Source organism: Sphingopyxis sp. NFH-91 (assembly GCF_021401285.1).
In the GTDB taxonomy this organism is placed as follows: domain Bacteria; phylum Pseudomonadota; class Alphaproteobacteria; order Sphingomonadales; family Sphingomonadaceae; genus Sphingopyxis; species Sphingopyxis terrae_A.
In genome coordinates this window covers 1-55934 of record NZ_JACBGA010000012.1, presented here as the reverse complement: position 1 = coordinate 55934, position 55934 = coordinate 1, and the positions used below count along the sequence as shown (strand labels likewise).

At 64.4% G+C, this 55934-nt stretch carries 55 protein-coding genes, 1 tRNA gene, 1 pseudogene and 1 riboswitch; of the genes and pseudogenes, 36 read left to right on the top strand and 21 right to left on the bottom strand.

Going from position 1 to position 55934, the window contains the following annotated elements; translation table 11 throughout:
- The first annotated feature begins 156 nt into the window (after window positions 1-156).
- The 5 genes from rimP to rbfA are packed head-to-tail and all read left to right on the top strand — an operon-like array spanning window position 157 to window position 6109.
- Window positions 157-702, top strand: coding sequence for a ribosome maturation protein RimP (gene rimP / locus L0963_RS18200; protein WP_062900993.1), 546 nt, complete (start codon window positions 157-159; stop codon window positions 700-702).
- Window positions 702-2336, top strand: coding sequence for a transcription termination factor NusA (nusA, locus tag L0963_RS18195; RefSeq protein WP_003042722.1), 1635 nt, complete (start codon window positions 702-704; stop codon window positions 2334-2336). Before rimP ends, nusA begins: the two co-directional genes overlap by 1 nt.
- Window positions 2317-3087 carry a DUF448 domain-containing protein gene (locus L0963_RS18190; protein ID WP_234181054.1) on the top strand — a complete coding sequence of 257 codons (771 nt, stop codon included), beginning with the start codon at window positions 2317-2319 and terminating at the stop codon, window positions 3085-3087. Before nusA ends, L0963_RS18190 begins: the two co-directional genes overlap by 20 nt.
- A 17-nt stretch (window positions 3088-3104) precedes the next feature.
- A complete protein-coding gene (gene infB / locus L0963_RS18185; RefSeq protein WP_234181052.1) occupies window positions 3105-5645 on the top strand; it encodes a translation initiation factor IF-2 in 2541 nt (846 codons plus the stop codon).
- Between the two features lie 53 nt (window positions 5646-5698).
- Window positions 5699-6109 carry a 30S ribosome-binding factor RbfA gene (gene rbfA, locus L0963_RS18180; RefSeq protein ID WP_234181050.1) on the top strand — a complete coding sequence of 137 codons (411 nt, stop codon included), beginning with the start codon at window positions 5699-5701 and terminating at the stop codon, window positions 6107-6109.
- A 34-nt stretch (window positions 6110-6143) separates the two neighbouring features.
- Here the strand turns inward: rbfA and L0963_RS18175 are convergent, their stop codons facing one another.
- Window positions 6144-7571 (bottom strand): WS/DGAT/MGAT family O-acyltransferase, encoded by a 1428-nt coding sequence (locus tag L0963_RS18175; protein ID WP_217373150.1) that lies wholly within the window; start codon window positions 7569-7571, stop codon window positions 6144-6146.
- Between the two features lie 104 nt (window positions 7572-7675).
- On the bottom strand, window positions 7676-8152 hold the full coding sequence (locus L0963_RS18170; RefSeq protein ID WP_234181048.1) for a group III truncated hemoglobin: 477 nt from the start codon (window positions 8150-8152) through the stop codon (window positions 7676-7678).
- Between the two features lie 80 nt (window positions 8153-8232).
- Here L0963_RS18170 and L0963_RS18165 point away from each other — a divergent pair, with 80 nt between their 5' ends.
- From L0963_RS18165 to pnp, 7 genes are all read left to right on the top strand, one after another.
- On the top strand, window positions 8233-8664 hold the full coding sequence (locus L0963_RS18165) for an RrF2 family transcriptional regulator (RefSeq protein WP_234181046.1): 432 nt from the start codon (window positions 8233-8235) through the stop codon (window positions 8662-8664).
- Window positions 8665-8705: 41 nt separating this feature from the next.
- Entirely contained in the window at window positions 8706-9320 is a 615-nt protein-coding gene (locus L0963_RS18160; RefSeq protein ID WP_062900986.1) for a thymidine kinase, read from the top strand.
- Complete coding sequence (locus L0963_RS18155; RefSeq protein ID WP_234181044.1) at window positions 9313-9855, top strand: GNAT family N-acetyltransferase; 543 nt, start codon at window positions 9313-9315, stop codon at window positions 9853-9855. The genes L0963_RS18160 and L0963_RS18155 overlap by 8 nt, the downstream gene beginning before the upstream one ends.
- A gap of 94 nt (window positions 9856-9949) precedes the next feature.
- On the top strand, window positions 9950-10384 hold the full coding sequence (locus L0963_RS18150) for a DUF6491 family protein (RefSeq protein ID WP_062903008.1): 435 nt from the start codon (window positions 9950-9952) through the stop codon (window positions 10382-10384).
- Window positions 10385-10448: 64 nt separating this feature from the next.
- Entirely contained in the window at window positions 10449-11408 is a 960-nt protein-coding gene (gene truB, locus L0963_RS18145) for a tRNA pseudouridine(55) synthase TruB (protein ID WP_217373151.1), read from the top strand.
- Between the two features lie 24 nt (window positions 11409-11432).
- Window positions 11433-11702 carry a 30S ribosomal protein S15 gene (rpsO, locus tag L0963_RS18140; protein ID WP_003042688.1) on the top strand — a complete coding sequence of 90 codons (270 nt, stop codon included), beginning with the start codon at window positions 11433-11435 and terminating at the stop codon, window positions 11700-11702.
- Between the two features lie 194 nt (window positions 11703-11896).
- Complete coding sequence (gene pnp / locus L0963_RS18135) at window positions 11897-14203, top strand: polyribonucleotide nucleotidyltransferase (RefSeq protein ID WP_062900983.1); 2307 nt, start codon at window positions 11897-11899, stop codon at window positions 14201-14203.
- Between the two features lie 173 nt (window positions 14204-14376).
- On the opposite strand, the gene lptG is transcribed toward pnp, so the two are convergent.
- A complete protein-coding gene (gene lptG, locus L0963_RS18130) occupies window positions 14377-15474 on the bottom strand; it encodes an LPS export ABC transporter permease LptG (protein ID WP_234181039.1) in 1098 nt (365 codons plus the stop codon).
- Window positions 15475-15476: 2 nt separating this feature from the next.
- Window positions 15477-16685 (bottom strand): LPS export ABC transporter permease LptF, encoded by a 1209-nt coding sequence (gene lptF / locus L0963_RS18125; protein WP_082819824.1) that lies wholly within the window; start codon window positions 16683-16685, stop codon window positions 15477-15479.
- Window positions 16686-16807: 122 nt separating this feature from the next.
- Between lptF and L0963_RS18120 the strand changes: the two genes are divergently transcribed.
- Genes L0963_RS18120 through L0963_RS18110 form a run of 3 tightly spaced genes read left to right on the top strand, consistent with a single transcriptional unit; the run spans window position 16808 to window position 19129 of the window.
- The gene (locus tag L0963_RS18120) at window positions 16808-17281 is read left to right on the top strand and encodes a DUF2141 domain-containing protein (RefSeq protein WP_062900982.1); all 474 of its coding nucleotides are present in this window, start codon (window positions 16808-16810) and stop codon (window positions 17279-17281) included.
- Between the two features lie 7 nt (window positions 17282-17288).
- Window positions 17289-18260, top strand: coding sequence for a diacylglycerol/lipid kinase family protein (locus L0963_RS18115; protein ID WP_003042677.1), 972 nt, complete (start codon window positions 17289-17291; stop codon window positions 18258-18260).
- 8 nt (window positions 18261-18268) lie between these two features.
- Complete coding sequence (locus L0963_RS18110) at window positions 18269-19129, top strand: hypothetical protein (protein ID WP_234181036.1); 861 nt, start codon at window positions 18269-18271, stop codon at window positions 19127-19129.
- Here the strand turns inward: L0963_RS18110 and L0963_RS18105 are convergent.
- The 3 genes from L0963_RS18105 to L0963_RS18095 all read right to left on the bottom strand — a co-directional run bounded on the left by L0963_RS18105 (window position 19126) and on the right by L0963_RS18095 (window position 22732).
- Complete coding sequence (locus L0963_RS18105) at window positions 19126-21069, bottom strand: ATP-binding protein (protein WP_234181034.1); 1944 nt, start codon at window positions 21067-21069, stop codon at window positions 19126-19128. The two genes, L0963_RS18110 and L0963_RS18105, sit on opposite strands and share 4 nt — an antisense overlap.
- A 128-nt stretch (window positions 21070-21197) precedes the next feature.
- A complete protein-coding gene (gene spt, locus L0963_RS18100; protein WP_062900979.1) occupies window positions 21198-22400 on the bottom strand; it encodes a serine palmitoyltransferase in 1203 nt (400 codons plus the stop codon).
- Between the two features lie 95 nt (window positions 22401-22495).
- Complete coding sequence (locus L0963_RS18095) at window positions 22496-22732, bottom strand: acyl carrier protein (protein ID WP_186401122.1); 237 nt, start codon at window positions 22730-22732, stop codon at window positions 22496-22498.
- A gap of 162 nt (window positions 22733-22894) precedes the next feature.
- Here L0963_RS18095 and L0963_RS18090 point away from each other — a divergent pair, with 162 nt between their 5' ends.
- Both L0963_RS18090 and L0963_RS18085 read left to right on the top strand, forming a co-directional pair.
- Window positions 22895-23467 carry a Pycsar system effector family protein gene (locus L0963_RS18090; protein WP_186401121.1) on the top strand — a complete coding sequence of 191 codons (573 nt, stop codon included), beginning with the start codon at window positions 22895-22897 and terminating at the stop codon, window positions 23465-23467.
- Between the two features lie 113 nt (window positions 23468-23580).
- Window positions 23581-24990 carry an MATE family efflux transporter gene (locus L0963_RS18085; protein ID WP_186401120.1) on the top strand — a complete coding sequence of 470 codons (1410 nt, stop codon included), beginning with the start codon at window positions 23581-23583 and terminating at the stop codon, window positions 24988-24990.
- Here L0963_RS18085 and L0963_RS18080 read toward each other — a convergent pair.
- Window positions 24908-25522, bottom strand: a complete 615-nt coding sequence (locus tag L0963_RS18080) for a hypothetical protein (protein ID WP_186401119.1) — start codon at window positions 25520-25522, stop codon at window positions 24908-24910. The two genes, L0963_RS18085 and L0963_RS18080, sit on opposite strands and share 83 nt — an antisense overlap.
- A 54-nt stretch (window positions 25523-25576) precedes the next feature.
- Between L0963_RS18080 and groES the strand changes: the two genes are divergently transcribed.
- From groES to L0963_RS18065, 3 genes are all read left to right on the top strand, one after another.
- Window positions 25577-25864 carry a co-chaperone GroES gene (groES, locus tag L0963_RS18075; RefSeq protein WP_003042663.1) on the top strand — a complete coding sequence of 96 codons (288 nt, stop codon included), beginning with the start codon at window positions 25577-25579 and terminating at the stop codon, window positions 25862-25864.
- Window positions 25865-25929: 65 nt separating this feature from the next.
- Window positions 25930-27573 (top strand): chaperonin GroEL, encoded by a 1644-nt coding sequence (gene groL, locus L0963_RS18070; protein ID WP_062900975.1) that lies wholly within the window; start codon window positions 25930-25932, stop codon window positions 27571-27573.
- A gap of 127 nt (window positions 27574-27700) precedes the next feature.
- Window positions 27701-28483 (top strand): glutaminyl-peptide cyclotransferase, encoded by a 783-nt coding sequence (locus L0963_RS18065; protein ID WP_186401118.1) that lies wholly within the window; start codon window positions 27701-27703, stop codon window positions 28481-28483.
- A gap of 9 nt (window positions 28484-28492) precedes the next feature.
- Here L0963_RS18065 and L0963_RS18060 read toward each other — a convergent pair whose 3' ends face one another.
- The 4 genes from L0963_RS18060 to L0963_RS18045 form a co-directional block, all read right to left on the bottom strand.
- Window positions 28493-29170 carry a DJ-1/PfpI family protein gene (locus tag L0963_RS18060; RefSeq protein ID WP_186401117.1) on the bottom strand — a complete coding sequence of 226 codons (678 nt, stop codon included), beginning with the start codon at window positions 29168-29170 and terminating at the stop codon, window positions 28493-28495.
- An 18-nt stretch (window positions 29171-29188) separates the two neighbouring features.
- Window positions 29189-29269: riboswitch (ZMP/ZTP riboswitch) on the bottom strand.
- A 32-nt stretch (window positions 29270-29301) separates the two neighbouring features.
- Window positions 29302-29508, bottom strand: a complete 207-nt coding sequence (locus tag L0963_RS18055) for a hypothetical protein (protein ID WP_186401116.1) — start codon at window positions 29506-29508, stop codon at window positions 29302-29304.
- A 78-nt stretch (window positions 29509-29586) separates the two neighbouring features.
- Window positions 29587-29880 (bottom strand): hypothetical protein, encoded by a 294-nt coding sequence (locus L0963_RS18050; protein ID WP_003042652.1) that lies wholly within the window; start codon window positions 29878-29880, stop codon window positions 29587-29589.
- A gap of 191 nt (window positions 29881-30071) precedes the next feature.
- Entirely contained in the window at window positions 30072-30389 is a 318-nt protein-coding gene (locus L0963_RS18045) for a hypothetical protein (protein ID WP_003042650.1), read from the bottom strand.
- A gap of 213 nt (window positions 30390-30602) precedes the next feature.
- Between L0963_RS18045 and L0963_RS18040 the strand changes: the two genes are divergently transcribed.
- The 6 genes from L0963_RS18040 (at window position 30603) to L0963_RS18015 (ending at window position 37819) form a co-directional block, all read left to right on the top strand.
- Complete coding sequence (locus L0963_RS18040; RefSeq protein WP_234181032.1) at window positions 30603-31592, top strand: ArsR/SmtB family transcription factor; 990 nt, start codon at window positions 30603-30605, stop codon at window positions 31590-31592.
- Entirely contained in the window at window positions 31589-32527 is a 939-nt protein-coding gene (metF, locus tag L0963_RS18035) for a methylenetetrahydrofolate reductase (protein WP_186401114.1), read from the top strand. Before L0963_RS18040 ends, metF begins: the two co-directional genes overlap by 4 nt.
- A complete protein-coding gene (locus tag L0963_RS18030) occupies window positions 32524-33579 on the top strand; it encodes a homocysteine S-methyltransferase family protein (protein WP_234181030.1) in 1056 nt (351 codons plus the stop codon). Before metF ends, L0963_RS18030 begins: the two co-directional genes overlap by 4 nt.
- Complete coding sequence (locus L0963_RS18025) at window positions 33579-34103, top strand: GNAT family N-acetyltransferase (protein ID WP_186401112.1); 525 nt, start codon at window positions 33579-33581, stop codon at window positions 34101-34103. Before L0963_RS18030 ends, L0963_RS18025 begins: the two co-directional genes overlap by 1 nt.
- 18 nt (window positions 34104-34121) lie before the next feature.
- Window positions 34122-36743 carry a methionine synthase gene (gene metH, locus L0963_RS18020; protein WP_234181028.1) on the top strand — a complete coding sequence of 874 codons (2622 nt, stop codon included), beginning with the start codon at window positions 34122-34124 and terminating at the stop codon, window positions 36741-36743.
- Between the two features lie 116 nt (window positions 36744-36859).
- Window positions 36860-37819 carry a right-handed parallel beta-helix repeat-containing protein gene (locus L0963_RS18015; protein WP_186401110.1) on the top strand — a complete coding sequence of 320 codons (960 nt, stop codon included), beginning with the start codon at window positions 36860-36862 and terminating at the stop codon, window positions 37817-37819.
- Window positions 37820-37842: 23 nt separating this feature from the next.
- On the opposite strand, the gene L0963_RS18010 is transcribed toward L0963_RS18015, so the two are convergent.
- The 5 genes from L0963_RS18010 to L0963_RS17990 all read right to left on the bottom strand — a co-directional run bounded on the left by L0963_RS18010 (window position 37843) and on the right by L0963_RS17990 (window position 42052).
- Window positions 37843-38349 carry a YbjN domain-containing protein gene (locus tag L0963_RS18010; RefSeq protein ID WP_234181026.1) on the bottom strand — a complete coding sequence of 169 codons (507 nt, stop codon included), beginning with the start codon at window positions 38347-38349 and terminating at the stop codon, window positions 37843-37845.
- A gap of 61 nt (window positions 38350-38410) precedes the next feature.
- Entirely contained in the window at window positions 38411-38707 is a 297-nt protein-coding gene (locus L0963_RS18005; RefSeq protein WP_186401109.1) for an accessory factor UbiK family protein, read from the bottom strand.
- A 50-nt stretch (window positions 38708-38757) separates the two neighbouring features.
- Window positions 38758-39309 (bottom strand): TspO/MBR family protein, encoded by a 552-nt coding sequence (locus L0963_RS18000; RefSeq protein ID WP_186401108.1) that lies wholly within the window; start codon window positions 39307-39309, stop codon window positions 38758-38760.
- A gap of 62 nt (window positions 39310-39371) precedes the next feature.
- On the bottom strand, window positions 39372-40112 hold the full coding sequence (locus tag L0963_RS17995; protein ID WP_186401107.1) for a TlyA family RNA methyltransferase: 741 nt from the start codon (window positions 40110-40112) through the stop codon (window positions 39372-39374).
- Entirely contained in the window at window positions 40112-42052 is a 1941-nt protein-coding gene (locus L0963_RS17990; RefSeq protein WP_234181024.1) for a thioredoxin family protein, read from the bottom strand. The genes L0963_RS17995 and L0963_RS17990 overlap by 1 nt, the downstream gene beginning before the upstream one ends.
- Before the next feature lie 85 nt (window positions 42053-42137).
- Between L0963_RS17990 and L0963_RS17985 the strand changes: the two genes are divergently transcribed.
- Both L0963_RS17985 and proC read left to right on the top strand, forming a co-directional pair.
- On the top strand, window positions 42138-43829 hold the full coding sequence (locus L0963_RS17985) for an alkaline phosphatase family protein (RefSeq protein WP_234181022.1): 1692 nt from the start codon (window positions 42138-42140) through the stop codon (window positions 43827-43829).
- Between the two features lie 23 nt (window positions 43830-43852).
- Window positions 43853-44683, top strand: a complete 831-nt coding sequence (gene proC, locus L0963_RS17980) for a pyrroline-5-carboxylate reductase (protein ID WP_234181021.1) — start codon at window positions 43853-43855, stop codon at window positions 44681-44683.
- 54 nt (window positions 44684-44737) lie between these two features.
- Here proC and L0963_RS17975 read toward each other — a convergent pair whose 3' ends face one another.
- A complete protein-coding gene (locus tag L0963_RS17975; RefSeq protein WP_003042620.1) occupies window positions 44738-45247 on the bottom strand; it encodes a MarR family winged helix-turn-helix transcriptional regulator in 510 nt (169 codons plus the stop codon).
- A 78-nt stretch (window positions 45248-45325) separates the two neighbouring features.
- On the opposite strand from L0963_RS17975, the gene L0963_RS17970 reads away from it, so the two are divergent.
- The 5 genes from L0963_RS17970 to L0963_RS17950 all read left to right on the top strand — a co-directional run bounded on the left by L0963_RS17970 (window position 45326) and on the right by L0963_RS17950 (window position 50740).
- A complete protein-coding gene (locus L0963_RS17970) occupies window positions 45326-46411 on the top strand; it encodes a branched-chain amino acid aminotransferase (RefSeq protein ID WP_234181019.1) in 1086 nt (361 codons plus the stop codon).
- Between the two features lie 56 nt (window positions 46412-46467).
- Window positions 46468-46542 (top strand) — tRNA-Gln (locus L0963_RS17965).
- 113 nt (window positions 46543-46655) lie between these two features.
- Window positions 46656-48734 (top strand): integrase, encoded by a 2079-nt coding sequence (locus tag L0963_RS17960; RefSeq protein ID WP_234181017.1) that lies wholly within the window; start codon window positions 46656-46658, stop codon window positions 48732-48734.
- 297 nt (window positions 48735-49031) lie between these two features.
- Window positions 49032-49583 carry a hypothetical protein gene (locus L0963_RS17955; RefSeq protein WP_234181014.1) on the top strand — a complete coding sequence of 184 codons (552 nt, stop codon included), beginning with the start codon at window positions 49032-49034 and terminating at the stop codon, window positions 49581-49583.
- Window positions 49584-49903: 320 nt separating this feature from the next.
- Complete coding sequence (locus tag L0963_RS17950; protein WP_234181012.1) at window positions 49904-50740, top strand: hypothetical protein; 837 nt, start codon at window positions 49904-49906, stop codon at window positions 50738-50740.
- On the opposite strand, the gene queE is transcribed toward L0963_RS17950, so the two are convergent.
- The 3 genes from queE to L0963_RS17935 form a co-directional block, all read right to left on the bottom strand.
- Window positions 50656-51216: a 7-carboxy-7-deazaguanine synthase gene (gene queE / locus L0963_RS17945; protein WP_234181011.1), complete on the bottom strand. Its 561-nt coding sequence runs from the start codon at window positions 51214-51216 to the stop codon at window positions 50656-50658. The genes L0963_RS17950 and queE overlap by 85 nt on opposite strands.
- Window positions 51213-52244 carry a DGQHR domain-containing protein gene (locus L0963_RS17940; RefSeq protein WP_234181009.1) on the bottom strand — a complete coding sequence of 344 codons (1032 nt, stop codon included), beginning with the start codon at window positions 52242-52244 and terminating at the stop codon, window positions 51213-51215. The genes queE and L0963_RS17940 overlap by 4 nt, the downstream gene beginning before the upstream one ends.
- Window positions 52245-52567: 323 nt before the next feature.
- A complete protein-coding gene (locus L0963_RS17935) occupies window positions 52568-52765 on the bottom strand; it encodes a hypothetical protein (protein ID WP_234181007.1) in 198 nt (65 codons plus the stop codon).
- Between the two features lie 78 nt (window positions 52766-52843).
- On the opposite strand from L0963_RS17935, the pseudogene L0963_RS17930 reads away from it, so the two are divergent.
- From L0963_RS17930 to L0963_RS17920, 3 genes and pseudogenes are all read left to right on the top strand, one after another.
- Window positions 52844-53164 (top strand): annotated as a pseudogene (locus L0963_RS17930) (ATP-binding protein); the annotation flags it as partial.
- A gap of 249 nt (window positions 53165-53413) precedes the next feature.
- Window positions 53414-54439, top strand: coding sequence for an IS110 family transposase (locus L0963_RS17925; protein ID WP_234181004.1), 1026 nt, complete (start codon window positions 53414-53416; stop codon window positions 54437-54439).
- A gap of 328 nt (window positions 54440-54767) precedes the next feature.
- Window positions 54768-55574 carry an IS110 family transposase gene (locus L0963_RS17920; RefSeq protein ID WP_326490203.1) on the top strand — a complete coding sequence of 269 codons (807 nt, stop codon included), beginning with the start codon at window positions 54768-54770 and terminating at the stop codon, window positions 55572-55574.
- Window positions 55575-55934 lie beyond the last annotated feature (360 nt).

The window sequence follows — 55934 nt, the reverse complement described above, 5'->3', positions numbered from 1 at the left end:
AAGCCGCCCACCCCAATCTCCGCTTGCCGACTCCCCGCAACGCGCCTATATGCACGCTCACTCCTAGACATGGCTAGCCAGATAGGACGTCGGGGCCGCGGGCCGCGGCGGCCGTAAACGCATGGCTTTTCCTGTCGCGATATTTGGGAATGTAGCTTGGTCGATTTCGACGTCCTCAATGCGATCATCGCGCCCGAAGCCGAGGCGATGGGCCTCGCGCTCGTGCGCGTCGCCTTTTTCGGCGGCGAGGAAGACCCTACGCTGCAGGTGATGGCCGAACGGCCCGATACGCGCCAGCTGACGATCGACGATTGCGCCGATCTGTCGCGCCGTATTTCGGACCGGCTCGACGCGCTGGAGGAAGCGGGCGAGGACCCGATCGAAGGCGCCTATCGCCTCGAAGTGTCGTCGCCCGGGATCGACCGCCCGTTGACGCGTCCCGCCGACTTTACCGACTGGGCGGGGCATGAGGCGAAAGTCGCGCTGAAGGAAAAGCGCGACGGGCGCCTGCGCTTCAACGGCGAACTCGCCGGCATCGACGCCGGCATCGTCACGATTTTCGACAAGGAAGGGGTCGAGCACAAGCTGCCGTTCGACGCGATCGACACGGCCAAGCTCGTCCTCACCGACAAACTGATTGCCGCAACCGTCCCGCTCTCGATCGAGGGTGCCGACGACATGGAAGAAGAAGGACAGGACTGATGGCCACTGCCATTTCCGCCAACAAGGCCGAACTGCTCGCGATCGCCAACAGCGTCGCCAGCGAGAAGATGATCGACAAGGGCATCGTCATCGAGGCCATCGAGGAAGCGATCCAGCGCGCGGCGCGCGCCCGCTACGGCGCCGAGAACGACATCCGCGCCAAGCTCGACGCGCAGACCGGCGACCTGCGCCTGTGGCGCGTCGTCGAGGTGGTCGAACAGGTCGACGATTATTTCAAGCAGGTCGACCTTGCCGCCGGCCAGAAGCTGCAGAAGGATGCGAAGGTCGGCGACTTCATCGTCGATCCGCTGCCCGCGGTTGACCTCGGCCGCATCGACGCCCAGTCGGCGAAGCAGGTGATTTTCCAGAAGGTCCGCGAAGCCGACCGCGAGCGCCAGTTCGAGGAATATAAGGACCGCGCGGGCGAGATCATCACCGGCGTCGTCAAGTCGGTCGAATTCGGCCACATCGTCGTCAACCTGGGCCGCGCCGAAGGCGTGATCCGCCGCGATCAGCAGATCCCGCGCGAACTGATGCGCGTCGGCGACCGCGTCCGCGCGCTGATCCTGTCGGTGCGCCGCGAAAATCGCGGACCGCAGATTTTCCTCAGCCGCGCGCACCCCGACTTCATGAAGAAGCTGTTCGCGCAGGAAGTCCCCGAAATCTACGACGGCATCATCGAGATCAAGGCCGCGGCGCGCGATCCGGGCAGCCGTGCCAAGATCGGCGTCATCAGCTATGACGGCTCGATCGACCCCGTCGGCGCATGCGTCGGCATGAAGGGCAGCCGCGTTCAGGCGGTCGTCCAGGAAATGCAGGGCGAAAAGATCGACATCATTCCCTGGTCGGAAGACACCGCGACCTTCGTCGTCAACGCGCTTCAGCCCGCGACGGTGCAGCGCGTCGTCATCGACGAAGATGACGGCCGTATCGAAGTCGTCGTTCCCGACGATCAGCTCAGCCTCGCCATCGGGCGCCGAGGCCAGAACGTCCGTCTCGCCAGCCAGCTGACCGGCAAGCAGATCGACATCATGACCGAGGCCGACGCGAGCGAAAAGCGTCAGCGCGAATTCGTCGAACGCTCGACGATGTTCCAGGAAGAACTCGACGTCGACGAAACGCTCGCGCAGCTGCTCGTCGCCGAAGGCTTCGGCGAACTCGAAGAAGTCGCTTATGTGCCGCTCGACGAACTGGCGAGCATCGAAGGCTTCGACGACGAACTGGCCGAAGAGCTGCAGAGCCGTGCGACCGAAGCGCTCGAACGCCGCGAAGAAGCCGCACGTCAGGAACGCCGCGGACTTGGCGTCGAGGATGATCTGGCCGAACTGCCGCACCTGACCGAAGCGATGCTCGTCACGCTCGGCAAGGCCGGGATCAAGACGCTCGACGATCTTGCCGATCTCGCAACCGACGAACTGATCGCGAAGAAGCGCAGCGAGAATCGCCGCGGCCCGGCGCGCGAGCGTTCGGAACGCGCCGAGGACAAGGGCGGCGTGCTTGGCGAATATGGCCTGTCGGAAGAACAGGGCAACGAGATCATCATGGCGGCGCGCGCGCACTGGTTCGACGACGAACCGGCTGCCGAAGCCGAAGCCCAGACCGGGGAGGCCGCCGATGCGGACCCCGCGCAATGATCAGCTAAGCCAAACCGACCGCGCGGGTAAGCGCGGACAGCACGCGCCCGAAAGGCGCTGTGTGGTAACCGGCGACGTGGCGCCGGCCGGACGGCTCGTGCGCCTCGCGCTCGGGCCCGACGGCATGATCGCGCCCGACGTGCTCGGCAAGGCGCCGGGGCGCGGCGCGTGGATCGGCGTCGACCGCGAAGCGCTCGAAGCGGCGCAGGCAAAGGGCAAGCTCAAGGGTGGGTTGGCGCGGGCGCTGCACGAAGGCGCCTTCACGATTCCCGACGATCTGGGCGCGCGGATCGAGGCGCAACTCGCGCGTGCGACGCTCGACCGGCTGGGGCTTGAGGCGCGCGGCGGAATGCTGATCCTCGGCAGCGAGCGGATCGAGGACGCGGCACGCCGCGGACAGGTCCGCCTGCTCCTGCATGCGCAGGATGCCGGCGAAGACGGGCGAAAGAAACTGGCACAGGCGTGGCGGGTCGGCGAGGATCACGAAGGGTCCGGCCGTGAGGGGACGGTCTTGCCGGTGGACCGATACACCCTATCTATGGCATTGGGGCGTGAAAATGCGGTGCATCTGGGCGTGACCGACGCCCGTGCCGCTGACCGGGTGCTGGCGCATTTGAGCCGCTGGCAGTTTTTCACCGGATGGTTTAGGGACGCGGCCAACCGCGTTTCCGATCAGGATTCCCGCACGGCGGGGAATGGGATGGCGTCCAGGGAGTCCGACACGGACTCTCCGGTTTCGGACGCGTATTGAAGGAATAAGACGTTTCGATGAGTGACGAACAGGACAAGCCGACTCTGACCCGCAAGCCCCTGGGGCTGAAGCGTACGGTAGAGGCCGGACAGGTGCAGCAGCAATTCAGCCACGGCCGCCGCAATACGGTGGTGGTCGAGGTGAAGCGCCGCCGCGTGCTTGGCCGTCCCGGCGAAGCGGCGCCCGCGCCTGAGGCTGAAGCGGTCGAGGCCGCGCCCGCACCCGCGCCGAAGCCGGCTGCACCCGCACCGGCGCCCAAGCCCGCCGCGCCCAAGGCCGACAGCCTGATGTCGCGTCAGGAGCGCCAGACGCAGTTGCTGCGCGAAGCCGAAGAGGCGCGTCTCGCCGCGCTTGAAGAAGCGCGCCGCCGCGAAGAGGCTGAACGTGCCCGTGCTCTGGAAGAAGAGCGCGCGCGTGCCGCCGAAGCGCGGGAGGAAAAATCCAAGGCTTCCGAGGAAGTGCCCGCTCCGGCTGCGGCCGAGCCCGCCGCCGAAGCGCCGGCCGCGCCCGCTGCCGAAGCCAAGCCGGCCGAAGCCGCGCCGCGCGCCGCCACGACGAGCAGCGCTGCGCCCGCGCCGCGTCGCTTCACGCCGGTCGAGGCGCCGAAGCGTCCCGAACCGAAGCGCGCCGAACAGAAAAAGGAACATCGCGGCGATCACCGGCGCCAGTCGGGCAAGTTGACCGTCACGCGTGCGCTCAACGAGGATGAAGGCGCGCGTGCGCGCAGCCTCGCCGCGCTGAAGCGCGCGCGCGAAAAGGAAAAGCGCTCGCATCTGACGCCGAGCGGGCCGCGCGAAAAGCAGGTTCGCGAAGTCGTCGTTCCCGACACGATCACCGTGCAGGAACTGGCGAACCGCATGGCCGAAAAGGGCGCCGATCTCGTCAAGGCGCTGTTCAAGATGGGCATGATGGTCACCGTCAACCAGACGATCGACCAGGATACCGCCGAACTGCTCGTCACCGAATTCGGGCACGAGATCAAACGCGTCAGCGAAGCCGATGTCGATATCCGCAACGATCAGGACGTCGATGCGCCCGAACAGATGAAGCCCCGCGCGCCGGTGGTCACCATCATGGGCCACGTCGATCACGGCAAGACCAGCCTGCTCGACGCGCTGCGCGGCACCAGCGTCCAGTCGGGCGAAGCCGGTGGCATCACCCAGCATATCGGCGCCTATCAGGTGAAGACCCCCGACGGGAGCCAAGTCACCTTCCTCGATACGCCGGGCCACGAAGCCTTCACCGAAATGCGCGCGCGCGGTGCCAATGTCACCGATATCGCGGTACTGGTGGTGGCGGCCGACGACGGGCTGAAGCCGCAGACGATCGAATCGATCAACCATGCGAAGGCAGCCGGGGTGCCGATCATCGTGGCGATCAACAAGGTCGACAAGGAAGGCGCGAACCCGCAGCGCGTGCGCGAGCGCCTGCTCGAGCACGAGATCGTCGTCGAGGAAATGGGCGGCGACGTCCAGAATGTCGAAGTTTCGGCGCTCAAGAAGACCGGGCTCGACAAGCTGCTCGACGCGATAGCGCTTCAGGCCGAGATCATGGAGCTCAAGGCCAACCCCGACCGTTCGGCCGAAGGGACGGTGGTCGAGGCGAAGCTCGACAAGGGCCGCGGCCCCGTTGCGACGATCCTCGTCCGCCGCGGGACCTTGAAGGTCGGCGACATCTTCGTCTGCGGCGCCGAAAGCGGCCGCGTCCGCGCGCTCGTCAACGATCAGGGCCAGCAGATCAAGGAAGCCGGTCCGTCGATGCCGGTCGAGGTTCTTGGCCTCGGCGGGGTCCCGATGGCGGGCGACACGCTGACCGTCGTCGAGAATGAGGCGCGCGCGCGCGAAGTCGCCGCCTATCGTCAGGAACAGGCGCTCAAGAAGCGGACGGCGCAGGCGCCGGTCAGCCTCGAAGGCATGTTCTCGGCGCTCGCCGACAAGGCCAATGTCATCGAATATCCAGTGGTCATCAAGGCCGACGTGCAGGGCAGCGTCGAAGCGATCGTCAACGCGCTCAACAAGCTGTCGACCGACGAAATCCGCGTCCGCGTGCTCCATTCGGGCGCCGGCGCGATCACCGAAAGCGACGTGACGCTGGCGGCGGCGACGAATGCGCCGATCATCGGCTTCAACGTCCGCCCCAACGCCAAGGCGCGCGAGATCGCGAACCGCGAAAAAGTGCGCTTCATGTATTATGACGTCATCTATCACCTGACCGAGGAAGTCGCGAAGGAGATGGCAGGCGAGCTGGGTCCGGAACGCGTCGAAACCGTCGTCGGCCGCGCCGAGGTCAAGGAAGTCTTCCCGGCCGGCAAACGCGACAAGGCCGCTGGCCTGCTGGTGCTCGAAGGCATCATCCGCAAGGGGCTCCACGCGCGTCTCACGCGCGAGGACGTCATCGTCTCGGCAACGACCATCGCGTCGCTCCGCCGTTTCAAGGACGATGTCGCCGAAGTGCGCGCGGGCCTGGAATGCGGCGTCGTGCTGGCGGATACCAACGACATCAAGCCGGGCGATCACCTCGAAGTCTTCGAGGTCGAGGAACGCGCGCGGACGTTGTGATCGAACCATCGCCGCACCCCTGCATGCGCGGGGGTGCGGCAGGATATTGAGCGATGCGGCATAACGAAAAACCCGAAGGCCCCTCGGTCCGCGTCCTGCGCGTGGGCGAACAGGTGCGCCATGTGCTGAGCGAGATACTTCAGCGCGGCGACGTGCATGACGATGTCCTCGCGACGCATCCGGTGAGCGTGACCGAAGTGCGCATGTCGCCCGACCTGCGCCATGCCACGATATTCGTGAAGCCGCTGCTCGGCCGCGACGAAGAGGCGGTGCTGAAGGCGCTGCGCACCAACACCGCCTATCTCCAGCGCGAAGTTGCGCACCGCATCCGCATGAAATATGCGGCGAAGCTCAAATTTCTCGCTGACGAAAGCTTCGACGAGGCGAGCCACATCGACCAATTGCTGCGCGACCCCAAGGTGGCGCGCGATCTGGGCGGCAGCGAGGGCGAAATTCAAGATTGAGCCCCGATGACGGGTTGGTGGGACCGGATAGGGGCTATTTTCCCTTCGGCGTCTTGATCCCTGCTGCGGCCTCCAGCTCGACCAGCGCTTCCTCCAGATAGTCGATCATCCGCTGCGCGTGCGGCACGCTGCGGCGGCAGGCGGTGATGCCGAAGTCGATGTTCCTGAAATTCGACACCTGCGTGATGTTCATCGCCATGCCGTCGACGGGGATGCTCGCGGGATACATGCCGTCGAGCCGCGCGCCGTTCCAGTACATCTGCTCGCGCGGGCCGGGGACGTTGGAGATGGTCGCCGAATAGGCGGGGAATCTGTCGGCGGTGCGCGTCAGCGCGGTGAGCATCTGCGGGAAATTGGTGATCGCGGTATAGAGCTGGATCTGCTGCGCGGTCATCGCGCGCAGCTGCGCCTTGGCGGCGTTCATCGACGACTGGATCGCCGCCATGCGTTCGGCGGGATCGTCGATATGGGTGGCGAGATTGGCCGTCACCGACGCCACCGAATTACCCGAATCGATATCGTCCTTGGGGCGGATCGAGACCGGCGCCATGGCTTTCAAAGGCTTGTCGGGCAGCTCGTTGAGCGATTGCAGATATTTGCGCATCGCGCCCGCGCACATGCCCAGCACCGCGTCGTTGATCGTCCCGTCATAGGCCTTGCCGACCGCGCGGACGCGTTCGAGCGACCAGCTTTGCGCAACGAAGCGGCGGGCGCCGGTGATGTTGCGGTTGAAGCTGGTGCGCGGCACGCCGGCAAAGGGGGTGACCAGCCCTTCGCCGCCGATCCCGAACATCGCCGCGACATATTGGTTGAGCGCCTTGGTCACGCCGACGCTGTTGCCCCATTGCTCCTTCAGAAACTCGCCGATCGCGGCGATGTCGGTCAGGCTGGGGCGCGGCGGCTTTTTGGGCGACGGGAATTTGCGCTTATAGGCTTCATAAGCCTCGACCGACAGCGGCGAGCAGGTCCGCCGTTCCTTGGGGTCGGGCGAGAACATCGAATTGTAGAAATGGATGCTCGCCGCGCCATCCATCAGCGCATGATGCACCTTCTTGAACGTCGCGATCTGCCGATTGGGCAGCCCTGAGATCAGCGTGATCTCCCATAAGGGGCGGGTGCGGTCGAGCAGGCTGGAATGGAGGCGCGAGGCGAGTTCGAACATTTCGCGGTAGCGCCCAGGCTTGGGCAGCGCGGCCGAGCGCACATGATAGTGCATGTCGATGTCGCGGTCGGGTTCGAGCCGGATCGGGCCGTACTGGCCGAGCGGGGTGAGTTTCAGCACCTCGCTGAACGGCCGCCGCAGCCCTTCCGACTGGCGCAACAGTGCGAGCTGTTCGTTCAGCCAGTCGGTTTCGTCGACATCGTCGGGCAGCGTGTAGAGGTTGATGCCGCCGATGTGCATCGGCATTTCGCGACTTTCCCCCCACAGGAACATCGCATCTGTCACCGGCATCAATCGCATTGCAGCTCTCCCCACTGTTAATGCTGCATCTTTTGTGCGCAGCATGACAGCGGGGGCGGGCGAGTCAAGCTGCGGTGTCGGCGGCTGCCGGCGCGCGGCGGGTGTCAGACGTGGGGCAGCACCATCCTGCGCGTGATGTCGGGGTCGCGGTCGCGGTGGACCGCGATGCCGGTAAGCAGACTTTCGGCGATCATCCGCGCCCGCGCGCCGACCAGCGCGACCGCCCCTTCGCTCGGCGCCACATCGCGCAGCGTGGCATAGAAGAGCCCGAGCCAATGCTGGAAATGGCTCTCGCCGATGGTCGGGATCGCAAGATGCCGGGCCATCGGATTGCCGGTGAAATTGCCGGCGCCGAGCAGGATCGACTGCCAGAAGCGGTTCATCTGCGCGATATGCCCGGGCCAGTCGTGGATGCGGTCGTCGAAGATCGGGCCAAGCAGGGCGTCGCGCCGGATCGCGGCGTAGAAGCGATCGACGAGCGTTGCGATAAAGGCTTCATCGACCCCCATCGCGATGGCGGCGGCGCGCCGGTCCTCGCGCGCAGCGATGGCATGGGGGTGGGCGGGGACGGTCTTCTTCATCGCCTCGACTCGATAAACGGCATTTCATTTGCCGCTTTATCGACCTTGCGCATAAAAGCAATATTTCATATACCTATTTTATGCGATTGAGCCTTCACAGCGACTATGCGCTGCGCATCCTGATGGCGCTGGCGGCGACTGGGCGCCAGATGTCGGTCGACGAGATCGCCGGCCAATATGGCGTGTCGCGCAACCATCTCGCCAAGGTGGCGCAGCGGCTGCAGGCGCTCGGCTATGTCGCGGCGCAGCGCGGACGCGGTGGCGGGCTGACGCTCGCCAGGGCGCCCGAGACGGTGATCGTCGGCGCGGTGGTGCGCGAGCTCGAAAGGCTGGACGGCTTTGTCGAGTGTATGAACCCCGCGACTTCAGCCTGCCCGGTGCGCGGCGGCTGCGGATTGCAGGGCGCGCTCGCCGGGGCACTGGCAGCCTTCGCCGCGCATCTCGACGGCTATACCCTCGTCGATCTGTTGCCGCAGCCGGCGCGTTTTCGCGCGCTGCTCGGCGCCGCCTGATTGGGCTTGCGCGGCGCCGCCGAGGCGGTATCGCTCAAGCCATGGCCAAGCTCTATTTCTATTATGCCAGCATGAACGCGGGCAAGTCGACGACGCTGCTGCAGGCGGATTTCAACTATCGCGAGCGCGGGATGGAAACGATGCTGTGGACCGCCGCGCTCGACGACCGTTACGGCGCCGGGCAGATCACCAGCCGCATCGGCCTGCTTGCCGAGGCGCATAAATTCGATCCCGAAAGCGATTTGTGGGCGGCGGTGAGCGACGAGCATCGTCAGCGCCCGCTGGCCTGCGTGCTCGTCGACGAGGCGCAGTTCCTTACGAAAGATCAGGTGTTCGCGCTGGCACGGCTCGCCGACGAGGCGGATATTCCGGTGCTCTGTTACGGGCTGCGCACCGATTTCGCGGCCGATCTCTTTCCCGGTTCGGCGGCGCTGCTCGGTATCGCCGACGCGCTGGTCGAACTCAAGGCGGTGTGCGAATGCGGGCGCAAGGCGACGATGAACCTGCGCGTCGATGCCGCCGGCCGTGCGGTGGTCGCGGGCGCGCAGACCGAGATTGGCGGCAACGACCGCTATGTCGCCATGTGCCGCCGCCATTTCATGGCCAAGCGCCGGGCTGCGGCAGAGGCTTTGCAAGAGGCGGGCGCCGATGCTTGACCAGCTTTATGTCGAACTGACCGACGGCGACCTCCAGCTCGTCAAGCTGGCCGAGCCGCACCGCGAGGCGCTGCGCGCCGCCTGCGCCGCCGATACCGATATCTGGCCGATCTATTCGTCGAGCTTCGATCCCGATCATTTCGACGCGAGCTTCGACGCGCTGATCGGGCATGAAAGCCGGATGCCCTATGCGATCGTCGACGGCGATCGGCTGGTCGGCATGACCGCTTATCTGCGTCCCGATGTATCGGCGCAGACGGTGGAGATCGGCAACAGCTATATCGAGCCCGCCGCGCGCGGGACTGGCCTCAATGGCCGCGTCAAACGATTGATGCTCGACCATGCCTATGCCGTCGGCATTCGCCGCATCGAATTTCGCATCGACGAGCGCAACAAGCGCAGCCAGGCGGCCGTCACCAAGCTCGGCTGCACCAAGGAAGGGGTGCTGCGCGCCGAGCGGATCACCTGGACCGGCTTTGTCCGCGACACCGGCCTGTGGTCGCTGCTCGCCGATGAATGGCGCACAGGAAGCTGAAGTTGGTGGGAGCGTGGCAAGCGGGTCAGCGCCGGTTCAGCATCGACCCGCTATGCCGTGTGCCGGGATGGGCCTCCATCTGGAAAGGTTCGTTATGAACAGATTATTCGCACTCTCCCTGGCCGCCGCCTTGCTTCCCCTTTCGGCAACTGCGGCGGCCGAAGGGGCACCGCAGGAATCGCGCGCGCTGGGCGTCGAAACCGGCATCAGCTTTCCCAGCAACGCGACGATCCGCACCTTTCAGGCCGATGGCGAGGATGGCGTGTGGATTCAGGACAGCCGCCGCGACTGGTATTATGCCACCTTCTTCGGTCCGTGCCGCGACATCGATTTTGCGCAGGCGATCGGCGTCGACACGCGCGGAACCTCGCGGCTCGACAAGTTCGCGTCGCTTCTGGTGCGCGGTGAACGCTGCGCGATTTCGTCTTTCGTGACATCGGCGCCGCCGCCGACCAAGGAAGAGCGCAAGGCAGCGCGCGAGGCGGAGAAAGCCGCCAAGGCCGCAGCGGACGCCGCCAAGTCGAATTGAGCCCGATCGAATCGATCCCGGTCGAATTGACAAGCATCGCCCGCGCGGCCTAGCCCGCGCGGCGATGAACGGATGGATCATAATGGACAAGCCCGTCGGGCTCGGCTCGACGCAGGCGGTTGCCGCAGTCAAGCGCGTGTGCCGCGAAGCCGGGCTGGGCAAGGTCAAGGTCGGCCATGGCGGGACGCTCGACCCGCTTGCCTCGGGCGTGCTGCCGATCGCGATCGGCGAGGCGACGAAGCTGTGCGGGCGCATGCTCGACGCGAGCAAGGTCTATGATTTCACGATCGAGTTCGGGACCGAGACCGCCGGGCTCGACGCGGAGGGCGACGTCGTTGCGACCAGCGACGTGCGGCCGCGGCTTTCGGAAATTGCTGCGGTTCTGCCGCGCTTTACCGGCGCGATCGAACAGGTGCCGCCCGCCTATTCGGCGATCAAGATCGACGGCGAGCGCGCCTATGACCGCGCGCGCGCCGGCGAAACGGTCGAGATGAAGGCGCGGGCGGTGATGATCCACTCTCTTCGTCATTCCGGACTTGCTGAGGCATATGTTGCCGAGGGCGCCGAATGGACCCCGGATCAAGTCCGGGGTGACGAAAGTGGAGAGGCGGAGCGGCTCGATTCCATCACGCTCACGGCGCATGTTTCGAAGGGCACCTATATCCGCAGCCTCGCGCGCGACATTGCGCGGGCGGTCGGGACGGTCGGGCATGTCACCATGTTGCGCCGGACGAAGGCAGGGCCGTTCGCGCTCGATCAGGCGATTTCGCTGGACAAATTGAACGCTTTCGGCCAAGGGGCCGCCCAATCAGAGATATTTCTGCCGCTGGAGGCAGGGCTGGTCGACATCCCGGCTCTGGACCTTTCCCCGGAAGCGGCAGGGGCGATCCGTCAGGGTCGTGTCTGGACCGGGGGAAGCACGCAGGACGGGCTCTATTGGGGACGCGACGCCGACGATCGGCCCGTGGCATTGATAGAGGCTTTGGCGGGAACGCTGAAGGTCGTGCGGGGCTTCAATCTGTAACAGGATGTTCGAAGGAAGAAACACATGTCGATTACCGCCGAACGCAAGGCCGAACTCATCAAGGAACATGCCCGCGAAAAGGGTGATACGGGTTCGCCCGAAGTGCAGGTCGCGATCCTGACCGACCGCATCAACACGCTGACCGGCCATTTCAAGTCGCACGCCAAGGACAATCACAGCCGCCGCGGGCTGCTGATGATGGTCAACAAGCGCCGCAGCCTCCTCGACTATCTCAAGAAGAAGGACGAGGGACGCTACACCGACCTGATCGCGAAGCTGGGTCTTCGCAAGTAAGACCATGAGGGCGGCTCCGGGTTCGGGGCCGCTTTCATTTTTGCCGTTCGCAAGAGCGGCGTGGAGAGGAGCCGCCGCAATCCGGCGCCGGCTTCCGAAAACCAGGGGCAGACAGACGCCCCGACCCGCCCGGGCCGGATTGCCCGGAACAGAGGCCCCGCCCGGCATAGGGCCCGGCGGGCGAAGGAAATTCCATGTTTGACGTGAAAAAAGTATCGATCGAGTGGGGCGGTGAAACGCTGACTCTCGAAACGGGCAAGGTTGCCCGTCAGGCCGACGGCGCCGTGATGGCGACACTGGGCGAAACGGTCGTTCTGTGCGCCGTGACCGCTGCCAAGTCGGTGAAGGAAGGGCAGGACTTCTTCCCCCTGACCGTCCATTATCAGGAAAAATATTCGGCCGCGGGGCGCATCCCCGGCGGCTTCTTCAAGCGCGAACGCGGTGCGACCGAAAAGGAAACGCTGGTCAGCCGTCTGATCGACCGTCCGATCCGCCCGCTGTTCCCCGAAGGCTTCTACAACGAGATCAATGCCATCGCTCAGGTGCTGAGCTATGACGGCCACAATGAACCCGACATCCTCGCGATGGTCGCGGCCTCGGCCGCGCTCACCATTTCGGGCGTCCCCTTCATGGGTCCGATCGGCGCTGCGCGCGTCGGCTATCTCGACGGCGAATATATCCTCAATCCGACCGACGAACAGGTTGCCGAAGGAGACCTCGACCTCGTCGTCGCCGCGACGCACGACGCGGTGATGATGGTCGAATCCGAAGCGAACGAGCTGTCGGAAGAGATCATGCTCGGCGCCGTGATGTTCGCGCACGATGCGTGCCGTGAAGTCGTCAAGGCGATCATCAAGCTTGCCGAACAGGCTGCCAAGGAACCTTGGGAAATCGCATCGTCGGACGACAATGCCGCGATCAAGGACAAGCTTAAGAAGCTGATCGGCAAGGACATCGCCGCCGCCTACAAGCTGACCGACAAGTCGGCCCGTTCGAACGCGCTCAACGAAGCGCGCGCGAAGGCGAAGGAACAGTTTGCAGCCGACGGCCTCAGCCCGCAGGAAGTCATGGCCGGCATCAAGCTGACCAAGAAGCTGGAAGCCGAAATCGTCCGCACCGCCATCCTGAAGGACGGCAAGCGCATCGACGGCCGCACGACGACGCAGATTCGTCCGATCGTCGCCGAAACGCACTTCCTGCCGCGCGCGCACGGTTCGGCGCTGTTCACCCGCGGTGAAACCCAGACGATCGCGACCTGCACGCTGGGTACCAAGGAAGCCGAACAGATGATCGACGGCCTCAATGGCCTGTCGTATCAGAACTTCATGCTGCACTATAACTTCCCGCCCTATTCGGTCGGCGAAGTCGGCCGCTTCGGCGCGCCGGGCCGCCGCGAAGTCGGCCACGGCAAGCTGGCGTGGCGTGCGCTGCATCCCGTGCTGCCGAAGAAGGAAGATTTCCCCTACACCATCCGTCTGACCAGCGACATCACCGAATCCAACGGTTCGTCGTCGATGGCGTCGGTGTGCGGCGGCAGCCTTGCGATGATGGATGCCGGCGTGCCGATCGCGCGCCCGGTGTCGGGCATCGCGATGGGCCTGATCCTCGAAGGCCAGGATTTTGCGATCCTGTCGGATATTCTGGGTGACGAAGATCACCTCGGCGACATGGACTTCAAGGTGGCGGGCACGTCCGAAGGCATCACCACGATGCAGATGGACATCAAGATTGCCGGCATCACCAAGGAAATCTTCGAAAAGGCGCTGGCGCAGGCCAAGGAAGGCCGTGCGCACATCCTCGGCGAAATGAACAAGGCGCTCGGCGAAGCCCGTAGCGAATTGTCGGCGCATGCGCCGCGTATCGAAACGATCACGATCGACAAGTCGAAGATCCGTGACGTCATCGGCACCGGCGGCAAGGTCATCCGTGAAATCGTCGCGACGACCGGCGCCAAGGTGGACATCGACGACGAAGGCACGATCAAGATCGCCTCGTCGGATACCGCGCAGATCGAAGCCGCCAAGGCGTGGATCCTCGGCATCGTCGAAGAAGCCGAAGTCGGCAAGATCTATAACGGCAAGGTCGTGAACCTCGTCGATTTCGGTGCCTTCGTGAACTTCATGGGCGGCAAGGACGGCCTCGTCCACGTGTCGGAAATCAAGAACGAACGCGTCGAAAAGGTCGCCGACGTTCTGTCCGAAGGCCAGGAAGTCAAGGTCAAGGTCCTCGAGATCGATCCGCGCGGCAAGGTCCGCCTGTCGATGCGCGTCGTCGATCAGGAAACCGGCGAGGAACTGGAAGACACGCGTCCGGCGCGCGAACCCCGCGAACCGCGCGGTGATCGTGGTCCGCGCCGTGACGGCGGCGATCGCGGCGACCGTGGCCGTGGCGGCCGCGATCGCGGCCCCCGCCGCGACGGCGGCGACCGCGGCCCGCGCCGCGAGCGCAGCGAAGACGGTCCGGAAGACCAGGGCCATGTGCCCGACTTCCTGAAGGACTGATCCTTCGACTCTCGAACCAATCGAAGGGGCCGCGAAAGCGGCCCCTTTTCTTTTGGGCGCTGCCGGCCTCCGGGTGGGGAGAGAGGCTTCGGCCTGCCCGCCGCAACATTTGGACCGGGCCCGAAACGGGGCGGTGCTTGGGGGGCGGCGGCTATGCGCCCGGAGCCCGGACGCTATTCCTCGGTCCGGATCAGGATCATCTCGCCGATCAGCGCAAACAGGATGAACGGCCCCCATGCGGCGAGGAAGGGGGAATAGGCGCCGAGGTCGCCCATCGCGAGCGCGAAATTGTCGGCGACGAAATAGGCGAAGCCCAGCGCCATGCCGATGATCGCGCGCACGAACAGCTTGCCCGATCGCGCCAGGCCGAATGCCGCGACGGCGCCGAGCAGCGGCATCAGGACCGCCGACAGCGGTCCCGAAATCTTGTGCCACAACACGCCTTTCAGCGCATCGACGGGTCGCCCCGCTGCCTCGAGATCGCCGATTGCCGCCTTGAGCTCGGTGAAGGGCAGTTGATCGCCGTCGACCTGCGCCAGGGTGAACTGGTCGGGACGCACGCCCGGCGCGGCGACGATGGTGCCGAGCGGCTGGACGATACCGGCGCGGCGCAGGAAGCGCTTGGCGTTGGTGAGTTCCCACCCACCCGCGACCGGCCGCGCGCTGTCGCCCGAAAGTATCGAGGACAATACGCCCCCCGACCGTTCATAGATGCGCACGCCGTGCAGCGTGATCGCTGTTCCGGTACCGCTGACGGTCGCGGCGTTGATCAGATTATTGCCGTCGCGAACCCATATGTTCGACCGAATCCCGGTGTCTTTCGGAATCTGCGCATATTCGACCTTCTGCCAGGCGGCGAGCGCCGCGGTCGCGCGCGTCACGATCCTTTCGTTGAAGCCGAAGCTGATCGCGGCAACGAACAGCGCGGCAAGGAACAGCGGCGCCAGCACCTGATGCGCCGACATGCCCGACGCCTTCATCGCGATGACCTCGCTGTTCTGGTTGAGCATGATCAGCGTCAAGATCGTCCCGAGCAGGACGGAGAAGGGCAGAAAGGTCTCGATAATCTGCGGCAGGCGCAGCCCGACATAGCGCCACACGTCGCTGTCGCTGTTGCCTGCGACCGACAGGATCTTGCCGCTCTCGCCGAGAAGGTCGAGCGTCTGGAGTACGAGCACGAGCGCGAACAGGATCGCGAAGCTGCGCACCAGAAACAGCCGCCCGACATAGAGCGCCATGGTTCGCGACGGAAAGAAATGGAGCTGGTTCATCGTCAGATATGCTGCTGCTTGCGCTGGAACAGGCGGATGAAGGCGCGGACTTTCTGCCCGGCCTTGGCCGCGACGCGCTCGAGCGCGCCGATTGGTTGGCCGCCGGGGACATGCGCCACCGTATAATACATCCACACCGCAAGCGCGCCGAACAGAAGCAGCGGAATCCACAGCGCCAGCAGCGGATCGACCGCACCGCGCGCGCCCAGCGCTTCGGCATATTCGTTGATCTTGTGCTGGGTGACGAGCAGCACGATCGACAGGAAGACGCCCAGCGAACTTGTCGATCGCTTGGGCGGAATCGCCAGCGCGATCGCCATCAGCGGGATGAAGAACATCGACACCACTTCGACGATCCGGAAGTGGAAATTCGCGCGCGATTCGAGCCGCGTCGCCAGCGGTTCGGCCTGGTCGTGACCGACGACGAGCAATTCGGGAATCGTCAGTTCGCGATCGGCGCCGCCGCGGGTGCGGAACGCCTCGATCTTGGGTAGCGGGATCGGCAGGTCGTGACTGTCGAAGGTCAAGACCCGCGGCACCGCGAATTTCGGCGATTCATGGATCAGCACGCCGCGCGTCAGGCGCAGGATGATCGTGTCGGGATCGTCGGTGGCAAGAAACTGTCCCTCGGCGGCGGTTGCCGAAACGCTTTGCCCGTCCTTGTTCTCGCCGCGCACGAAGATGCCGCGCAGATTGCGCCCCTCGTTATAGCTCTGCTCGATGCGCAGCGTCATCCGGCTGCCCAATTTGGTGAATTCGCCGACCTTGATCGACGCGCCGAGCGCGCCCGACCGCAATTCGAAGCGCAGCCCTTCATAGGCGTAGCGCGCATAGGGCTGGATAAAGCCGACGATCGCGAGGTTGAGCAGCGCCAGCGCGAAGGCAAAGGCATAGGGCATGCGCATCAGCCGTCCGAAGCTCATCCCTACCCCGCGCAGCACGTCGAGCTCGCTCGATGTCGCGAGCCGGCGGAAGGCGAGCAGGATGCCGAGCATCAGCCCGATCGGGATGCCAAGCGACAGATATTCTGGGATAAGATTGGCGAGCATCCGCCACACGACGCTCACCGGCCCGCCTTCGGTCGCGACGAAATCGAACAGGCGCAGCATCTTTTCCAGCACCAGCAGCATGGCCGAAAGGACCAGCGTACCGAGCATGGGAAAGAAGATGAGCCGCGCGATGTAACGGTCGATGGCGGGCAGTCTATTCAATCTTTCGTCGCCCCATCACCATGATTTGGCCGCAAATGGTTCCGATATCCGGATTCAAGGGCAACAGGGACCCATGTCGGCTCGGTGCTGGCGTGGCTATAACCACTGGGAGCTAATGCGTCATGTCGAAATTTATCTCGGCGTCGCTCTGCGTGGCTCTGCTCGCCGTATCCGTGGCAGCAAACGCAGAGGGACAGGTTATCACCAACGACCTGTCGAAATGCCGGAGCGGTCCGTCCACCCTCGTCCACATCAACGGCGTGAAGGCCGGGACGGGCAAGATTCGTGTGCAAAGCTATCGTGCCACAGCGTCCGAATGGCTCGCCAAGGGGCGCTGGATCACCCGTGTCGAAGTGCCGGCACAGGCCGGGTCGATGACCGTTTGCGTGCCGCTGCCCGAAGCGGGCCACTATGGCATTGCGGTGCGCCACGACGTCAACGGCAACGGCAAGACCGATCTGACCTCGGACGGCGGCGGCATGTCGAACAACCCGAGCATCAACATCTTCAATCTCGGCAAGCCGAGCTACAAGAAGACGGGGTTCGATGTTGGCAACGCGCCGAAGACGATCTCGATCAACATGAAATATATGTAGGGGCTCGATGGCAAGCGTCGCCCTTCTTTCCAATCCGCGCTCAACGGGGAATCGTGCCCTGTTGCCGCGGGTTCGGGAATATTGCGCGGCGCACCCCGACATTTTTCATTACGAGGTCGAGGATGTCGACCAGATCGGTGAAGCGATTCGTACGATCGCGATGGTCAGCCCGCGCATCGTCGCGATCAACGGCGGTGACGGCACCGTTCAGGCCGCGCTGACCGAACTTTATTCGGGGGGGCATTTCGGCGGTTCGCCGCCGCCCGTCGCGGTGCTGCCGAACGGCAAGACCAACCTGATCGCGCTCGATCTGGGCGCCGAAGGCGATCCGATCAAGGCGCTCGAGCGCGTCGTCGAACTCGTGTCGAATGGCCGGCTCGAGGATCATGTCATTGAACGGCAGCTCATCGCGCTCGACAGCGGCGGCAATCGCCCCGTGCTCGGCATGTTCCTGGGTGGTGCCTATCTGGCCGACGTGATGCTCTATTGCCGCAATCGCATCTATCCGCTCGGCCTGCCCAACGGCCTGTCGCATGTGCTCGCCGCGATTCTTGGGCTTTTCGCGATCATCTTCGGCATTGGCGGCGGGCGCCTGCCGCCGAAGCCCGAGCCGCTGACCGTGTCGCTGATCCGACAGGGCCAGCTCAAGGGCAAATTCTCGCTGCTCATCGTCACGACACTGGAAAAGCTGCTGCTGAGTATCCGCACCAGCGATACGCACGGCGGCGACGGGCGGATGAAATTGCTCGCGGTCGACCGCAGCGTCGGCGCGCTGTTCCGCATGCTCGGGGCCACTTGGCGAGGGACCCTCGGCCAGCATCAGCTCGCCGGGGTCCATTTCGAACAGGGTGATGAGATCCGTATCGAGGGCGAACGCTCGAACGTGATCCTCGACGGCGAGATTTTCGAGGCAAAGCACGGCCGGCCGATCATCCTGACCTCGACCCAGCCGGTACCCTTCCTGCGCCTCGCCGCCTGAGCGCTCGCATGTCGGCGCATACCGATCTCGTCCGCGAAGAGCTTTCGACACCGGTCGATCCGCGCGTCGCTGCGATGGCGGCGGCGATCGCGGCCCGCTACCCGGGCAGCGCCCGCGCGGTACTCTTTTACGGCAGCTGCCTGCGCGAAAGCGAACTCGACGGGCTGATGCTCGATTTCTATCTGATCGTTTCGGACTATGGCGATGCCTATCCGAAGCGCTGGCTCGCGGCCGCCAACCGGCTTATCCCGCCAAACGTCTTTCCGTTCGAGCATGAGGGGCTGATCGCCAAATATGCGGTGCTCAGCGAAAGCGATTTTCACCGCCTGAACGGCCCTGAAACGCGCAACGTATCGGTCTGGGCGCGATTTGCTCAGCCGTCGCGGCTCGTCTGGGCCACCGCCGATACCGCGCGGGACCGCGCGGTATCGGCGGTGGCACGCGCCGCGCCGACATTGCTCGCGGCGGCGGGATCGGTCGATGGCGAGGCGCCGCTCGATTGGTGGCGGCGCGCCTTTTCGTTGACCTATTCGGTCGAATTGCGCGCCGAACGCACCGGCCGGGCGCAGTCGGTCGTCGATGCCGACGCCGCGCGCTACGACCGCTTCAGCCTGCCGGCGATGGCGGCAATCCCGGCCGGTGCTACCGGTGGCGGCTGGGCGCGGCGGCGGATCGAGGGCAAGCTGCTCAGCATCGTGCGGCTCGCCAAGGCCAGCCTGACCTATGCCGGCGGGATCGATTATCTCGCCTGGAAGATCAACCGCCATGCGGGCACCAAGATAGAGATCAAGCCGTGGCAGCGCCGCTGGCCGCTCGTCGCCGCGCTGACGCTGGTGCCGCGCCTCGTGAAGAGCGGCGCAATCCGCTAGGAAGCGATGCGCTCCGGTGCGGGCGCATCGCCGCAGCGGCGGATCGCCTGTTCGAGCGCGTTCAGCGTAAAGGGCTTGCGCAGCACGTCATGGTCGCCAAAGCTTTCGAACTCACTGGCATCGCCGGCGTAGCCGGTGACGAACAGCACCGACAGATCGGGCCAGCGTTCCTTCAGTTCTGCGACCATTTCGGGGCCGGTCAGGCCGGGCATCAGCACGTCGCTGAGAATCAGGTCGAACCCGCCATGCGCTTCGACCAGCCCGGCGGCGGCGCGCGGATCGTCGCAGGCGATCGCTTGATGACCAAGCTCGGTTACGGCGTCGACGGTGGCGGCCAGGACGCGCTCGTCATCCTCGACCACCAGAATGCGCATCGCGTCCGTCGGCGGTTCGCTCACCGCTGCATCGGAACCGCCCGCGGGCGCCGCCGCTTCGGCATGCGGTTTTGCGACGGGCAGCAGCATCGCAACGCGCGTGCCTTCGCCCTCGACCGAATGAATCTGCACCTCGCCGCCCGACTGGCGACAAAAGGCAAAGACCTGACTCATCCCCAGGCCCGTGCCCTGACCCGCGGGTTTCGTGGTGTAGAAGGGGTCGAACACGCGCTTGAGTACCTCGGGCGACATGCCGCAGCCGGTATCGATCACCTCCACCGCCAGCGCGGCGGTGTCGTCCTTTTCATCGCGCAGCGTCCGGATCGTCAGCGACCCGTGCCCGTCCATCGCGTCGCGCGCGTTTACGGCAAGGTTGAGCAGCGCATTTTCGAATTGCTGCTTGTCAACCCAGCAGGCGAGCCCTTCGGTCTGAAGGTCGAGCGTCAGCGCGATACGGTCGCCGATCGTGCGCCCGATCAATTCCGAAAAGCCCGCGATGCAGGCGTCGATCGGCGTCATTTCGGGGCGCGCGGGTTCGGACCGTGCGAAGGCCAGCAGGCGGCGGGTCAGGTCGGCGGCGCGATTGGCCCCGTCCATTGCATTGCCGATGTGGCGCTGTGCCTTTTCGGGCGCTTCGCCGATCCACCGCTGCGCAAGTTCCAGCCCGCCTACGACGACAGCGAGCATATTGTTGAAATCATGCGCGATGCCGCCGGTCAACTGGCCGACCGCTTCCATCTTCTGCGCCTGGCGAAGCTGCTCCTCGGCGGCGGCGCGTTCGGCCATTTCGCTTCGCAGCGCGCTGTTCGCTTCGGCAAGCTCGGCCGTTCGCTCGTTCACCGCCGCCTCCAGCAGCATCGCGCGGTCGCTTTCGGCCAATTGTTCGCGCCGTGCCGCGCGGCGTTCGCTCTGGGCCCGAACGAGTGAGACGGTCGCTGCAATCGCGATCACGGCGGCGGCGGCGGCGAGCACGGTGAACAGCAGGATCGCCTGGTTCAGGCTGGCGCGGTCGGCGGCTGCAAGCTGGTTGCGGTTGGCAAGGATCGCGCGTTCGTTGCCGATCAATTCGGTCAGCAGCCGGTCGATGCGCAGCAGCGCGGCATCGTGTCCGGCGGCGTTATATTTCGAGATCGCGGCAATGGTCTGGTTGTAATTGGCGCTGAGCGCCGCATCGCCGAGCTGTGTCCCGCGCCGGTCGAGTTCGGCGGTCAGTGTCTTGACCAGCGCCGCCTGCTCCGGATTGTCGCGGACGTTGCGGCGGAGCAGCGCGAGATATTGCTGCGACAGCCCCCACTGCTGCTGAAAAACGCGACCGTCCTCCTTTTTCAGGCCGACAGCGAAGCGGCCGAGTGCCGCCTCGGCGCGCGCCAGCGCGGCATCGAGGCTGCGCGTCTGTGAAATCACTTCCAGGCTGTGCGCCTGCCAGCTCAGCGAGCGGTCATAATTGTCGTTGGCACGGCTCATCAACATGATGAGCGCGCCGACGACGCCCGTCAGCACCGCGCCCAGCCCGACGGTCAGCCAGAAGCGCAGCCGTTCGCGACGGCTCTCATTGTCGTGATCCAAATCCCGCTCGAACACGCTGATCTTCTATCCAACAAGCGTTCCGGGGCAAAGCGGTGAAGACCGCACGGCGCGGTGTTCCGCTCGGTTCGCCCCGAAAATGAATCCGCTGGTCGGCGGCGCGGCTCGGTTCAGCCGATAATTCCCACGCGCTTGCCCGCGCGCTCGAAGCGGCCGAGGATCTCGCTCACCTGCTCGCTCGAATGTTCAGCACATAGCGAGCAGCGCAGCAGCGTCATGCCCGCGGGGGTCGCGGGCGGGCGGGCGAGATTGACGTAGAGGCCTTCTTCGAGCAGCGCTTCCCACATCATCGCGCCCTTTTCGAGGTCGGGCATGATGACCGCGATGATCGCCGACTGCGGCTCTTCGGTACCCAGCGTGAAGCCGAGATCGCGCAGCCCCTTGTGCAGCGTCTTCGAATTTTCCCACAGATGCGCGCGCTTGTTCGAGCCGTGCATCAGCTTGCGGATGCTCGTCGCCGCGGTCGCGACGACGCTCGGCGGCAGCGAGGCGGTGAAGACGTAAGGGCGGCAGACGAGGCGCAAGATCTCGAACTTCGGATGGTTCGACACGCAGAAGCCACCGACGGTGCCGACGCTCTTCGAAAAGGTGCCGATGATGAAGTCGACATCGTCGATCACGCCCTGCGCCTCGGCGACGCCGCGGCCATGTTCGCCAATGAAGCCCATCGAATGCGCCTCGTCGACCAGCACCATCGCGCCATTTTCCTTGGAGACGCGGATCATCTCCTTCAGCGGCGCCACGTCGCCGAGCATCGAATAGACGCCTTCGAGCACGACGAGCTTGCCGGCCTCGGCGGGCAGGCGCTTCAGCCGCTTTTCGAGCGCTTCGACATCGTTGTGGCGAAAAGCGACGATTTCGGCGTCGCCCATCTTGCATCCGTCATAGATCGACGCGTGGCTGTCGATGTCGAGGATGACATAGTCGCCCTTGCCGGCGATCGTCGAAATGATGCCGAGGTTCGCCTGGTATCCGGTCGAAAACACCATGGCATGATCCATGGCGTAAAATTCCTTCAGTGCGTCCTCGCACGCCTTGTGCCCCTGATAGGTGCCGTTGAGGACGCGGCTGCCGGTGGTGCCGCTGCCGAACTTCTCGAGCGCGTCCTTGCCCGCGGCGATGACATCCTCGTCGAAGGTCATGCCCATATAATTATAGGTGCCGAGCAGGATCGTCTCGCGCCCGTTGCAGATTGCGACGGTGGGCGAGAGCACTTTCTCCATCACCAGGCTGAACGGATCGGTCACGCCGGTCGCGAGCAGCGCCGCGCGCTGTTCGATGAGCGGATCGAATTTGGAGAAAAGGTCGGTCATATTCGTTTCTTCCGTGTGCCCCGGCGAAAGCCGGGGTCCAGATAGGTCGCGCGAGGTCGCGTTGACCCCGGCTTTCGCCGGGGAGCACAAGATTTTCAGCCCTGCAGCTTTTCGACCGCGGCGACGAGCTCGCCGACGGTTTCGATCTCGGCCTGCATGTTCATGCTGATGATGATGTCGAACGTATCCTCGACCTCGGCGACGAAATCCATCACCGTCAGGCTGTCCCATTCAAGGTCGCCGGCAAAGGTCGTCGCGTCGGTCAGGGCGACGCCCTTCTTGTTGAAAGGTTCGATCAGGCCGTGGATCTGGTCGGCGAGGGGGGTGCTCATGCGGGTGCGTCCCATAATGAAAAAACTGCGGGCGGGCATGCCGCGCCCCGTCCCGCTTGGCAAGCGATTGCGGCGGCAATCGGGCAGCATCTTGCCGTTCGCGGTCCTTCGTGCCATCCGGGCGAAGGTCGCCGCAAGCTGAAGGGGCAGGGAGGGGGCTGGATGGACAGCGCAAAATCGGACGCGGCGCCGGAGCGGCCCGCCATATCCTTTCCGCCCAACGCGGTGCATCTCGTGCGCACCAATCAGCAGATCACGATGCAATTGTCGCAGATGGCCGATCAAAAGGCGTCGATCCTGATGGGCGCGACCTTCGTGGTCTTCACCCTCGCGGTCGGACAGGCGCGCGCCGGGGCGGGGGCCTTCGCGCTGCCGCTCGCGCTGCTGGCGACCTTCTCCTTCCTCTCGGCGCTGCTCGCCATATCGGCGGTACTCCCGCGCGTCGGCAAGGCGCCGCCCGCAGTCTTTCGCGATGGTAAGGATCATAGCAATATCCTATTTTTCGGCCGGTTCGAGCAGATGGAGGAGGATGAGTTCATCGACGCGGTCAAGGCACGGATGCGGACCGAGGAGGATCTTTATGAAACGATCCTGCGCGACACCTATCAGAACGGCCTCGTCCTCGCGCGGCGCAAATATCGCTACCTCGCCTATGCCTATCGCCTGTTCGTCGTCGGCCTGACGCTGACCTTCCTCGCCTTCGCCTATGAGATGGCGGTAATGTGGGCGGGGTAAAGGCCGAAATGAGAGAGCGGCTGTTGCCTTTTTATCACCCCCCGCATCCGAAACCGCGCGCGGCGCTCGCGCGCTATTGAGCGGCCGCAAAAGCGCGCCTATCCGGGCCGGCTATGCTCGAGCAGGCCCACCCCCTGACGGCGGATCAACCGCAGACTTTCCGCGCCGAATTTCGCGCGACGCTGGCGCTCGCCCTGCCGCTGGCGGCGGCGAACCTGCTGCAGATGATGGTCCATGCGATCGACGTGATCTTCGTGGCGCGACTCGGCGATGCGCCGCTTGCCGCCTCGTCGCTTGGCGTCTCGATCTTCGGCCTGTTGCTATGGACAGGGACCGGGCTCGTCGGCGCCGCAGCGCCGCTCGTCGCTGCCGAACTCGGGCGGCGCAAACATGCCGTGCGCGAAGTACGGCGCACCGTCCGCATGGCGCTGTGGCTCAGTGCGATCGTGTCCGTGCTGTTCATGGGCGTCTGCGCCGCGGGCGGCCCGATCATGCGCGCAACCGGGCAAGACCCCGAAATCACGGCACATGCCGCCAGTTTCCTGTTGATCCTGATGTGGGGTATGGTGCCGATGATCGCAGCGAGCGTGTTGCGCATCTTTGTTTCGGCGCTCGGACGTCCGACGATTGCCACCGCGATCACCTTCCTCGCGCTGTTCGTCAACGCCCTCGGCAACTGGAGCCTCGTCTTCGGCCATCTCGGTATGCCGGCCCTCGGACTGCAGGGCTCGGCGCTGTCGAGCGTCATCACGAGCACGGTGATGCTGATCGCCTATATCATCGTGATCCAGACCGACCGGCGGCTGCGCCGCTATCATCTGTTCGGCAACTGGTGGCGCTCCGAATGGCCCCGCTTCTGGGAAATGCTCCGGATCGGCACCCCGATCGGCCTCATCATTCTGGCCGAGGCCGGGCTGTTTACCGGCGCCGCTTTCCTGATGGGCCGGATCGGTGAGGCGCAGCTTGCCGGGCACACCCTCGCGCTCCAGATCGCGGCGCTCGCCTTCCAGATCCCGTTCGGCGTGGCGCAGGCGGCGACGATCCGGGTCGGCCTTTCCTATGGCGCGCGCGACCATCGCGGCATTACGCTCGCGGGGCAGGCGTCGCTGATCCTCGGTATCGGGTTCATGGTCGTGACCGCGGCGGTGATCTGGCTCGCGCCGCGGCTCGTGCTGTCGATCTACGTCGACGTCGATGCGGCGCGTAACGCCGCGCTCGTCCATTTTGCGCTGCAGTTCCTGCTCGTGGCCGCCGCGTTCCAGCTGTTCGATGGCGCCCAGACGGTCGCGGCGGGCGTATTGCGCGGGCTTCAGGATACGCGCGTGCCGATGATCATCGCGGTCTGCGGCTACTGGATCGCGGGCTATGGCACCGCCGTCTACCTCGGCTTCTGGACGCCGCTTGCGGGCGTTGGCGTGTGGATCGGTCTGGCGGTCGGGCTCATCGTGGTGTCGGCGGTACTGCTGATGCGCTGGCGGATGCGGGCGCGGTTGGGGTTGTTGCCTTCATTGGTTGATCGTTGAGATGCTTGGTGGCCGTCTTCACTCGGCCGACGAGCATTTTGAACTCTTCTGGCGTTAGCGCGCGAAATTGTCGGCCGGTGGAGTCCTGAATTGCGGAAACGTTCCGGAAAACAAAATAGCTGCCAGTCTCACCGCCAGACATCTCCGCGAGATTGAGGGTGGAATGAACGATGTCGTTTCGGCAATCCACCAACGGTCGAATTTCGGCGATCCGCTGGTGGGCTTTAGCGGGATATCGGAACGCGGCCTTTTCGAGAGTGTCGAGCTTATGAGTCAGCGACGCGCTGGGTGAGAATTTCCCTTGCTGCGCTAGTTTCCGGACAATCGTTTCCTCAAGCCGCGCGAATGCATCGAGAAGTTCGCTGCGCAGTCGCGCGCCGCGCTCCAGCAAGTCCCGCTGGACGGGTGAATCTGCACCCTTGATGATCGGAATCTCGCACCCCATCTGACCGCCGTACCGCGCCGCCGAAAATTTTCCCTTAATCGCCTTGACGCTGTCACACCCTCCACCCATATGCCCGGTTGTTAGCACTCGCACCCCGTGAGTGCTAAGTCTGACATCCATTGCATTACTGGAGGGACATCCATGCAATTTCGTCCGCTGCACGACCGCGTGCTCGTCCGCCGTATCGAAGCCGAAGAAAAGACGGCTGGCGGCATCATCATTCCCGACACCGCCAAGGAAAAGCCGCAGGAAGGCGAAGTCGTCGCCGTCGGCACCGGCAGCAAGGCCGAAGATGGCAAGGTGACGCCGCTCGACGTCAAGTCGGGCGACCGCATCCTGTTCGGCAAATGGTCGGGCACCGAAGTCAAGGTCGATGGCGAAGAGCTGTTGATCATGAAGGAATCGGACATCCTCGGCGTTCTCGCCTGAGCCTGTTTGCCGATTTCAGTGTGAAGTTACGCAGTTTTCTGCGCTTTTATTAAAGGAGCATCCTCATGGCTGCCAAGGACGTTAAATTTTCGCGCGACGCACGCGAACGCATCCTGAAGGGCGTCGACATCCTCGCCGACGCCGTCAAGGTCACGCTGGGCCCCAAGGGCCGCAATGTCGTGATCGACAAGAGCTTCGGCGCCCCCCGCATCACCAAGGACGGTGTCTCGGTCGCCAAGGAAATCGAACTCAAGGACAAGTTCGAAAACATGGGCGCGCAGATGCTGCGCGAAGTCGCCTCGAAGGCGAACGACAAGGCCGGTGACGGCACCACCACCGCGACGGTCCTCGCCCAGGCGATCGTCCGCGAAGGCATGAAGTCGGTTGCTGCCGGCATGAACCCGATGGACCTGAAGCGCGGCATCGACCTCGCGGTCACCAAGGTCGTCGAAGACCTCAAGGGCCGTTCGACCGCCGTGTCGGGCTCGTCGGAAATCGCGCAGGTCGGCATCATCTCGGCCAATGGCGACGTCGAAGTCGGCGAAAAGATCGCCGAAGCGATGGAAAAGGTCGGCAAGGAAGGCGTGATCACCGTCGAGGAAGCCAAGGGCCTCGAGTTTGAACTCGATGTCGTCGAAGGCATGCAGTTCGACCGCGGCTATCTGTCGCCCTACTTCATCACCAACCCCGAAAAGATGACGGTCGAACTGGCTGATCCGTACATCCTGATCTTCGAAAAGAAGCTGTCGAACCTTCAGTCGATGCTTCCGATCCTCGAAGCGGTTGTGCAGTCGGGCCGTCCGCTGCTCATCATCGCCGAAGACATCGAAGGCGAAGCGCTCGCGACGCTGGTCGTCAACCGTCTGCGCGGCGGCCTCAAGGTCGCGGCCGTCAAGGCGCCGGGCTTCGGCGATCGCCGCAAGGCGATGCTGCAGGACATCGCAATCCTGACCGCCGGCGAAATGATCAGCGAAGACCTGGGCATCAAGCTCGAGTCGGTCACGCTGAACATGCTCGGCCAGGCGAAGCGCGTCACGATCGACAAGGACAACACCACCATCGTCGACGGTGCGGGTGAAGGCGACGCGATCAAGGCCCGCGTCGAACAGATCCGCGCGCAGATCGAAACCACCACGTCGGATTACGATCGCGAAAAGCTGCAGGAACGTCTGGCGAAGCTCGCCGGCGGCGTTGCGGTGATCAAGGTCGGCGGTGCGACCGAAGTCGAGGTGAAGGAACGCAAGGATCGCGTCGACGACGCGCTGCACGCGACCCGCGCCGCGGTCGAGGAAGGCATCGTCCCCGGCGGCGGTACGGCTCTGCTGTATGCCACCAAGGCTCTCGATGGGCTGAAGGGCGCCAACGACGACCAGACCCGCGGTATCGACATCGTCCGCAAGGCGATCGAAGCGCCGCTGCGTCAGATCGCGGCCAACGCCGGCCATGACGGTGCGGTTGTCGCCGGCAACCTGCTGCGCGAAAACAACCAGGATCAGGGCTTCAACGCCGCGACCGACGTCTATGAAAATCTGAAGGCCGCCGGCGTCATCGACCCGACCAAGGTCGTGCGCACCGCGCTTCAGGACGCTGCCTCGGTTTCGGGCCTGCTCATCACCACCGAAGCGGCGGTGAGCGAGCTTCCCGAAGACAAGCCGGCGATGCCGATGGGCGGCGGCGGCATGGGCGGCATGGGCGGCATGGACTTCTAAGTCCTTACCGTTCGGCGCTCAGCCAACAAGAAACGGGGCCGGAGGAGCAATCCTCCGGCCCTTTTCTGTCCACCCACCTTTTTCCGGGCCATTGCCAGTTCATGCGCCGCAGCATAGCTAGGCGGTCATGAGCCTGCTTCTCGTCCTTGCCGCGCTGCTCGCCGATCCCGCGGCCGCCGTCGCTCCGCCTGCGCCGCCGCCGCGCGCCACGATCGAACGCTGCGGCTACCGGGTGGTCCAGACCTATCCGCACGATCCGTCCTCCTTCACCCAGGGCCTGTTCTGGGACGACGGCCATCTTTACGAAGGGACGGGGCAATACGGCCATTCGCGCATCGCGCGGCTCGACCTGGCGACCGGCAAGGCGCTCGCCGAAACGCCCCTCCCCGCCGACCAGTTCGGTGAAGGGATCACGCGCTGGCGCGACCAGATTATCGGCGTCACCTGGCAGAACGGCATCGGCCATCGCTGGCGCCTCAAGGATCTGAAGCCGGTCGGCGACTTCACCTATTCGGGCGAAGGCTGGGGAGTGACGACGCTCGGCGATACGATCGTGCTCAGCGACGGGACACCGACGCTGCGCTTCTTCGATCCCGCCACGATGGCGGAAAAGCGCCGCGTCACCGTTCGCTTCGGCGGCCGTCCGCTTGCCATGCTCAACGAACTCGAGGCGATCGACGGGCAGGTCTGGGCGAATGTGTGGATGAGCGACGTCATCGTGCGGATCGACCCCGACAGGGCCGCCATCGTCTCCTACATCGACCTGACCGGGCTGCGCAAAGACGCCGGGGTCAGCGACAGCGACAGCGTGCTCAACGGCATCGCGTGGGACGCGAAGGGCAAGCGGCTGTTCGTCACCGGCAAATATTGGCCCAAACTCTACGAGATCGCCCTCGCAAACTGCGCATAGGGGCCGGTTCTAGCTCTTGAGCGCCGCTGCCATCCGCGCCGCCGCTGCGTCATAGACGCGCGCTTTCAACCCCTCGGTCACCGCGGCGGGCGCCCGGTCGGGGTGGCCGCCGGCGAAGGGCGGGGCTGGATCATATTCGATTGCGAGCTGGATCGCCTGCGCGGCCGCGTCGCCCCGCATCCGCGCGACCAGCGTCAGCGCGAAATCGAGGCCCGACGTCACCCCGCCGCTCGTCACGACGGGGCCGTCCTCGACCACGCGCGCCGCTTCGTGGCGCGCACCGACCATCGGCAAGAGATGCGTATAGGCCCAGTGCGTGGTCGCGCGCCGCCCTTCGAGCAGCCCCGCGCGGCCGAGCAGGAAGGCGCCGGTGCACACGCTCGTCACCCAGGTGGCGCCCGCCGCCTGCCGCGCGATGAAATCGATCGTTGCCGGGTCGCCCAACGCTTCGGCGACACCATGTCCGCCGGGAACGCACAGTATATCGGCCTGCGGCGCCGCAGCGAAATCATGCGTCGGCAGGATTGCAAAGCCGCAGTCGGTCGATATCGGATCGAGGCTGGCCGCGGCGCCGATCAACCGCGCGCCGGGCAGGCGGCACAGCGCCTGCGCGGGGGCGGTGAAATCGAGCTGGGTGATGCCGGGAAACAGCAGAAAGACGATGGTGGTTTGCGGTGCTTCGGGCATCGGGATGGTCCTTTTCTGACGGATCACCCAGGCGCGCGGCTCGCATCGGTCCCGCTCCCCGATGGAACTCCATCTTCAGCGCCAGTTGCGGGACGCCTGGCTTCTATCGCGGCAATCGCCTCGGCGAAAGCCTATTTGCCGCCGTCTTCGCCGCTCGCGGCGCTGTCGGCTTTCGTATCGGTGCCGTCGCGGCTTTCGAGCATTTCGGCCGCATCGTCGAGCGCCTTGGCTTCGCTGACCGTGACGCCGCCGGGGCCGGGCTCATTGTCGGTGCGGCTGCAGCCGGCAACGAGGCACAGGGCCGCGGCCAAGGCCGCGCAGGTTGGAAATTTCGTCATGTCGGCTCCTGCGAAAAGGGGCTCCGCCATTCCGGCGAAGCCCCTCTTTCCCTATCAGGCCAAGGGCCTGCCGACGACTTACTTGTCGTTGGCTTCGGCCTTCTTGGTTTCTTCCTGAATCTTGTCACCCGCGGCAGCAGCGGCGTCGCCAGCGGCATTCACGGTGCCTTCGACGGCGTTGCCGGCGTCCTTCGCGGCATCGGCGGTCGCGTCAGCGGCGTCGGCCGCCCCATCGGCGACGGCATCGCCCGCGCTGGCGGCATCGGCGGCGATCGCATCGCCGGCTTCAGACGTTTCCTGCTGCGCCTTTTCCGAGCAAGCGGCGAGGCTGAAGGCCGCTGCGGCCATCGAGGCGAGGATGATCTTGCGCATATATGTTCCTTTCGATGTGCAAGCGGCCGGATAACCGGCCACTGGGCGCGGAGACTAACTGCGCCTGCCCGGCTTGGCAACCGTGCGGCGGGACGCGGTGGCCGCGGGGTATTGATCGCAAAAGGAAAAGGGGCCGCCGACGCATGTCGACGACCCCCGATTTCCTTGCCTGTGCAGGCGAAAGTGGAAGCTTACTTCTTCGCTTCTTCCATCTTCGCGGCAGCGGCATCGGTCGCTTCCTTGGCGGCCGCAGCGGCTTCGCTGGCCTTGTCGGCAGCTTCGCCAGCCTTGTCGGCAGCGTCGCCGGCGGCAGCGGCTGCGTCGGTCGCGGCCGAAGCGGTCGCGTCGGCGGCGCTCGAAGCGGCTTCCATCGCGCCGTCGGCGGCGCCTTCGACGGTTTCGGTGGCCGCGGTGTCGGCCGGAGCGGCTTCGTCAGCAGCCTTCTGCGAGCAAGCGGCAACGCTCAGCGACGCAGCGAGGACGAGCGACAGAGTGATCGACTTCTTCATTTGGGATACCCCTCTTGATTGAACTTCTCGACCGGCGGGCGGACCGGACCAATGCGATCCTGCTCCCGTTGATCGGGCGCCGGAATTACAAGGTTGTAAGTGGGGGCGCAACGGACTTTTTGTCCCAGGGGTGGCGTTCGTCGCAATCGCGCGCGCCGTCGTTGCTCGACAATTCGTTGACCACATATAAAGAAGTCTTTATATGATACTGCTATGAGCGAGCTGATCGACATTTTCCGGGCCCTGGCCGACCAGACGCGGTTGCGCGTCGTTGCCTTGCTGCGCGAGATGGAGCTGGCGATCGGCGAACTGGCGGCGGTGCTCGAACAGAGCCAGCCGCGCGTTTCGCGCCACGTCCGCATCCTGGCCGAAGCCGGGATCGTCGAGCGCCGCCGCGAGGGGAGCTGGGTCTTCCTGCGCATCGCCGAACAGGGGCCGGGCGCCGACATGGCTGCTGCTGCGGGGTCTTGGCCCTTCTCGGCGCGCGAGGCGCTGGTGATCGCACAGGATGCGCGCCGACTTGCCGCGGTTCGCGCCGAGCGCGCAGCGGTGGCCGAACGCTATTTCGCCGACCATGCGGCCGAATGGGATGCGATCCGGTCGCGCCACGTCGCCGAAAGCGAGGTCGAGGACGCGATGGTCGCGATGATGCACGGGCGCGCGCTGGGCCATCTGCTCGACGTCGGCACCGGCACCGGGCGCATGGCCGAAATCTTCGCGCCAACGGCGCAGCGGATCACCGCCCTCGACCGCAGCCCCGAAATGCTGCGCATCGCGCGCGCCAAACTGTCGGATCAGGCAGTGCCGGTCGATCTGGTGCAGGGTGATTTCCTCGCGCTGCCCATCGCCGACGCCAGCGTCGATTCGGTGGTTATCCACCAGGCGCTGCACTTTGCGCACGAACCCGAGCGGGTCATCGCCGAAGCCGCCCGCGTGCTGCGTGATGGCGGGCATTTGCTCGTCGCCGATTTTGCGCCGCACGAGGATGAGGAGCTGCGCGCTCTGGCGGCGCACGCGCGCCTCGGCTTTTCGGATACGCAGATCGGCGGCTGGTTCGCCGCGTCGGGGCTGACGCTCGAACGGACGCAAACACTCGAAGGCGGTGCGCTCGCGGTCAAGCTGTGGCTTGGCGCGCGCCGCCGTGACCAAGATCAACCCCCCGTCGCCGAGGGCGACGGCGAAGGCAAAAGGCTCGCCGCATGACCACTTCCCTCGACGCGCTGGCCGAAGCGCGCCGCGCTGCGGCGTCGCCGCTGTTCGCCAATCTGGAAGGCGACATCGGGGTCAGTTTCGAATTCTTTCCGCCCAAGACCGAGAAGATGGAGGCGCAGCTGTGGGACACGTTCCGCACGCTCGAGCCGCTGGCGCCGCGCTTCGTATCGGTAACTTATGGTGCGGGCGGATCGACGCGCGAGCGCACCCATGCGACGGTGGCGCGGATCGCGTCCGAAAGCGCGGTGCCGCCCGCCGCGCACCTGACCTGCGTCGAGGCGTCGCGCGGTGAAATCGAAGAGGTTGCGCGCGCCTATTGGGACGCGGGCGTGCGGCATATCGTCGCGCTGCGCGGCGATGTCCCCGGCGGCGGTGCGTATCGGGCGCATCCCGATGGTTTTGCCAATGCGGTCGAGCTCGTCGCCGGGTTGAAGCGGATCGCGCCGTTCGACATTTCCGTCGCCGCTTATCCCGAGGTGCATCCCGACGCCGATTGCCCGCAGGCCGATCTCGACAATCTGAAGCGTAAGCTCGATGCCGGGGCGACGCGCGCGATCACGCAATTCTTCTTCTCGCCCGAAGCCTTCCTGCGCTTCCGCGACGCCGCGGATGCGGCGGGCATCGACGCGCCGATCGTGCCGGGCATCCTGCCGGTGTCGAACGTCTCGCAGACGCGGCGCATGGCCGATATGTGCGGCACCGCAATCCCCGCATGGATGATCGCGCTGTTCGAGGGGCTCGACGACCTGCCCGCCGCGCGTCAGCTCGTTGCCGCGACGGTCGCGGCCGAAATGTGCCGCCGCCTCTACGCGGGCGGGGTACGCGATTTTCACTTCTACACGCTCAACCGCGCCGAACTCAGCTATGCGATCTGTCATATGCTGGGGTTGCGGCCGGTGGCGCCGGCAAAGGATAAGGCGGCATGATCTCAGCGCGCGAGGCCCTGATCGCGGCGGCGAAGGATCGCATCCTGCTCACCGATGGTGGCTGGGGCACCCAGATCCAGCTCCGCAAGCTCGGCGAAGCCGATTATGCGGGATCGCTCCGCCTCGGTCACGACCAGAAGGGTAATAACGACATCCTTGCGCTGACGCGGCAGGATGTCGTGACCGCGATCGGCGAGGCCTATCTCGCCGCCGGATCGGACATCGTCTCGACCAACACGTTCAGCGCGAACCGGATCAGCCAGGCCGATTATGGCGCCGAAGCGCTGGTTGCTGACATCAACCACGAAAGCGCGCGCCTGGGGCGCGAAGCGGCCGACAAGTTCGCGGCTGAGGACGGCCGGCGCCGCTTCGTCGCGGGCGCGGTCGGGCCGACGAACAAGACGCTGTCGCTGTCGCCCGACGTCAACAATCCCGGCTATCGCGAGATCGATTTCGACGAATTGAAGGACGTCTATCGCGAACAGGTAATCGCGCTGGCTGAAGGCGGAGCCGATTTCATCCTGATCGAGACGATCTTCGACACGCTGAATGCCAAGGCCGGCATCGCCGCGACGATCGAGGCGGAGGCGAAGGTCGGGCGCGAGCTGCCGCTGATGATCTCGATGACGCTCACCGACCTGTCGGGCCGCAACCTGTCGGGCCACACGGTCGAGGCTTTCTGGTATGCGGTGCGTCATGCGAAGCCGCTGACAGTAGGGCTCAACTGCTCGTTCGGCGCGGCGCAGCTTCGCCCGCATGTCCGCGTGCTCTCCGACCTCGCCGACACGCTGGTGATGGTCTATCCGAACGCCGGCCTGCCCAACGAGCTTGGCGAATATGACGAACTGCCCGACACGACCGCGGCGCTGCTCCGCGAATGGGCCGACCATGGTCAGGTCAACATCCTCGGCGGCTGCTGCGGATCGACCCCGGCGCATATCGCGGCGATGGCAAAGGCCGTACAGGGCCTCCCCGCGCGCCGGATTCCCGAGGTGCCGGTGCGCACGCGCCTTGCCGGGCTGGAACCCTTCACGATGGCGGCGGCATCCTGATGGAGGACGGACCGACATGGGCGATCCGCGAGGCCGGAGAGGCTGATGCCGCCGCGTTGGCATTGATCGGCGCCGCGACCTTCCTCGAAACCTTCGCGGGCATTCTCGACGGCCAGGCGATCGTCGGGCATTGCGCGGCGCAGCATCAGGAGGCCGCCTATCGCGCCTATCTGGCGTCGGGCGCGCGCGCCTGGCTTGCCGAGGCGCAGCCGGGCGGCGCGCCGATCGGCTTCGCGCTGATCGGCCGGCCCGACCTCGCCGCTGCCGAGGCGGGCGACATCGAACTCAAGCGCATTTATTCGCTGTCTCGTTTTCATGGCAGCGGACTTGGCGCCGCCCTGATGCGCTGCGCTCTTGACGCTGCGGCAGGGCATCGCCGCCTGTTGCTCGGCGTTTACGCCCGCAACGAACGGGCGCTCGCTTTCTATCGCAAGCAGGGCTTCGTCGACGTCGGGACACGCCAGTTCAACGTCGGGGGAAAGCTCTACGACGACCGCGTTCTCGCCCGCCCGCTTGCTGCCTGATTCTCTTTGGACCGTTCGATGACCGCAACTCTCTCCTCCTCCTCGTTCGTCAACATCGGCGAACGCACCAACGTCACCGGCTCCGCCGCCTTCAAGCGGCTGATCCTCGCCGACGATTTCACCGCGGCGGTCGAGGTCGCGCGCCAGCAGGTCGAAAATGGCGCGCAGGTCATCGACGTGAACATGGACGAAGGCCTGCTCGACGCCGTGCGCGCCATGACGACCTTCCTGAAGCTGATCGCCGCCGAACCCGACATCGCGCGCGTGCCGGTGATGATCGATTCGTCGAAGTGGGAGGTGATCGAAGCAGGGCTGAAATGCGTCCCCGGCAAGCCGATCGTCAATTCGATCAGCATGAAGGAGGGCGAGGAGGCTTTCCTGGACCATGCACGCAAATGCATGGCCTATGGCGCCGCGGTTGTCGTGATGGCGTTCGACGAGGTGGGACAGGCCGACACCAAAGAGCGCAAGATCGAGATTTGCGAGCGTGCCTACAAGCTGCTGATGACCATCGGTTTTCCGCCCGAGGACATCATCTTCGACCCCAATATCTTCGCGGTCGCGACGGGGCTCGAGGAGCATGACAATTATGCGGTCGATTTCATCGAGGCGGTGAAGGAAATCCGCGTCCGCTGTCCGCACGTCCATTTCTCGGGCGGGCTGTCCAACCTCTCGTTCGGCTTTCGCGGCAACGAGACGGTGCGCCGCGCGATGCACAGCGTCTTCCTCTATCACGCAATCCCCGCCGGGCTCGACATGGCGATCGTCAACGCGGGGCAGCTCGACGTCTATGACACGATCGACCCCGAACTGCGCACCGCGTGCGAGGATGTCATCCTCAACCGCAAGGTGGAGGGCGAGGAACTGAGCCCGACCGAGCGGCTGATCGCGCTCGCCGAACGCTACAAGGGCAGCAACGCGGCGCAGGAAAAGGCGGCCGAGGAATGGCGCGGCTGGCCGGTCGAAAAGCGGCTCGAACATGCCTTGGTCAAGGGCATCGACGCGCATGTCGTCGACGATACCGAAGAGATGCGGCTGCTGATGGACCGCCCGATCGAGGTGATCGAGGGGCCGTTGATGGACGGCATGAATGTCGTCGGCGACCTGTTCGGCTCGGGCAAGATGTTCCTGCCGCAGGTCGTCAAATCGGCGCGCGTCATGAAAAAGGCGGTCGCGCATCTGCTGCCCTTTATCGAAGCCGCCAAGGAACCCGGCGCGAAGGGCAAGGGCAAGGTCGTGATGGCGACCGTGAAGGGCGACGTCCATGATATCGGCAAGAACATCGTCGGCGTCGTGCTGCAATGTAACGGGTTCGAGATCGTCGATCTGGGCGTCATGGTGCCCTGGCCGAAAATCCTCGAGGCGGCGAACGAGAATGACGCCGACATGATCGGCCTGTCGGGCCTAATCACCCCCTCGCTCGACGAGATGGTGACGGTGGCCGAGGAAATGCAGCGCGCCGGCATGACGATGCCGCTGCTGATCGGCGGCGCGACGACGTCGAAGGTCCATACCGCGCTGCGCATCGACCCCGCCTATCAGGGGCCGGTCCTGCACGTGCTCGATGCGAGCCGCGCGGTCGGTGTCGCGACCTCGCTCGTCAGCGACACCGGGCGCGATGCGTTCGTTCGCGGTTACAAGTCGGATTACGAACATATCCGCGACGTGCGCGCCAACAAGGGGCAGAGCGCGCTGGTGCCGATCGACGATGCGCGCGCTAACGGCTTCGTCGTCGACGAGCATATCCGGCCGTTCCCGCCCGAAAGGCCCGGCGTCCATGTGTTCGACAATTGGGATCTGGCTGAACTCGTCGAATGGTTCGACTGGACGCCCTTTTTCCGCGCATGGGAGCTGGCGGGCAATTACCCGGCGATCCTCGACGACGAAATCGTCGGCGAAAGCGCGACGAACCTCTATGCCGACGCGCGCGCGATGCTCGAAAAGATCATTGGCGAGGGCTGGCTTCACGCGCGGGGCGTCGCGGCGCTATGGCCTTGCCGACGCGAAGGCGACGATGTCATCATTCACCTTGCCGAGGAAGAACGGCATGTCCGTATCCCCTTCCTGCGCCAGCAGATCGCGAAGCGCGAAGGGCGCCCGAATATGTGCCTCGCCGATTTCGTCAGCCACGACGGCGACTGGATCGGCGGCTTTTCGGTCGCTATCCACGGCATCGAGCCGCACCTTGCGCGCTTCAAGGCGGCGCACGACGACTATAGCGACATATTGCTGAAGGCGCTCGCCGACCGCTTCGCCGAAGCCTTTGCCGAACGGCTCCACGCGTATGTCCGCACCGATCTGTGGGGCTATGCGCCCGCCGAACAATTGACGCCAGAGGCGATCATCAAGGAAGAATATCGCGGCATCCGTCCCGCGCCCGGTTATCCCGCGTGCCCGGATCACAGTCTGAAGCCGATCCTCTTCGACCTGCTCGATGCCGGGGCCAATTCGGGGGCATCGCTGACCGAGAGCTTTGCCATGCTGCCGACCGCAGCGGTTTCGGGCTTCTATTTCGGCCATCCCGACGCAAGCTATTTCGGGGTCGCGCGCGTGGGGGAAGATCAGCTTGCCGACTATGCCGTGCGGCGCGGCGTCGATATCGAAACCGCCCGCCGCTGGCTGCGTCCGAACCTCGACTGACATCGGTAAAGGGGGCGGGTTAACCCGGCGGGGGAGGGCTGTCCGACAAAGGGACAGCGCCTTCGTTAACCAGCTTCGCGAAGGACGTGGGGCCGCAGAAGGGGTATGGCGCGGCGATGATCCAGATGCTCCTTCGTCGGCCCATGCTGCCGCTCCTCGCCCTGCCGATGCTGTTCGCGCCCGCGCCGCTGCCCGCGCAGGCGGGGGCAGCGCCCTATGTCGTCGCCGAAAGCGGCCGCGCCTTCGGGCGGCTTCAAGAGGCGGTCGACGCGATCGGCGATGGCGACGGCACGATCCGCATCGCGACGGGCTATCATCGCGATTGTGCGGTCCAGACCGCCGGCCGCGTTGCCTTCGTCGCGGCCGAGGCAGGGCGCGCGATCTTCGACGGCGTGAGCTGCGAGGGCAAGGCGGCGCTGGTGCTGCGCGGCCGCGCCGCGCGCGTCGACGGTCTGGTGTTCCAGAATATGCGCGTTCCCGACGGCAATGGCGCGGGCATCCGGCTCGAACAGGGCAATCTCGACGTGGCGAACAGCCTGTTCCGCAACAGCGAGGAAGGGATTTTGACCGCCAATGATCCGGCGGCGACGCTGACGATCGACCGCTCGACCTTTTCGCGCCTTGGCCGCTGCGACCGCGGGCTGAGCTGCGCGCACAGCGTCTATACCGGCGAATATGGACGCGTCGTCGTGACGCACACGCGCTTCGAAAAGGGCAGCGGCGGCCACTATCTGAAGGCCCGCGCGCGCGAGGTCGAAATCAGCGACAATAGTTTCGACGATACGCAGGGGACCGCGACCAATTATCTCATCGATCTGCCCTCTGGTTCGACCGGACGGATCACGGGCAATCTGCTCGTCCAGGGGCGCGACAAGGAAAATTACTCGGCGCTGATCGCGGTCGCAGCCGAGAGCCGCGACAATCCGTCGCGCGGGCTGGTGATCGAGGGCAATCGCGCGAGCATCCCGCAGGGCATCGGCCGATCCTCGGTGTTCGTCGCCGACTGGAGCGGCGAGCCGCTGGCGATCGGGGCCAATCAGATCGGCCCCGGCCTCAAGCCCTTCGAAAAGCGGTAAGCAAGCGCGCCCGGCGCGGCGGGTCAGGCCTCGCCGCGCGTCTCGATCAGCGACGCGGCCAGTGCCTCGGCGGGCGTCTTGCCGCCCCACAGCACGAACTGGAACACCGGGTAAAAGCGCTCGCATTCGTCGATAGCGCTTTCGACCAGCGTTTCGGTGATGTCGAGCGGCATCGCCGCATCGCTGCCGATCAGCATCGCGTGACGATAGAGTATGGTGCCGCTGTTTGACCATAGCTCGAAATGGCCGAGCCAGAGTTGTTCGTTGATCATCGCGAGCGCTTCATGCGCGACGCTGCGCTTGTCCTCGACGACGCGGATGTCGGGGAAGGCGAGCAGTTGCAGCACCCCGTCCTCGGGCCGCCACACCGCGCGCAACTCATAGGTCGTCCAGCTGCCCTGTGCGGTCGCGACGATCTCGTCCTCGCTGATCATTTCGTGCGGCCAGTCGTGCGCCGCAAAATAGGACGCCAGCATATCCATCGGCGCGGCTTCCTGGCCGTCCTCGTCGTCGTAAATATCGTCGGTCATGGCTGCGCCCTTAGCGCGACTTTGGCCGGGTGGCGAGTCGCGCGGGGGAAAGCCCGCTCCGTTACTTCTTGAGTGCGGCGCGGGGCTTGGCCGGCGCCTTCGCGGCGGCGGCCGGCTTTGCCGCGGCTTCGAGCTTGTCGAGCCGCGCCTTCAGCGCGTCGGCTTCGGCGCGTGCCTTGGCCGCCATTTCTTTCACCGCCTCGAATTCCTCGCGGCTCACAAAGTCCATGCGGCCGACGAATTCCTTCGCGCGTTCGCGCATCGCGGTTTCGGCTTCGCGTCCGGCACCGGCGACGGTGCCTGCGATACCGTTGACCATCTTGGCCAGATCGTCGAAAAACCGGTTTTCGCTTTGCATTATCCTGTCCTTTGTCGGGGTCGTCCCCTGTATTCACCCAAATCGGGTCGTCATCCTATCTGGGAGGTCGCGGCGGCCGGCACAAGGGTTTCGGCGTCGGGGTTGCGCTGATCGATCTGGAAATTCAGGATCGTCGCGAAGCTGAGCCATATCATATAGGGGACGAGCAGCCACGCCGCCGCCTTGCGGATCCGCGCAAAGGCAAAGGTCGTCGCGATCGTCACCATCAGGATGAAAATGACGAGATAGAGCGCGGCGGTCACCTGATGCATGCCGAAAAAGAGCGGCGACCAGGCGAAATTGGCGATCAGCTGCACGAAGAACAGCGCCAGCGCAAAGCCGCGCCCGCGCGCGCCGCGCGCGTGGAGGATCATCGCCAGCGCCAGGCCGAGCAGGACATAGAGCGTCGTCCACACGACCCCGAAGACCCAGCCGGGCGGAACGATCGCGGGCCGGTCGAGCGCCATGAACCAGCGATTGTCATAGCCGCTGTTCGAGAGCAGACCCATCAGGCTGCCGATCAGGACGAGCGCCGGGACGGTGAACATCGCCCAGCGCCAATAGGACATGCGTAGCTGACCGGGGGTGGCAATCTCGCTCATGCATCTGGTCCTTCGCGCGCGAATCTGTGTCGGTCATGCTGTCGCGGCGCGCACCGCCCGCGTCAAGCTGCGGATTTCGTAGCCGCAATCAGAAATTCGACATTTCCTTCGGGTCCGGTGATCGGACTTTCGACCGTCTCAACGACGCGCCAGCCCGAACGTTCCAGCCAGTCGCGCACCTCGGAGCAGACGCGGGCGTGCACCGCGGCGTCGCGTACCACGCCCTTTTTGCCGACCTCGTGCCGTTCGGCTTCGAACTGCGGCTTGATCAGAGCGACGAGGCGCGCGCCCGCTTTGGCAAAGGCCATCGGCACCGGCAGCACCTTCGACAACGCGATGAAGCTCGCGTCGCAGACGATGAGATCGACCGGCTCGGGAATATGATCGGCGGTCAGGATGCGCGCGCTCGTCTGCTCGTGGACGATGACGCGGTCGTCCTGCCGCAACTTCCAGGCGAGCTGGTTGGTCCCCGAATCGACCGCATAGACGCGTGCCGCGCCGCGGTTCAGCATCACGTCGGTAAAACCCCCGGTCGACGATCCCACGTCGATCGCCACCGCGCCCGCAATATCCCAGCCCAGATGCGTCAGCGCATGGTCGAGTTTGATCCCGCCGCGCGACACCCATGGATGGTCGCGGCCCTTGACGCTGATCGCGGCATCCTCGGCGATCTGCTGCCCCGCCTTGTCGATCTTGCGGTCGCCGACGAAGGCGAGGCCGGCGAGGATCAGCGCCTGCGCGCGCGTCCGGCTTTCGGCGAGTCCGCGATCGACAAGCAGCTGGTCGGCACGCTGCTTCGCCATCAGTCGCCTGTCCGGTCGGTGAGAAGTCCCGGCGTCAGGATCTGCGGCAGGATTTCGGGTTCGGACTTTCCCGGCGCGTACCAGAGGTAAAGCGGCACGCTGTTGCGGCCATGCTCGGCCAAGGCACGCGTGATGGCGGGGTCGCCGTTGGTCCAGTTGCCGACGAGCGTGACGACGCCCGCCTTGTCGAACGCATCCTGCACCGCCTCGCGGTTGATCGCGCCTGCCTCGTTAGCCTTGCACGACAGGCACCAGTCGGCGGTGAAATAGACGAACACGGGCTTTCCCGTCGCACGCGCCTTGGCAAGCGCCGCCGCCGAATAGCGATCGGCCGAGACTTCGATTCCCGCGCCATGCCCCGCCTCGCGCCCGTCAACCTGTCGCCACAGGAGGACGGCGAGGGCGAGCGCGGTCAGGGCCATCGGTAGCGCCATCCATTTGCGGAAGGTCGCCATCCACGGTCCCGGCTTGGGCATGCGATTGCGGAGCGCAGGCACGAAGCCGACGGCCAGAAAGGGGAGGGCGATACCAAGACCCAGCCCGCCGAAAATCGGCAGGGCAGCCCAGGCCGGAAGGACCAGCGTGGCGCCGAGCGCGGCGCCGAGCAAGGGGCCGCTACACGGCGTGGCGACAAAGGCCGCGAGCGCGCCGGTCCAGAAACCGCCCGCCGCGCCGCTCTGGTTTGCGAGCCGTTGGCCGCCGCCGAACGACGGCAGTTCGAAGACGCCCAGCAGATTGAGCGTGATGGCGAGCGCGAGCAGCAGCAGCACGAACACGCTCGCCGGATGCTGCAGTTGAAAGGCCCAGCCGACCTGCTCGCCCGCCGCGCGCAGGCCGAGCAGCAGCGCGCCGAGCAGTAGCGCGGTGAGCGCCGCACCCGCCGTATAGGCCACAGCCTCGACCTTCGCGGCGCGTGCATCGTCGCCCGACCGCGCAAGGCTGAGTGCTTTCAGGCTCAGGATCGGAAAGACGCAGGGCATCAAATTGAGGATCAATCCGCCGACGATCGCGCCGCCGAGCGCGGTCCAGAACAGCGCCAAGTCGATACCGGCCCCGCCGCCGGAGCCGCCCCCGGCGATCGCCTTGCCGGCCGCCGGAACCGCGCCGGGGACGAAGCGTACGGAAAGGCCACGGTCCTGGTCGAGCTTGAGCAGCGTGTCGATTTCCCCTTGCGCGTTGCCCTTGCCCGCCGTTTCGATCACGATCCAGTCCCCGTTGCGGCTGAAGCGCTGCACTGCCGGATAATCGACGACGCCTTGGGTCGCTGCGAACAGATGCGGTACCGTCAACGATGTTCCCTCGGGCAGCGGTACGGCGAAGCGCACCGTCGCGCCGCGGCGTTCCCACCGGCCCGCGCGGTCGAGCGGTTGCGGCAGCTTGGCGCGCCATGCGTCGAATTGCTGCTGCGCGCCCGCTGCGATGGCTCCGTCGCCAGCCTTCATCGCGACCGAGATCACCGCTTTTTCGGGAACGCAGATCTTGTCGGTGCAGGCGAGCCAGTTGGCGATGCCGGTCAGCGTCAGGTCGGTCCCCGGCGCGACGCTCTTGTCGACGCGGACATCGGCGAGCAGCGCATAGGGATGTTCATAGACATGGTTCATCAGCCCAAAGAGCGTCAGCGCCTCGGGAACCGGATAGCGAAAGGCGCCTACGGTGACGCCTGGCGGCGCGTTCCATTCGACTTGCATGCCGAAACCGGCGTCGCCGCCGTTCGACCAATAGCCGTGCCAACCCTTATCGGGGGTCATCGCGAGGGCAATCGTCGTCGCTCCGCCGGGCGACGGTACCACCGATTCGGCGACCAGCCGCGGCGCGATATGCGTGGTCTGCGCCTGCGAAGGAGCGAAGGCGAGCAGAACCAGGGCGAGCAGCGCCAGCAGCGCGCGCGCCGTCGCTGATGCACTTCGGTCTGTCACAAAGCCGTCTTTCGCGCGATCCATGCCTGTCCTGTGTCTGCCTGTCGTTCGAGGCTTGCCATATAGGCGGCTTTCGTCGAGAGGACAGCCCGCGCTGACGACCCCAGCCATGGAGATGTTCCCCGTGAAGCTCAAAAGCCTGACCACCGTTCTCGCTGCCACCCTCTGTTTCGCAAATGCCGGAGCCGGCCTTGCGCAGGATTCGGCGCCACCGGTCGCAAAGGTTACGGCGGCAACCCCGCCGCCCAAGCTGATCGTCGCAATCTCCGTCGACCAGTTTTCGGCCGATCTGTTTGCCGAATATCGCAGCCATTACACCGGCGGTCTCGCGCGGCTTGCGTCGGGCGTGGTATTTCCGGCGGGGTATCAGTCGCACGGCGCGACCGAAACCTGCCCCGGCCATTCGACGATCCTGACCGGAAATCATCCGGCGCACACCGGGATCATCGCGAATAATTATTTCGACCTCTCGGTCGCCCGGTCCGACAAGCGCGTCTATTGCGCCGAGGACGAAACCGTGCCGGATACAAGTTCGGGCGGCGGCAAATATGCGGCATCGGTGAATCATCTGATGGTCCCGACACTCGGCGATCTGATGAAGGCGCGCGATCCGAAAGCGCAGATCGTCTCGGTCGCAGGCAAGGATCGCGCCGCGATCATGATGGGCGGGCGCAAGGCGGACGAGCTGATGTGGCTGTTTCCGGGCGGCCTCACCAGCTATCGCGGCATCACGCTGTCGCTGGTCGCGCAGCAGGCAAGCAGCGCGATCGCCGCGGCGATTGGCCAGGCGCGCCCCGCGATGGACCTGCCCGCCGATTGCGCGTCACACAATATCGCGATCCCGATTGACAAGGGCGGCACGGTCGGCACCGGCCGCTTTCAGCGCGATGGCGGCGATTTCCGCCGCTTCATGGCCTCGCCCGAAGCGGACGGCGCGGTGCTCGCCGCCGGCGCCGCGCTGCGCGCTGCGCGCAAGCTGGGTGAGGGCACCACAACCGATCTATTGATCCTCGGCCTGTCGGCGACCGACTATATCGGCCACAGCACGGGCACCGAGGGCGCCGAGATGTGCATCCAGATGCACGCGCTCGACCAGCAGCTCGGCGACTTCTTCGCACGGCTCGATGCGACCGGCATCGACTATGCCGTCGTGCTGACCGCCGACCATGGCGGTCACGATCTCCCCGAACGCAACCGCCAAAACGCCTGGCCCGCCGCTGAACGCGTCGATGCCGCGCTCGATCCCGAAGCGATGGGCAAGGCGGTGGCCGAAAAGCTCGGCCTGCCGCAGCCGCTGCTCTATGGCGACGGCCCGTTCGGCGACATGTATCTGTCGAAGGCGTTGACCCCCGCGCAGCGCAGGGCGGCGCTGGACGAGCTGGTAGCGCGCTACCGCGCCCACCGCCAAGTCGAGGCGGTGGTGACCGGTGAGGAACTGGCGAACCATCCGATCTCGAAGCGGTCGCCCGACGTGTGGACGCTGATGGACAAGCTGCGCGCTTCCTATAATGCGCAGCGTTCGGGCGATTTCATTGTCGTGCTCAAACCGCGCGTCACGCCGATCCCCGAATCGGGCCTCGGCTATGTCGCGACGCACGGTTCGGTATGGGACTATGACCGCCGCGTGCCGATACTTTTCTGGCGCAAGGGGCTCACCGCCTTCGAACAGCCGAATGCCGTGATGACGGTGGATATCATGCCGACGCTTGCCGCGCTCATTGACCTGCCGGTCGACGCGGCCAAGATCGATGGCCGCTGCCTCGACCTGCTTTCGGGTCCGGAAAGCAGTTGCCGTCCGTAAAGAAGAATGAAGAACAAGGAATCATGACGAAGACTTTGGGAAAATTTGCCGGCCGGATGCTGCTGGTCGGTTGCGGCAATATGGCGGGTGCGATGCTCGATCGCTGGCTCGTCGCGGGGCTCGATCCGGCGCGGGTCGCCGTCGTCGATCCGCTCGCGGCGCCGCGCGAAGGCACCGCGCATTTCACCTCGCTTGCCGACTGGCGGGCGGCGGGTCAGGCCGCCGACTGGATCATGCTCGGCATGAAGCCGCAGCAATTGGGCGAGGTCGCTGGCGATCTGGCGGCGGTCGCGGGTGGCGAGGTGCATCTGCTCTCGATCCTCGCCGGCGTCTCGCTCGCCGATCTCGCGGTCCGTTTTCCCGAAGCGCGGGCGCAGGTCCGCATCCTTCCCAATCTGGCCGCGCGCATCGGCGCTGGGGTTTCGGCCGTGACCAGTACGGGTGATGCCGACAGTGCCGCGATCGAAGCGCTGCTCAAGCCGCTCGGCGAGATCGTTGCGCTCCCCGACGACGGCATGATGGACCTCGTTACCGCGTTCACCGGCAGCGGTCCGGCCTTCGTCTTTCGCCTGATCGAAGCCTATGCAGCGGCGGGCGAGCGGCTTGGCCTTTCGGGCGACGATGCGCTCAAGCTTGCGACCGCGACCTTTGGCGGAGCGACCGCCCTGCTCGCGCGCAGCGGCGAAAAGCCGGGCGCGCTCGTCGCGCAGGTCGCGAGCAAGGGCGGCACGACGCAGGCCGGGCTCGACATCCTCGACGAAGGCGGCGAACTCGTTGCGCTGATGACCAATGTCCTGCGCGCGGCGCGCGATCGCGGCCGCGAACTCGCCGATCTTGCCCGCGGCGAAGATTGATCGGCGCGCCCGCAAAGGCGTGGGCCGTGACAGCGCCGGGCGGCTATCGCCCGCTCAGCTCTCGCTGCCCAGCCTGGCGACGCGCTGCCGCTCGCGCGGCGACATCAACGCTTCGTTGACCTGCCAGAAGCCGGTGACCGCCGCCTGACCCGCATGGGTGTAGGCGCGGCTCATCGCGTCGCGTAGCTGCCCGAAGACCGCAGCCTCGACGGCGCGTCCGGCGGGAGTGAGCCGTAGTTCCTTCTGCCGCCGGTCGCGGTTGCCCGGGCGCGTGACGAGCATCTCGCGCGCCTCCAGATCCTTGATGACCCGGCCGAGCGACTGTTTGGTGATGCCGAGCAGCGCGAGCAGGTCCGAAATCGTCAGCCCCGGCTGGCGCGCGATGAAGTAAAGCGCGCGGTAATGCGCGCGTCCGAGGCCGTTTTCGGCCAGCCGCGCATCGCCCGCGCGCCACAGCGCGCCATGGCCGAAAAACAGGAATTCGATGCCGCGGCGCACCTCCTCTTCACGCAAGAAAAGGGCAGAGGCAGCGGGAACTTGTGAAAGAAAATTTTCATCGGCCATGGCGACTACCGTTGCGCGCGGCGCCGCGCTTTGGCAAGAGGCGCGCACCGAGTCACTGCCAAGAGGTTAGGTTTTTCCATGTCCGCACCCGCTTTCACCCGTCTTCCGCATCCGAACCCGACGGCGGACGATGTACGCGCGGCGGCGATTGCGGACCCGGTCTTCGGCCGCGTCTTCACCGATCATATGGTCTCGATCCGCTACAAGGAAGGCCAGGGCTGGCACGATGCGCAGGTGATGCCGCGCGGCCCCTTGTCGCTTGATCCGGCGACCGCGGTCCTTCATTATGCGCAGGAGATATTCGAAGGGCTGAAGGCCTATCGGCTCGACGACGGATCGATGGCACTGTTCCGTGCCGAGGCGAATGCCGCACGCTTCAACGCCAGCGCCCGCCGCATGGCGATGGCCGAGCTGCCCGAGGACCTGTTCCTTGCCGCGGTGCGCGAGCTTGTCCGCGTCGATGCCGACTGGTTCCCGAAGGTGCAAGGCGGCGCGCTCTATCTGCGCCCCTTCATGTATGCGAGCGAGGTGTTTCTGGGCGTCAAGCCTGCCGCCGAATATCATTTCCTCGTCATCGCCTCGCCGGTTGGCAATTATTTCAAGTCGGGCGCGCCGGCCGTCTCGCTGTGGGTGTCGGAAGACTATACCCGCGCCGCGCCCGGCGGCACCGGCGCCGCCAAATGCGGCGGCAATTATGCCGCGAGCCTGATTGCGCAGCAGGAAGCGATCGCAAAGGGTCACGATCAGGTCGTCTTCCTCGACGCCGCGGAGCATCGCTGGATCGAGGAACTGGGCGGCATGAACATGTTCTTCGTCTTCGACGATGGCAGCATTGTCACCCCGCCGCTCACCGGCACGATCCTGCCCGGCATTACCCGCGACGCCATCATCACACTGGCGCGCGATGCGGGCCTGACGGTGCGCGAGGAACCCTATGCGATCGACCAGTGGCAGGCCGATGCGACCAGCGGCAGGCTGACCGAAAGCTTTGCGTGCGGCACCGCGGCGGTCGTGACCCCTGTCGGCAAGGTGACGCGCGGCGCCACCAGTTTCACCGTCGGCGCCGGCGGCCCCGGACAGGTGACGGCGATGCTGAAGGACAGGCTTGTCGACATCCAGCGCGGCCGCGCCGCCGACCCGCACGGCTGGGTCACGCGCCTCTGATCCGGCGCCTTGCCAATCGGTCGCGAGACGCTATAGAGCGCCCTCGCACCGGCCGATGGGGCGTAGCCAAGCGGTAAGGCAGCGGTTTTTGGTACCGCCATGCGCAGGTTCGAATCCTGCCGCCCCAGCCAGCCGGTGCTGTGCCTCAGCCAAGGGACGGAAAACCCCAGGTTTCTCCCTTAACTGAGCAAGGCCGACCATCGCAGTGGCATCAATTGCTACCAGTGGGTGGAGCCAGTGCCTGATGCCAGCAATCGAAAATGTGAACCGTCGCGGGGCCACCTACTGGTGGCGTCGCCGGGTGCGCTTCGTTGGACGGCTTGAACGTCCTATAACCATCGTAACAACGGTCAGCCTTCTGACGAAGGACCAGTCGGTCGCGCGACGGCGCGCGGTCGCGATGACCAGCCGAAGCGAGGTTGTGCGAATGAGCTTATACGAACGGATCGAGCAGGAAGGACTGACCAGCGAGCAGGTGAACCATCTCTTTCGAGAGGAGATGGTGCGGTATCGCAACATGCTGGCGCATCAGTTGGCGGTGATCGAGAAGGACGGTGAGGGCAATGTCACCGCTCGCTTCCACCAGATGCTTTCGATCTATGCAGCGTTCAACGGCGATTTCATCGCAAATGGCTTCGACGACTATATGGGCATCGATTACATCGGGTCATTCGACAAGCGCTTTCCGTCGCTGGACGACGAGGCCCGTGCCAATCTTTATGCAATGCTTTCCCAAGCCGGCGATGTTCCCGGCAATTTGCTGAATGAGGCAAAGGCATTGCTGGAGCGGCTCGGCATTGAGCCAGCGGCTGACCGCATCGAAATTGCCCGGCAGGTCATGTGTTGCGCGCGGTTGACGGCCGCGGCAACCTACGACAGCCCCGAGGTTCGCGCGATCGAACACAGCTTGGCGCTGATGAACGCGCTCGGGCGAACGCCTCTGCAGACTTCGATGCCTCCCCCGATCTCCGCCCCTGCGCCTCCAAACACGTGGAACGCCAGCACCATTGTGCCTGCGCCGGCGTCGACATTCACCGATGCGCAGACCCATTATGCCGCCCTTAGCCCGGTGCAGGCGGTAGAAAAATATATGGAGCTGAAACCCAAGGCGCGCGGACGGGACGATGCGCCGGTCTTGGCCGACGGTGCGAACCCCAAAAAGCGCAAGTCGCAGCCGAAGGTCTGGGGCGCCAGCCAGAAGCGCCAGTTCAAGGCCGCGCCCTTTCTGTTCGGCAAGTCGAATAATGGCAAGGCCATGGCAGCAACATGCCAGGAAGACCTGAACCAGTTTTACGACCTGTTGAACCGGTTACCGTCGTCGCATCATAAGTCGCCTCGACACGAAGCGATGTCGCTGGAGGAAATTTGCAGCGAGGCGCTCGATCGTCTTACTGAGGAAGAGGAGCGCGGCGAAGAAATCTCGTTCGCGATTGGCCTCGACGTAGGGACCATTAATCGTCATTTCGCCAACCTCAAGAGATTGTGTGCGTGGCTTGCAACGAAAACGCCAATGGCGCCTCTCGATTTTTCAGATTTTATCCTCGATGAGGATGACAGGGACGAGCGCGACGAGCGCGACCCCTATACGATTGCGCAGGGTGAAGAATTGTTTCGTCTCGGCATCTGGACTGGAGGTGCGGGCGTGGATTTGCCTCGGCGTTTGTTACTGACGCCGGGAGGTCCGATTTGGCATGATGCGGCCTATTGGGTCATGCCGCTGGTCTGGTATTCAGGTATGCGGCGGGAGGAAGCTTGTAAGCTTTTGGTCGATGATATCGGCGAAGAAGACGGTATCTTTTTTGTCAACATCAGGAAGACCTCCGCGGGCGGCGTCAAGAACGCGACCAGCGTTCGTAAGATTCCTGTTTGCGAAGAGCTGCGTCGCTTGGGCTTCATGCATTATGTCCAAGCCATGAAGGAAGCTGGCGAGCAGTACCTCTTTCCAGAAATCCAGCCCGGTCGCACAGGGCGTGCGCTGGGAGATGTATTTTTCAAAAATATATGGCTTCACATTAAGCCACGTCTGAAACTTGTAAAGCCGGGACAGGCGGTTCACAGCGGTCGGCATATGGTCAGCACTGAATTGAAGATGTTGCAGACATTCGAAGAATTTCGGTCGGATCTTCTCGGTCAGAAGCATGGCGGCGAAAATGCCAACCGATACGCGAGCGCCACACGCCTCCAGATCCTGCTTGATGTCGTGAACCAGATACCCAAAGTGACCGCCCATCTGCAAGATACCGTAGAAATCCGGTTGCTACCCGTTTGCATGCGCGGCGCGCGGCCAACTCGCGAGAGCGCCGGGCGGCGCAAGCGCGGTTGACACCATGTCGGACTAAATATCGAATAGTCGCTGGGTGGCTAAGCCATCGTTTACGGCTGCTATGCGCCTGAAGTCGGCCATTGCGGCTGACATGTTTGCCTCCTGAAAGCGGCCATTCATTGGAGACGAACGCTGCATCAGGCTCAAGTTCTCCAAAATGCACAGCTACTGCCGTATTACATTTGCGTGCCTTGCACGGCACCCGCTGAATGGCACCAATTCACAACCGTTTTTTAGTTTCCATCGGAGGCATTTTCTTCCACCTCTGTGAGAACGAAATCACAAGAGGGGGGTGAAATGGCTTTTCGTGAGCTTAAGCGGTACGACGGGCGTCAGCGCGGCCTGCTTCAGGATTGGGAGGCATGGCTCGAGCAGGCAGATAAACTGTACGACCGGTTTCTGGGCGACGTGGGTGACTCACCCTTTTTATTCCACGAGGTCGCGTCGGTCGGTTTCCTTGCGTCGGCGGCTGCGATGGCCGGCTTTGTGCCGCTCGCTGAATACGCGGTGATCAAACGCGGACGGAACGACAAGCGCACCCGCGTCGATGGCCGCGCCGACCTCTGGATCAGTTCGGGGTCGCGCTCATATTCGTTCGAGTGCAAACGCGCCTATTTTTCCGCTACCAGAAAAAACCTGGGCAACATGCTGGAGCATGCCAAGAAAGATATCGCCTGCATTCAGGGTGACGAGTCCCACTATGCGGCAGGGTGTGTGCTCGCGCGCGTTCGCGATGCCAAGCGGATCGATCTCTACGAGCAATTTGCGCAAAGTGACGAAGTCGATCTTGCCTATCATATCGGACCCGAAGGCGAAGAAGGTGCGTACATCTATTTTTCGCTGGCTTGAGCAGGGCGCGAAGTTGCAGCGATCGGCTGCGGCGCGGAAAAATGCGCTGATAAATGAGGGGTTAGCGGCCTCCGCCTGCCGCATTTGCCGAGCAATGTCTGCCGAACGGCGGAGAGATGCCGTGCATTTATTGCTATGAAATGTGCCCAGTGTGGGCACATTTAATGTGGATAACCTGTGGATAACTCGGTAGGAGGATGTGCGCCGGCAAGGCTGCGCGGGGGTGATATTTTGTGACGCTTGTGATTACCAGCTGTACCAACCGTAAGCGTCTGCCAATCCCGCCTAGCCTGCACATGTCCTCGGTCCCCCGTGCTCCGTTGCAAGATCTTGCCTGTGACTGGCTAGGGCGCGTCGCGAATGCGCCCTCCTGCCATCCAGCGTCGGATGTTTACTGCGGTCGCAGCTTTCAAGAAGCACGCGCGGCGGCGGCCGCCATCGATGCAAAGCTGATCATTGTGTCTGCCGGACTCGGGCTGGTTGAAGCATCTACCCCTATTCCGGCCTATGGTTGCACTGTGCTGGTCGGCGCCGATGACGGCATTCAGTCGCGGGTCGATGGCACCTTCTCGATCGCGTCATGGTGGCGGGCCTTGTCGAGTTCGTCGCACCTTTCGCGTTCGCTAGAAGACTTGATGTATGACCAGTCGGGCCCTCTGCTAGTCGCCTTGTCCGAGGCGTATATTGAGATGCTGGCGCCCGAGCTGATCGCGCTGCCGTCCGACGACCTCGCGCGCGTGCGCATATTCACTGCATCGCCTGCTGCGCGCATGCCCGACGCTCTTCGTCCGCTCCGGATGCCTTATGACAATCGTCTGGACGGGCCCGACAGTCCGTGTCCCGGCACATTGAACGATTTTGCGTCGCGAGCGCTCGCGCACTTCGTTGGCTTTGGCCGCGGGACCGTTCCGCAAGCTTCATTGGACGCTGATGTTGAGGCCGTACGTTCGGCGATCGGTTCGTGGCGGGGAGCACAGAAGTTCGATCGCGCACGCCACGACGACGATACGATGCTCAAGCTTATTGCGGAGCATTGGGAAAGCGCCGGGGGAAGTGCGTCGCGACTGCTTCGCTATTTTCGCGACGAATTGGGCATCGCCTGTGAGCAGTCGCGCTTTGCCGCGCTCGCGCGCCGCGTTCGGGAGACTAAGAAGTGAGCGCGCGCGAAACCTTGAAGATAGACGAGTTTGAGTTCGTCGCCGCCCGTGAGATGCAGCGCGGCGTCGGCCTTCGGCGAAACGCAGATCCAGTCGATGCCGGCAGGCGCCGCCTGCGTGCCGTTGGTCTCGACGCCAATCTCAAACCCGCGGCTGTGCAGCGCTTCGATGAGCGCGTCGTCCACCTGCAGCAAGGGCTCGCCGCCAGTCAGCACGATGTAACGGCCATGGGCGCCCTCGCCCCACGCCTCTTCGACGGCATCGACCAACGCGGCGGCGTCAGCAAAGCGTCCGCCGCCGGTTCCGTCCATGCCGACAAAATCGGTATCGCAGAAACTGCAAACCGATGAGGCGCGATCCTGTTCGCGCCCGGACCAGAGATTGCAGCCCGAAAACCGGCAGAACACGGCGGCGCGGCCGCTCTGAGCGCCCTCACCCTGCAGTGTTTTGAAGATTTCCTTCACCGCGTAACTCATGCTGCACCCTCACTCGGTTCCAGCAGCGGAGCGGGAGCAGGCTTGCGCCGCTGCCGTTGGTCGGCCTTCACAATTCCGACGAGATAATGTTTGAGCAGCGCGACGTCGCGATTGACGTTTTGGAGCGACTTCCAGCGCCGCGTTTCGTCGTCGAAATGCCAGTCGCCGTCAGTCCATGCGGTACGGTCCTGAAGACAGAGCAGCCCCTCGTAGAAATCGTCGACCGATCGCGCGTCGGCGCGTTCGGCGAGAACTTCCATCACGTCGCCCATCGCCTGAATGCCGACGCCGTGCAGAAGGCGTGAGCTCGCAGGCGTCTGGCCATGCCAGGCTTCGGGGAAGACGCGTTTCACCGCATCGAAGAAATTCGAGATGAGGCGAACACACTTGTCGCCGCCTTTGGCGCTCCGGCTAAGATCGCGCAGCACGCCATTGTTGAGCGACTCCATGATGATCTTCTGCATCACCGTGTCCGCGATGATGCCCTCGGGCCATGTGTGCTGCTTGATATAGCCTTTCAGCGAGGTCGCCTCGAAGTTGAGGCGCCCGGTAAGGTCCGCCGCCTCGGATCGGCGACTGAGACGCGCCGGGAGATCGTCGACCGTCGGGAGCAGCTCATAGATCAAGGATTTGGGAAGCGGTTTGCTGTTGTTGATCAGCACGAACTGACGGCGCAGTTCGGCTTCGTCGCGGCAGATCAGTGCCGACACGAAAACCTGAAAATCGCGGTCGACCTCGGCCAGCGCAGAAAGCCGCTGCTGCCCGTCGACCACAAAGCCCTGGGCACCGTCGCTCATGTCGATCGACAGACGGGCAATTCCGCCATCCATATCCAACGCGACGCTGCAGGCGATCGCTGGGTCAAGGTGCTGGCGCTCTATCCGCGAAATGAACTTCTGAAGGACCAGTTTGCGGAGGTGTACAGTCAAGCCCGACGTCTTGATGTGACGTTGTCTGATGGCGGACGCAGAAAGATTCTGATCGGGACATTTTTCGGCCCGACGCCGTACTCGGCTGAAAAGGCGCATGACGATGGGCAGATCGATCGCGCCTTCGAGTTTTATACACCTTGGCGGAAGCCGCAGGCAGCCGAGCCAAGAAAGCGCTGGAAGAATTATTTCCGGGCTGCAGGGTCGATGTAAATTCCGACCTGGTGGCAACGGCGAAGCTGACAAGTCTCGCCAAAGCGGCAGATTTATTCGTGTTCGCGTGGAAAAGCAGCAGTCATCAAGCCTTCTACTGCGTAAAGGACGCCTTAGCGGGGAGGGACCCGATCTGGGCACCGGGGAAGGGAACGGCTAGCATCTTGCGCGCAGTGCTCGATCACCTGGCGTGAGACTGGCATCGATCGTCAGCGTGACGCGGCGATCGCTCGATCATAGAGCGCGTCGAGCCTCTCAAGCGGCGCGATAAAATGGGGCTCGAAAATGCGATCCTTGTTATCGGCGACCGTCTTTAGACTGCAGGCTTTGACGAAGGTCATGATGTCCTTCTCCCAATATCGCCAGACGAACGGCCCCGTCGCGCGCAGGAACTGGACATCCGACACTGGCGTGCGATCAGCATGGACCGCGAAATGATTTTCGAGGCGGACGTAGAAGTTGACGATCGCGGTTACCGCCCACGCTTGGTGACACGCCTCGAAGAGGAGACCCGGATCGGCAAAGGCGGGACCCTGGCGGCGCAGCTGTCGCGGCTCGATCTGATCGTGCTCGACGAGCTTGGATATCTGCCGTTCGCACGCTCGGGAGGGCAGTTGCTGTTCCACCTCATCAGCAAGCTCTATGAGCGCACCAGCGTCATCATCACCACGAACCTCGCCTTCGGCGAATGGCCGACCGTGTTCGGCGATCCCAAGATGACCACGGCGCTGCTCGACCGCGTCACCAACCACTGCGATATCGTCGAGACCGGCAACGACAGCTGGCGTTTCAAAAACCGCAGCTGACCGCCACCGTCGGCGCCTTCAAAAATCTATCTTGCGCTGCGCGCGCCTCCGGTCGGGCTACGCCCGCCCTTCGCCGCACGCAGCGCAAGGCCATCCTCAACAAATCCTCAGCATATCCTCAAAGGGGGTCCCTCTTCGACGCCGATCGGGGGTCCCTTTTGAACACGATGACGTAATTGCTGCCGTTGTTCCCATTGGGATGCGACGGCTTCAGAATGAGTGAGGTCATCGTAACGAAGGGATATCGCCATGAAGCAATATGTCGGGCTGGACGTGTCACAAAAAGAGACGTCGATTTGCATTGTTGATGAAGCCGGGCGGCCATTATACCAAGGCCGGGTGAAATCAGATCCGGGCGTCCTGGCCGCCGTCGTCGCCAAGAAGGCTCCCAATGCCGAACGCGTAGGTCTCGAGACAGGTGCTATGTCGAGCTGGCTCTGGCATGAGCTCAAGCGAACCGGCCTGCCAGTGGTCTGCATCGATGCTCGCCACGCCCATGCGGCACTGTCCGTCCGCATGAACAAGAGCGACGAGAATGATGCTCGGGGCCTGGCGGAACTCGTCCGGGTCGGATGGTATCGGGAGGTCGCCGTCAAAAGCGAGGAAAGCCAGGCCGCACGGTCCATCCTTGTCTGTCGATCCCGGTTGGTACGGATCCGGCGCGATCTCGAAAACCAGATGCGTTCCATGCTGAAGGAGTGTGGCATGCTCTTTCCACGGGCTGTCGGCGGGCAGTTCCAGCGGCGGGTCAGCGATCTTATCGCCGATGGCCATGCTCTCGGCCCCATTCTTCTTCCCCTTCTGTCCGTGCATGAACAGACATGCGGCGAGTTGGAAAAGATCGATAGAACCATCCGTCACCTCGCCCGAGAGGACGAGACGACCCGGCGGTTGATGACGGTTCCGGGCATCGGTGTCGTTACAGCCCTAACATTCCGCCATACGATCGATGATCCCACCCGCTTTCAGAACGCCACGAAGGTTGGAGCTTATCTCGGGCTCACACCCCGCCGAAAGCAATCGGGTGAAATGGACGTGACGGGAAAGGTCTCGCGATGGGGCGACAGGCTGTTGCGCACATATCTGTTCGAGGCCGCCAGCGTCTTGCTCCATCGAACCAAGCGGTGGTGCGCGCTCAAGGCCTGGGGGCTACGGATTGCAAAGCGCAGTGGCATGAAGAAAGCGCAGGTCGCAGTCGCACGAAAGCTCGCCATCATCCTCCACTGCATCTGGGTGGATGGAACCGAGTTCGAGTGGGGAAAACAGCCTGCTTGATCGTCATAACTACCCTGAGATCGCAGGGCTGAAGCCAGCCCTGTGATGATCCACCGGGACGGTGGTTGCGGTGACCTCGTTCAAACGGCTGCGGACTTCAGGACCGCGTTGCACACGTTGAGGCACCCGACCCGGACATCATCATGAGGCCATGACCTCGAAAAGGACCATGACCCCGGTATGGATCAACTACAGGCTTGACAGAAACCCGCAATTAAAGGGCCGTTTGACACAAGTGCTGCGACTGCGGATGCGATCCTCGAGAAAATAGTCCGGATTGGGTAGGATTTCTGAGTATCAGGATCTTCCGAGGCAACCGCGCTGATCGATTGAGTGCATTTCCCTTCTGGGCAATCAAGGTCCGCTGACGCCGGTATGGGTGCCGGATGAAACACATGAAGCCATTCGCGATCTCGTACGCGCACGCGAAGTTGCAAACGATGGGTTGAGAAAAGCGCGACAGCATCTTCAATCTTTTCTTCTGAGGCATGGTCGCATTTATGCGGGTCGCGCGCCCTGGACGCGGGTGCATAGTCGGTGGCTGGCGATCCAGAGTTTTGAACACCCGGCGCAAAACATTGTGTTGGCCGAATATATACAGGCAATTGAGGACGCCGCGGTTCGCTTGGACAGGCTCACAAAGCAGGTCGCCGAGGCCATGGCATCCTGGTCGATGGGCCCGGTCGTCGAGGCCTATCAGGCGATGCGCGGCGTCGCGCTCATTACGGCTGTCACCTTCGTAGTCGAGATCGGCGACGTCAGGCGCTTCGACAGCGCACCACAGCTGATGGCGTATCTGGGCCTTGTGCCGTCTGAAAGCTCGACCGGAGATCGAGTGCGGCGTGGCGGCATCACCAAGGCTGGTAACGTCCGGGCGCGTCGCGTGCTGATCGAGGGGGCGTGGACCTATCGCTTTCCTGCTCGGGTGAGCCGGGAGATCGAGGCGCGTCTGGACGGGCTGCCAAGATCGGTACGCGAGATCGCATGGAAAGCTCAGATCCGGCTATGTGCGCGTTACCGTAAGCTCGTCATGGCAGGCAAGACCAAGACCGTTGCCGTCACTGCAATCGCGCGGGAGATGGCCGCCTTTTTATGGGCGATCGGACAGGAGGTCGCCCCCGCAAAGACGGCGTGAAACGTCATCGTCGATCAACCGCAACAGGAGAATCTGAATCCATACCTTCTGCTGATGTGCAATATTGGGGGCAGGGCCCCGGTGGAGAACCCTCGTGGCAGCTTTGTGGCAGGCTAAAAGCCCACGCCCGACCGAAAGACCGAGGCAGCTCCAGACGAACCTACGGAAATGCGGTAGCCAACCCGCGCATAAGAGTATGTCAACCGTCGTCGAAAGCCCTGCCTCCAACTTTGCACATCGGTCGCGTCCGTCAAGGTGGTGTAATTTCGGCTGTGGCCGTGGGCCATCGTCAGGCGGCTTTGGCGGTGATGTGTAGGGGCTGATTTTCCTCCTCGATCATGGGTTGGTTGAGTTCGGCCA

Bases quoted from the DNA above. Each gene is read 5' to 3' on its own strand.
- nusA (WP_003042722.1), top strand. From the start codon at position 702: ATGGCCACTGCCATTTCCGCCAACAAGGCCGAACTGCTCGCGATCGCC.
- L0963_RS18190 (WP_234181054.1), top strand. From the start codon at position 2,317: ATGCGGACCCCGCGCAATGATCAGCTAAGCCAAACCGACCGCGCGGGT.
- infB (WP_234181052.1), top strand. From the start codon at position 3,105: ATGAGTGACGAACAGGACAAGCCGACTCTGACCCGCAAGCCCCTGGGG.
- rbfA (WP_234181050.1), top strand. From the start codon at position 5,699: ATGCGGCATAACGAAAAACCCGAAGGCCCCTCGGTCCGCGTCCTGCGC.
- L0963_RS18175 (WP_217373150.1), bottom strand. From the start codon at position 7,571: ATGCGATTGATGCCGGTGACAGATGCGATGTTCCTGTGGGGGGAAAGT.
- L0963_RS18170 (WP_234181048.1), bottom strand. From the start codon at position 8,152: ATGAAGAAGACCGTCCCCGCCCACCCCCATGCCATCGCTGCGCGCGAG.
- L0963_RS18165 (WP_234181046.1), top strand. From the start codon at position 8,233: ATGCGATTGAGCCTTCACAGCGACTATGCGCTGCGCATCCTGATGGCG.
- L0963_RS18160 (WP_062900986.1), top strand. From the start codon at position 8,706: ATGGCCAAGCTCTATTTCTATTATGCCAGCATGAACGCGGGCAAGTCG.
- L0963_RS18155 (WP_234181044.1), top strand. From the start codon at position 9,313: ATGCTTGACCAGCTTTATGTCGAACTGACCGACGGCGACCTCCAGCTC.
- L0963_RS18150 (WP_062903008.1), top strand. From the start codon at position 9,950: ATGAACAGATTATTCGCACTCTCCCTGGCCGCCGCCTTGCTTCCCCTT.
- truB (WP_217373151.1), top strand. From the start codon at position 10,449: ATGAACGGATGGATCATAATGGACAAGCCCGTCGGGCTCGGCTCGACG.
- rpsO (WP_003042688.1), top strand. From the start codon at position 11,433: ATGTCGATTACCGCCGAACGCAAGGCCGAACTCATCAAGGAACATGCC.
- pnp (WP_062900983.1), top strand. From the start codon at position 11,897: ATGTTTGACGTGAAAAAAGTATCGATCGAGTGGGGCGGTGAAACGCTG.
- lptG (WP_234181039.1), bottom strand. From the start codon at position 15,474: ATGAACCAGCTCCATTTCTTTCCGTCGCGAACCATGGCGCTCTATGTC.
- L0963_RS18120 (WP_062900982.1), top strand. From the start codon at position 16,808: ATGTCGAAATTTATCTCGGCGTCGCTCTGCGTGGCTCTGCTCGCCGTA.
- L0963_RS18115 (WP_003042677.1), top strand. From the start codon at position 17,289: ATGGCAAGCGTCGCCCTTCTTTCCAATCCGCGCTCAACGGGGAATCGT.
- L0963_RS18110 (WP_234181036.1), top strand. From the start codon at position 18,269: ATGTCGGCGCATACCGATCTCGTCCGCGAAGAGCTTTCGACACCGGTC.
- spt (WP_062900979.1), bottom strand. From the start codon at position 22,400: ATGACCGACCTTTTCTCCAAATTCGATCCGCTCATCGAACAGCGCGCG.
- L0963_RS18095 (WP_186401122.1), bottom strand. From the start codon at position 22,732: ATGAGCACCCCCCTCGCCGACCAGATCCACGGCCTGATCGAACCTTTC.
- L0963_RS18090 (WP_186401121.1), top strand. From the start codon at position 22,895: ATGGACAGCGCAAAATCGGACGCGGCGCCGGAGCGGCCCGCCATATCC.
- L0963_RS18085 (WP_186401120.1), top strand. From the start codon at position 23,581: ATGCTCGAGCAGGCCCACCCCCTGACGGCGGATCAACCGCAGACTTTC.
- groES (WP_003042663.1), top strand. From the start codon at position 25,577: ATGCAATTTCGTCCGCTGCACGACCGCGTGCTCGTCCGCCGTATCGAA.
- groL (WP_062900975.1), top strand. From the start codon at position 25,930: ATGGCTGCCAAGGACGTTAAATTTTCGCGCGACGCACGCGAACGCATC.
- L0963_RS18065 (WP_186401118.1), top strand. From the start codon at position 27,701: ATGAGCCTGCTTCTCGTCCTTGCCGCGCTGCTCGCCGATCCCGCGGCC.
- L0963_RS18060 (WP_186401117.1), bottom strand. From the start codon at position 29,170: ATGCCCGAAGCACCGCAAACCACCATCGTCTTTCTGCTGTTTCCCGGC.
- L0963_RS18055 (WP_186401116.1), bottom strand. From the start codon at position 29,508: ATGACGAAATTTCCAACCTGCGCGGCCTTGGCCGCGGCCCTGTGCCTC.
- L0963_RS18050 (WP_003042652.1), bottom strand. From the start codon at position 29,880: ATGCGCAAGATCATCCTCGCCTCGATGGCCGCAGCGGCCTTCAGCCTC.
- L0963_RS18045 (WP_003042650.1), bottom strand. From the start codon at position 30,389: ATGAAGAAGTCGATCACTCTGTCGCTCGTCCTCGCTGCGTCGCTGAGC.
- L0963_RS18040 (WP_234181032.1), top strand. From the start codon at position 30,603: ATGAGCGAGCTGATCGACATTTTCCGGGCCCTGGCCGACCAGACGCGG.
- metF (WP_186401114.1), top strand. From the start codon at position 31,589: ATGACCACTTCCCTCGACGCGCTGGCCGAAGCGCGCCGCGCTGCGGCG.
- L0963_RS18030 (WP_234181030.1), top strand. From the start codon at position 32,524: ATGATCTCAGCGCGCGAGGCCCTGATCGCGGCGGCGAAGGATCGCATC.
- L0963_RS18025 (WP_186401112.1), top strand. From the start codon at position 33,579: ATGGAGGACGGACCGACATGGGCGATCCGCGAGGCCGGAGAGGCTGAT.
- metH (WP_234181028.1), top strand. From the start codon at position 34,122: ATGACCGCAACTCTCTCCTCCTCCTCGTTCGTCAACATCGGCGAACGC.
- L0963_RS18015 (WP_186401110.1), top strand. From the start codon at position 36,860: ATGATCCAGATGCTCCTTCGTCGGCCCATGCTGCCGCTCCTCGCCCTG.
- L0963_RS18010 (WP_234181026.1), bottom strand. From the start codon at position 38,349: ATGACCGACGATATTTACGACGACGAGGACGGCCAGGAAGCCGCGCCG.
- L0963_RS18005 (WP_186401109.1), bottom strand. From the start codon at position 38,707: ATGCAAAGCGAAAACCGGTTTTTCGACGATCTGGCCAAGATGGTCAAC.
- L0963_RS18000 (WP_186401108.1), bottom strand. From the start codon at position 39,309: ATGAGCGAGATTGCCACCCCCGGTCAGCTACGCATGTCCTATTGGCGC.
- L0963_RS17995 (WP_186401107.1), bottom strand. From the start codon at position 40,112: ATGGCGAAGCAGCGTGCCGACCAGCTGCTTGTCGATCGCGGACTCGCC.
- L0963_RS17990 (WP_234181024.1), bottom strand. From the start codon at position 42,052: ATGGATCGCGCGAAAGACGGCTTTGTGACAGACCGAAGTGCATCAGCG.
- L0963_RS17985 (WP_234181022.1), top strand. From the start codon at position 42,138: ATGGAGATGTTCCCCGTGAAGCTCAAAAGCCTGACCACCGTTCTCGCT.
- proC (WP_234181021.1), top strand. From the start codon at position 43,853: ATGACGAAGACTTTGGGAAAATTTGCCGGCCGGATGCTGCTGGTCGGT.
- L0963_RS17975 (WP_003042620.1), bottom strand. From the start codon at position 45,247: ATGGCCGATGAAAATTTTCTTTCACAAGTTCCCGCTGCCTCTGCCCTT.
- L0963_RS17970 (WP_234181019.1), top strand. From the start codon at position 45,326: ATGTCCGCACCCGCTTTCACCCGTCTTCCGCATCCGAACCCGACGGCG.
- L0963_RS17960 (WP_234181017.1), top strand. From the start codon at position 46,656: ATGCCAGCAATCGAAAATGTGAACCGTCGCGGGGCCACCTACTGGTGG.
- L0963_RS17955 (WP_234181014.1), top strand. From the start codon at position 49,032: ATGGCTTTTCGTGAGCTTAAGCGGTACGACGGGCGTCAGCGCGGCCTG.
- queE (WP_234181011.1), bottom strand. From the start codon at position 51,216: ATGAGTTACGCGGTGAAGGAAATCTTCAAAACACTGCAGGGTGAGGGC.
- L0963_RS17940 (WP_234181009.1), bottom strand. From the start codon at position 52,244: ATGCGCCTTTTCAGCCGAGTACGGCGTCGGGCCGAAAAATGTCCCGAT.
- L0963_RS17925 (WP_234181004.1), top strand. From the start codon at position 53,414: ATGAAGCAATATGTCGGGCTGGACGTGTCACAAAAAGAGACGTCGATT.